Source organism: Sorangium sp. So ce693 (assembly GCF_051521375.1).
In the GTDB taxonomy this organism is placed as follows: domain Bacteria; phylum Myxococcota_A; class Polyangia; order Polyangiales; family Polyangiaceae; genus Sorangium; species Sorangium atrum.
The window spans coordinates 3225440-3282569 of sequence record NZ_CP150347.1 but is presented as its reverse complement, the minus strand read 5'-3'; the positions used below and the strand labels follow the sequence as shown (position 1 = coordinate 3282569).

The 57130-nt window shown below is 70.4% G+C and carries 46 protein-coding genes (1 of these 46 only partly in view); 25 read left to right on the top strand and 21 right to left on the bottom strand.

Going from position 1 to position 57130, the window contains the following annotated elements:
• Nucleotides 1–1596 carry the 3' portion of an ATP-binding protein gene (locus WMF14_RS12670; RefSeq protein WP_437801204.1) on the top strand. It extends 153 nt beyond the left edge of the window, so 1596 of the gene's 1749 nt are visible here — the last part of the coding sequence; its start codon lies off the left edge, out of view; the stop codon is at nt 1594–1596.
• A gap of 23 nt (nt 1597–1619) precedes the next feature.
• Here the strand turns inward: WMF14_RS12670 and WMF14_RS12665 are convergent, their stop codons facing one another.
• Complete coding sequence (locus tag WMF14_RS12665; protein ID WP_437801202.1) at nt 1620–2936, bottom strand: metallophosphoesterase; 1317 nt, start codon at nt 2934–2936, stop codon at nt 1620–1622.
• Nucleotides 2937–3134: 198 nt separating this feature from the next.
• Here WMF14_RS12665 and WMF14_RS12660 point away from each other — a divergent pair, with 198 nt between their 5' ends.
• The 6 genes from WMF14_RS12660 (at nt 3135) to galK (ending at nt 9451) form a co-directional block, all read left to right on the top strand.
• On the top strand, nt 3135–4037 hold the full coding sequence (locus WMF14_RS12660) for a bestrophin family protein (protein WP_437801200.1): 903 nt from the start codon (nt 3135–3137) through the stop codon (nt 4035–4037).
• Nucleotides 4038–4213: 176 nt separating this feature from the next.
• Nucleotides 4214–5038, top strand: a complete 825-nt coding sequence (gene aroE, locus WMF14_RS12655) for a shikimate dehydrogenase (protein WP_437801198.1) — start codon at nt 4214–4216, stop codon at nt 5036–5038.
• Between the two features lie 422 nt (nt 5039–5460).
• Nucleotides 5461–5787: a dienelactone hydrolase family protein gene (locus tag WMF14_RS12650; protein WP_437801196.1), complete on the top strand. Its 327-nt coding sequence runs from the start codon at nt 5461–5463 to the stop codon at nt 5785–5787.
• Nucleotides 5788–5816: 29 nt separating this feature from the next.
• Nucleotides 5817–6545, top strand: a complete 729-nt coding sequence (locus tag WMF14_RS12645; RefSeq protein ID WP_437801194.1) for a hypothetical protein — start codon at nt 5817–5819, stop codon at nt 6543–6545.
• A gap of 496 nt (nt 6546–7041) precedes the next feature.
• The gene (locus WMF14_RS12640; protein ID WP_437801192.1) at nt 7042–8052 is read left to right on the top strand and encodes a vWA domain-containing protein; all 1011 of its coding nucleotides are present in this window, start codon (nt 7042–7044) and stop codon (nt 8050–8052) included.
• Nucleotides 8053–8338: 286 nt separating this feature from the next.
• Nucleotides 8339–9451 carry a galactokinase gene (gene galK / locus WMF14_RS12635; RefSeq protein WP_437801190.1) on the top strand — a complete coding sequence of 371 codons (1113 nt, stop codon included), beginning with the start codon at nt 8339–8341 and terminating at the stop codon, nt 9449–9451.
• Nucleotides 9452–9527: 76 nt separating this feature from the next.
• Here the strand turns inward: galK and WMF14_RS12630 are convergent, their stop codons facing one another.
• The 7 genes from WMF14_RS12630 to WMF14_RS12600 all read right to left on the bottom strand — a co-directional run bounded on the left by WMF14_RS12630 (nt 9528) and on the right by WMF14_RS12600 (nt 19322).
• Nucleotides 9528–10520: an NAD-dependent epimerase/dehydratase family protein gene (locus WMF14_RS12630; RefSeq protein ID WP_437801188.1), complete on the bottom strand. Its 993-nt coding sequence runs from the start codon at nt 10518–10520 to the stop codon at nt 9528–9530.
• 24 nt (nt 10521–10544) lie between these two features.
• The gene (locus WMF14_RS12625; RefSeq protein ID WP_437801186.1) at nt 10545–11549 is read right to left on the bottom strand and encodes an ABC transporter permease subunit; all 1005 of its coding nucleotides are present in this window, start codon (nt 11547–11549) and stop codon (nt 10545–10547) included.
• A 2-nt stretch (nt 11550–11551) separates the two neighbouring features.
• On the bottom strand, nt 11552–12634 hold the full coding sequence (locus WMF14_RS12620; protein WP_437801184.1) for an ABC transporter permease: 1083 nt from the start codon (nt 12632–12634) through the stop codon (nt 11552–11554).
• Nucleotides 12627–14165 (bottom strand): sugar ABC transporter ATP-binding protein, encoded by a 1539-nt coding sequence (locus WMF14_RS12615; protein WP_437801182.1) that lies wholly within the window; start codon nt 14163–14165, stop codon nt 12627–12629. The genes WMF14_RS12620 and WMF14_RS12615 overlap by 8 nt, the downstream gene beginning before the upstream one ends.
• Before the next feature lie 98 nt (nt 14166–14263).
• On the bottom strand, nt 14264–15292 hold the full coding sequence (locus WMF14_RS12610; RefSeq protein ID WP_437801180.1) for an ABC transporter substrate-binding protein: 1029 nt from the start codon (nt 15290–15292) through the stop codon (nt 14264–14266).
• Between the two features lie 936 nt (nt 15293–16228).
• On the bottom strand, nt 16229–16645 hold the full coding sequence (locus WMF14_RS12605; protein WP_437801178.1) for a hypothetical protein: 417 nt from the start codon (nt 16643–16645) through the stop codon (nt 16229–16231).
• Nucleotides 16646–16850: 205 nt separating this feature from the next.
• A complete protein-coding gene (locus WMF14_RS12600; protein ID WP_437801176.1) occupies nt 16851–19322 on the bottom strand; it encodes a DUF3656 domain-containing U32 family peptidase in 2472 nt (823 codons plus the stop codon).
• A 381-nt stretch (nt 19323–19703) separates the two neighbouring features.
• On the opposite strand from WMF14_RS12600, the gene WMF14_RS12595 reads away from it, so the two are divergent.
• Nucleotides 19704–22460: an MXAN_6577-like cysteine-rich protein gene (locus WMF14_RS12595; RefSeq protein WP_437801174.1), complete on the top strand. Its 2757-nt coding sequence runs from the start codon at nt 19704–19706 to the stop codon at nt 22458–22460.
• Between the two features lie 116 nt (nt 22461–22576).
• Here the strand turns inward: WMF14_RS12595 and WMF14_RS12590 are convergent, their stop codons facing one another.
• The gene (locus WMF14_RS12590) at nt 22577–23548 is read right to left on the bottom strand and encodes a CheR family methyltransferase (RefSeq protein WP_437801172.1); all 972 of its coding nucleotides are present in this window, start codon (nt 23546–23548) and stop codon (nt 22577–22579) included.
• 274 nt (nt 23549–23822) lie between these two features.
• Here WMF14_RS12590 and WMF14_RS12585 point away from each other — a divergent pair, with 274 nt between their 5' ends.
• Entirely contained in the window at nt 23823–24701 is an 879-nt protein-coding gene (locus WMF14_RS12585) for an alpha/beta fold hydrolase (RefSeq protein WP_437801170.1), read from the top strand.
• A 73-nt stretch (nt 24702–24774) separates the two neighbouring features.
• Nucleotides 24775–25572 carry a CPBP family intramembrane glutamic endopeptidase gene (locus WMF14_RS12580; protein WP_437801168.1) on the top strand — a complete coding sequence of 266 codons (798 nt, stop codon included), beginning with the start codon at nt 24775–24777 and terminating at the stop codon, nt 25570–25572.
• A 45-nt stretch (nt 25573–25617) separates the two neighbouring features.
• On the opposite strand, the gene WMF14_RS12575 is transcribed toward WMF14_RS12580, so the two are convergent.
• The 4 genes from WMF14_RS12575 to WMF14_RS12560 form a co-directional block, all read right to left on the bottom strand.
• The gene (locus WMF14_RS12575) at nt 25618–25866 is read right to left on the bottom strand and encodes a putative metal-binding motif-containing protein (RefSeq protein WP_272102995.1); all 249 of its coding nucleotides are present in this window, start codon (nt 25864–25866) and stop codon (nt 25618–25620) included.
• A complete protein-coding gene (locus WMF14_RS12570) occupies nt 25844–27322 on the bottom strand; it encodes a vWA domain-containing protein (protein WP_437801166.1) in 1479 nt (492 codons plus the stop codon). Before WMF14_RS12570 ends, WMF14_RS12575 begins: the two co-directional genes overlap by 23 nt.
• An 804-nt stretch (nt 27323–28126) precedes the next feature.
• Nucleotides 28127–28831, bottom strand: coding sequence for a glutathione S-transferase family protein (locus tag WMF14_RS12565; RefSeq protein ID WP_272102992.1), 705 nt, complete (start codon nt 28829–28831; stop codon nt 28127–28129).
• Nucleotides 28828–30345 (bottom strand): isochorismatase family protein, encoded by a 1518-nt coding sequence (locus tag WMF14_RS12560; protein ID WP_437801164.1) that lies wholly within the window; start codon nt 30343–30345, stop codon nt 28828–28830. Before WMF14_RS12560 ends, WMF14_RS12565 begins: the two co-directional genes overlap by 4 nt.
• Before the next feature lie 338 nt (nt 30346–30683).
• Here WMF14_RS12560 and WMF14_RS12555 point away from each other — a divergent pair, with 338 nt between their 5' ends.
• The 6 genes from WMF14_RS12555 to WMF14_RS12530 are packed head-to-tail and all read left to right on the top strand — an operon-like array spanning nt 30684 to nt 36401.
• Nucleotides 30684–31052 (top strand): response regulator, encoded by a 369-nt coding sequence (locus tag WMF14_RS12555; RefSeq protein ID WP_437328911.1) that lies wholly within the window; start codon nt 30684–30686, stop codon nt 31050–31052.
• A gap of 13 nt (nt 31053–31065) precedes the next feature.
• Nucleotides 31066–31815, top strand: coding sequence for a GAF domain-containing protein (locus WMF14_RS12550; RefSeq protein WP_437801161.1), 750 nt, complete (start codon nt 31066–31068; stop codon nt 31813–31815).
• Entirely contained in the window at nt 31812–32336 is a 525-nt protein-coding gene (locus WMF14_RS12545) for a chemotaxis protein CheD (RefSeq protein WP_437801159.1), read from the top strand. The genes WMF14_RS12550 and WMF14_RS12545 overlap by 4 nt, the downstream gene beginning before the upstream one ends.
• Nucleotides 32337–32341: 5 nt before the next feature.
• Nucleotides 32342–34063: a chemotaxis protein CheA gene (locus WMF14_RS12540; protein ID WP_437804199.1), complete on the top strand. Its 1722-nt coding sequence runs from the start codon at nt 32342–32344 to the stop codon at nt 34061–34063.
• Complete coding sequence (locus tag WMF14_RS12535; RefSeq protein ID WP_437801158.1) at nt 34060–35817, top strand: methyl-accepting chemotaxis protein; 1758 nt, start codon at nt 34060–34062, stop codon at nt 35815–35817. The genes WMF14_RS12540 and WMF14_RS12535 overlap by 4 nt, the downstream gene beginning before the upstream one ends.
• A complete protein-coding gene (locus tag WMF14_RS12530) occupies nt 35814–36401 on the top strand; it encodes a chemotaxis protein CheW (RefSeq protein ID WP_437801156.1) in 588 nt (195 codons plus the stop codon). The genes WMF14_RS12535 and WMF14_RS12530 overlap by 4 nt, the downstream gene beginning before the upstream one ends.
• 93 nt (nt 36402–36494) lie before the next feature.
• Here WMF14_RS12530 and WMF14_RS12525 read toward each other — a convergent pair whose 3' ends face one another.
• The 3 genes from WMF14_RS12525 to WMF14_RS12515 all read right to left on the bottom strand — a co-directional run bounded on the left by WMF14_RS12525 (nt 36495) and on the right by WMF14_RS12515 (nt 37992).
• Nucleotides 36495–37031: a hypothetical protein gene (locus WMF14_RS12525; protein WP_437801155.1), complete on the bottom strand. Its 537-nt coding sequence runs from the start codon at nt 37029–37031 to the stop codon at nt 36495–36497.
• Nucleotides 37032–37217: 186 nt separating this feature from the next.
• Nucleotides 37218–37496, bottom strand: a complete 279-nt coding sequence (locus WMF14_RS12520; RefSeq protein WP_437801153.1) for a hypothetical protein — start codon at nt 37494–37496, stop codon at nt 37218–37220.
• 265 nt (nt 37497–37761) lie between these two features.
• Nucleotides 37762–37992, bottom strand: coding sequence for a hypothetical protein (locus WMF14_RS12515; RefSeq protein ID WP_437801151.1), 231 nt, complete (start codon nt 37990–37992; stop codon nt 37762–37764).
• A gap of 866 nt (nt 37993–38858) precedes the next feature.
• Between WMF14_RS12515 and WMF14_RS12510 the strand changes: the two genes are divergently transcribed.
• The 6 genes from WMF14_RS12510 to WMF14_RS12485 all read left to right on the top strand — a co-directional run bounded on the left by WMF14_RS12510 (nt 38859) and on the right by WMF14_RS12485 (nt 47285).
• A complete protein-coding gene (locus WMF14_RS12510) occupies nt 38859–39530 on the top strand; it encodes a hypothetical protein (RefSeq protein WP_437801149.1) in 672 nt (223 codons plus the stop codon).
• Nucleotides 39530–40666, top strand: a complete 1137-nt coding sequence (locus WMF14_RS12505; RefSeq protein WP_437801147.1) for a hypothetical protein — start codon at nt 39530–39532, stop codon at nt 40664–40666. Before WMF14_RS12510 ends, WMF14_RS12505 begins: the two co-directional genes overlap by 1 nt.
• A gap of 198 nt (nt 40667–40864) precedes the next feature.
• Nucleotides 40865–41404, top strand: a complete 540-nt coding sequence (locus WMF14_RS12500; protein ID WP_437801145.1) for a hypothetical protein — start codon at nt 40865–40867, stop codon at nt 41402–41404.
• A gap of 217 nt (nt 41405–41621) precedes the next feature.
• A complete protein-coding gene (locus tag WMF14_RS12495) occupies nt 41622–42242 on the top strand; it encodes a glutathione S-transferase family protein (RefSeq protein WP_437801143.1) in 621 nt (206 codons plus the stop codon).
• Nucleotides 42243–42307: 65 nt separating this feature from the next.
• Nucleotides 42308–45505 (top strand): DNA methyltransferase, encoded by a 3198-nt coding sequence (locus WMF14_RS12490; RefSeq protein ID WP_437801141.1) that lies wholly within the window; start codon nt 42308–42310, stop codon nt 45503–45505.
• Between the two features lie 646 nt (nt 45506–46151).
• Nucleotides 46152–47285 (top strand): hypothetical protein, encoded by a 1134-nt coding sequence (locus tag WMF14_RS12485; RefSeq protein ID WP_437801139.1) that lies wholly within the window; start codon nt 46152–46154, stop codon nt 47283–47285.
• 74 nt (nt 47286–47359) lie between these two features.
• Here the strand turns inward: WMF14_RS12485 and WMF14_RS12480 are convergent, their stop codons facing one another.
• Nucleotides 47360–48748, bottom strand: a complete 1389-nt coding sequence (locus WMF14_RS12480; protein WP_437801137.1) for a cytochrome P450 — start codon at nt 48746–48748, stop codon at nt 47360–47362.
• 307 nt (nt 48749–49055) lie between these two features.
• Entirely contained in the window at nt 49056–49754 is a 699-nt protein-coding gene (locus tag WMF14_RS12475) for an alpha/beta hydrolase family protein (protein WP_272102978.1), read from the bottom strand.
• A gap of 225 nt (nt 49755–49979) precedes the next feature.
• Between WMF14_RS12475 and WMF14_RS12470 the strand changes: the two genes are divergently transcribed.
• From WMF14_RS12470 to WMF14_RS12460, 3 genes are all read left to right on the top strand, one after another.
• Complete coding sequence (locus WMF14_RS12470; protein ID WP_437801135.1) at nt 49980–51101, top strand: L-type lectin-domain containing protein; 1122 nt, start codon at nt 49980–49982, stop codon at nt 51099–51101.
• 378 nt (nt 51102–51479) lie between these two features.
• A complete protein-coding gene (locus WMF14_RS12465; RefSeq protein ID WP_437801133.1) occupies nt 51480–52826 on the top strand; it encodes an endo-1,4-beta-xylanase in 1347 nt (448 codons plus the stop codon).
• A gap of 75 nt (nt 52827–52901) precedes the next feature.
• A complete protein-coding gene (locus WMF14_RS12460; protein WP_437801131.1) occupies nt 52902–53246 on the top strand; it encodes a hypothetical protein in 345 nt (114 codons plus the stop codon).
• Nucleotides 53247–53471: 225 nt separating this feature from the next.
• On the opposite strand, the gene WMF14_RS12455 is transcribed toward WMF14_RS12460, so the two are convergent.
• The 3 genes from WMF14_RS12455 to WMF14_RS12445 form a co-directional block, all read right to left on the bottom strand.
• Nucleotides 53472–54641, bottom strand: a complete 1170-nt coding sequence (locus tag WMF14_RS12455; RefSeq protein ID WP_437801129.1) for a hypothetical protein — start codon at nt 54639–54641, stop codon at nt 53472–53474.
• A 158-nt stretch (nt 54642–54799) separates the two neighbouring features.
• Nucleotides 54800–56053 (bottom strand): FecR domain-containing protein, encoded by a 1254-nt coding sequence (locus WMF14_RS12450; protein ID WP_437801128.1) that lies wholly within the window; start codon nt 56051–56053, stop codon nt 54800–54802.
• Nucleotides 56050–56757, bottom strand: a complete 708-nt coding sequence (locus WMF14_RS12445; RefSeq protein WP_437801126.1) for an RNA polymerase sigma factor — start codon at nt 56755–56757, stop codon at nt 56050–56052. Before WMF14_RS12445 ends, WMF14_RS12450 begins: the two co-directional genes overlap by 4 nt.
• Nucleotides 56758–57130: the final 373 nt, after the last annotated feature.

Sequence of the window (57130 nt, the reverse complement as noted above, 5' to 3'; positions counted from 1 at the left end):
GGAATGGACGGCTTCGAGACGTGCCGGCACCTGAAAGCGTCTGAAAGCACCAAGGGCATTCCGGTGATCTTCATGACCGCCCTGGGAGAGACGGCCCACAAGGTGGCCGGGTTCGAAGCCGGCGGCGTCGATTACGTCGTCAAGCCTCTGGAGCTCGACGAGGTTCTGGTGCGAGTCAAGACACACCTGGAGTTGTATACGATGCGCGCGGAGCTCGAGGCGCAGAACGTTCAGCTGCGGCGAGAGATCGAGGAGCGCGAGCGATTGCAGGCCGCGCTGCGCTGCGCCCACGATAAGCTGGAGCGGAGAGTGGCGGAGCGCACGACCGAGCTCGCCGCGGCCAACGATCTCCTGAAACAAGAGAACAGCGAGCGTAAGCGGGCCGAGGAGACATTGCGCGAAAGCCAGGGCATGCTGCAGGCGATCATCGACAATTCGGCGGCCATGGTCTACGTCAAGGACCTGCAGGGCCGATACCTGCTGAGCAACCGCCGTTTCAGGCAGCTGTTCCACGCGACGCTGGAGTCGAACGAGCCGATCGCGTCGATCGATTCGATCATCGGCACGACCGACCACGATCTCTTCCCCCCGGAGCAGGCGGAGATACTCCGCTCGTTCGACAGGCGGGTGCTGGAGGCCCAGGAGCCCCTGGAGACCGAGGAGGTGGTGCCGCAGGGCGACGGGATGCACACCTATATCTCGGTCAAGTGCCCCCTGTTCGACGCCGAAGGCAAGCCCTACGCTGTGTGCGCTATCTCCACGGACATCACCGAACGCAAGCGGGCGGAGGAAGAGCGGGAGAGGCTGCTGGCCAGCGAGCAGGCGGCGCGTTCCAAGGCCGAGGCCGCCGACCGGATGAAGGACGAGTTCCTCTGCACGCTCGGCCATGAGCTGCGAACGCCGCTGACTTCTATCCTCGGCTGGGCGCATATTCTTCTCCGCGCGGACAAGTCGGACGTAGCCAGGGTGCAGCGCGGCCTCGAGGTCATCGAGCGCAACGGCATGGCCGAGCTGGAGCTCGTCGAGACCCTGCTCGACGTCTCCGCCATCCTCTGCTGCCAGGTGGACCTGAAGCGGCAGCCGGTCAGCATGGCCGAGGTCATCCAGGCGGTCGTCGACTCTGTAACTCCAGCCTCGGAAGCGAAGGACGTCTGCATTTCGCTTTCGCTCCGCTCAACGACCGGCCGGGTCTTAGGCGATCGCGGTCGCCTGGAGCAGATCGTGCGCAATCTGCTGAGCAACGCCGTCAAATTCACGCCCGCTGGCGGGCGCGTGGCTGTGTCGCTGGAGGAGATGGGAGCAAAGATCCAGCTCCGCATCAGCGACACCGGCGAGGGGATCAGCGCAGATTTTCTTCCCCACGTGTTCGACAAATTTCGCCGGGCAAACAGCTCGACCACCCGCTGGCACAGCGGACTTGGCCTGGGGCTCTCGATCGTGCAGGATCTGGCGAGGATGCACGGCGGAGAGGTTCACGCCGAGAGCGCCGGTGAGGGTCGGGGCGCGGTGTTCATCGTGGACTTGCCTCTGATGCCGGTGGTCGAGGAGACCGCTGCTCCGCCTTCGGCCGACGCAGGGGAAGCGCGCTCGGTCTAGCACCACCGCGGGGAGTTGGCCGGTCAGACGCCGTCGCCGGCGAGGTGGACCTTGAGCACGCTCTCCTCCGCCGGCACGCCGAGCCGAAGGGGAAACCCGTAGTGTCCTGTCCCGCGATGGACGTAGAGCCGATCGGGGCCGCGGGCCCACAGGCCGTGATCGGGCATCTTCACGAAGAGCTGGAGGGCGGTCCAGGAGCCTCCGAGGCTGACCAGGCCGAGCTGCCCGCCGTGGGTGTGGCCCGAGAGCACGAGATCGCCCTCCCCCTCGCCAAGGTGGCGGAACGCGCCCGGATCGTGGAGCAGGACGAGCCGGAGCGCCCCCTTCATGCGCGGGTGACGGGCGCAGACCGCCGCCATGCGCTCCGCCCGATCGCGGTAATGGAAGTCCATCCCGAGGACCTGGACCGGCCCGGCGGCGGTCTCGACGAGCGCCGCGTCGTCCACGAGCAGGCGCACCCCCGCGCGCGCGAGCGCGGTCGCGACGTGGCGGGGCGACTCGTGATCATGGTTGCCGTGGCACGCGAACACACGCCCCTCCAGGGCGCGGAGCGGGGACAGGGCCTCGGCGAGGTGATCCGCGGTGTCCTGCGACTCCATGGTCAGGTAATCGCCGGTGAGCACGACGAGATCGGGATCGCGCTCCACCGCGCGCTCGCAGATGCCGCGGAGCCGAGCGACCGACATGAACGGACCGAGGTGCGGATCGGTGATCTGGACGATGCGGAGGGGCCGGCGCGCGCCGGGCGCCCCCTCGCGCGGGAGCGGGTGGCGGCGCAGCCCGTCGACGGGGGCGCGGTCGACGACGAGCTCGATCTCCTCCCGGCGGGCGGTGAGCGACTGGAGGATACCGACGACGGCGAGGGCGAAGGGCACCCAGAGGCCGTACGGCGTGGCCCCGAGCCCGCTCGCCATGGCCCACGGGAATGACAGGAAGATCGCCGCCACGAAGTAGGACGCGGGGATGCTCACGAGCACGCGGTAGGCGAGCGGCCGCATCCGGGGGCTCGAGAGCAGGAGGAAGTGCAGGTACACCGCGCCCTGGAGGTACGCGAACCCCGGCGCGAGCGGGCCGACGTGGCGGAAGAGCGCGCACGAGATCAACGTGTGGATGCCGAGCAACACGCCGACGAACCGCGCGTAGAGCCCGCCCCGGCGGCGCCTCGCCGCTGCCACGACGACGAGCCAGGCCAGGACGGAGGCCGCCCAGAACAGGACGATGGGGGACACGAACTTCAATCGACGGCTCCAGGCGACCCAGGCGCACAGGACCACCGTGGTCAGCTCTGCCTGGACGGACGCGGAGTGTCCCGCGTCCAGCGCGTCCGCGCCAGGCGCCACCGGAGACCGACCGCCTGATTTGCGGGGCGCCGGCGTGGACGCGCCGGTCGGGCGCCCTGCTCGCCACGCTCGCCGCCCGGCGCGCTCCCGGCGGCGTTGCGGCGCGAGGATTGGTACGTTCGATGAGGGGCTGAGGCCTCTTCATGTCCATGGCTCCTTCCGGTGCTCCGGGAGGGCATCGCCGCGAGGGTCGTCCCGATGATCCCCTACACCAGGCGCGCTTGGCTGCCGATGCTGGTCTCGCCGCGGGGCTCCTTGTCGCCGGGCGTGATGCGACGCGTGCTGGCCTTCGGGGTCATCGCCGCGGCGCTCTGGCTGGCGCACAGGCTCATCCCCCGCGTGTCGCTCTCGATCGGCATTCACGAGGTCGCCGGCGCGGTGATCGCGCTCATCCTCGCGTTCCGCACGAACACGGCCTATAACCGCTTCTGGGAGGGTCGCACCCTCTGGGGCTCGATCGTGAACTCGAGCCGCAACATCACGCGCATCGTGAACGCGCACGCCGCGGTCGACCCGGGCGCGGCGCGCGAGGTCGCCGTCTGGGTGGTGGTGTTCGTCCACGCCGCGCGGCGCTCGCTGCGCGGGCAGGTCGAGCGCCCGGAGATCGACCGGCTGCTCCCGGCGGAGCAGATCGGGGCTCTTGCGGAGCACGCTCACCCGCCGCTCCGTGCAGCGCAGCAGATCTCCGAGCGCCTCGCGGCCTTCGTCCGGGCCGGGAGCCTCGAGCGCAACATGGCTGTGTGCGCCGAGGAGCAGCTGAGCGTCCTCGTCAACTGCCTGGGAGGCTGTGAGCGCATCCTCAAGACCCCCACGCCGCTCGGCTACATCCTGCTGCTACAGCGGGGCGTGGCGCTCTACCTGGCCACGCTGCCCCTCGCCCTCGTCGAGGCGCTCGGGGTCCTGACGCCCCTCGTGACGATGATGGTGGCGTATCCCGTCCTGATGATCGAGGCGCTCGGCGGTGAGCTCGACGACCCGTTCGGCCACGAGCCGAACGACCTGCCCCTCACGCGCATCTGCGACACCATCGAGCGCGACCTCCTGGGGTCGTCGCCGCTCAACTTGGTGATGGCGTCGAAGGCCGAGAGCTACCAGGACTGAGCGCGGCGCGGCGATGGGGGCTCCTCTCTCGCCCCTTCCCGAGGAGGGCGGAGGAAGGCGCTCTGCCTCTCAGCCGCCGTGGCGACGCCGCGCGCTCTTGGCAATCTGCTGGACAATATCGTAGATCTGCGGCGCTCGCGGGCGTGGCCCCGCGTCGCTGAGGCCTGGACGCACCCATGACGGACCGCTACGCCATCATCGGCAATCCCATCTCCCAGACCAAGTCGCCTGCGCTGCAGACCGCCTTTGCCGAGCAATGCAGGCAGGACATGGTGTACGGCGCGATCCTCGGCGAGCTGGATGGCTTCGCCGCCGCCGTGCGCGAGTTCCAGAAGAGCGGCGGCAAGGGCATGAACATCACGATGCCCTTCAAGCTCGAGGCCTTTGCGCTGGCCGACGAGCTGACGCCGCGCGGCCGTGCCGCTGGAGCGATCAACATGTTCACGTTGCTCGCCGACGGCACCCTCCTCGGCGACAACACCGACGGCTTCGGCATCGTGCGCGACATCACCCACAACCTCGGCCGCTGCCTCAAGGGCGCGCGCGTGCTCCTCCTCGGCGCTGGCGGCGCGGTGCGCGGCGCCTTGTTGCCGCTCTTCGATGAGCAGCCGGCCGAGATCTTCGTCGCCAACCGCACGGCCAGCAAGGCCGTGGAGCTCGCGGCCGAGTTCGGCCCGCATGCCGGCGCCACCCAGCTCGCCGGCGGCGGCTTCGCCGACATCGCCGGGCGCTTCGACGTGATCATCAACGGCTCCGCCTCCTCCATGGCCAACGAGGTGCCGCCCCTGCCCGCCGACGTGTGGAACGAGGGCTCGCTGGCCTACGACATGGCCTACAAAAAGGAACCGACCGCCTTCGTGCAGGCCGCACGCGCGGCCGGCGTGGGTCAGACCACCGACGGCCTCGGCATGGTGGTCGAGCAGGGCGCCGAGTGCTTCACCCTGTGGCGCGGCATGCGGCCCGACACCGCGCCCGTGCTCGCTGCGCTGCGGAAAGCCTGAGAGGCGCGCACGGCGTGGATGAGCTCACCGAGCTCGACATGCGCTCTGGCGCATGGCTGACGGCCCGCCGACACCTCGTCTCGACGGATGACTCCGGGGCTGGCGGGACGCACAAGGAGCAGACGAGCCCCTGCGATTGCGCGACCGAACATGCCAATAGCGTACCAACGACGGAGACCGCGTCGAGACGGCATTTTCGCCACCACGGCGGCGCGACGCTGCTGCCTGAGAAGCAGCAGATCAGCAGCTCCGCTGCTCAAGGCGCAGGACGGTCATGGAGTGACTGGTCACCTGGACCGAGCGCCGGTCGCTGGACACCGAGGCCGTGGCGAGGCAGCGTTGTCGCCGCCAGCCCGAGAAGGACATCGCACGAGGCAAGTGTGCTTGCCACGGCGAGAGGAGGAGAGTAATTCCCGGATCGCGTGATCGCAGCAGCGTCCTACCACGGCGGCAACCTGGCGACCGACGATCCAGACAGCCCGCACCTCCTCGCGCCGCGGATCCGCGCGCGCGTGTACGTGGCGGGCGCGATCGAGGACGCCTCGTTCCCTGACCAGCAGAAACAGCGCTTGACCGACGCCCTCCAGCAGGCGGGCGTGCAGCACACGGTCGAGACGTATGAGGGCGCGAAGCACGGCTGGGTCCCCTCCGATTCAGCTGTGTACAACAAGGCCGCCTCCGAGCGCCACTACCAGACATTGCTCGCGCTGTTCGACGCGACGCTCACGTCGGCACCTCCGAAGAACTGAGCGCTGAACCCCGAAGGTCGGCTGCGAGCGTGGTGTTCTCCAAGGCTTTTTTCGACCTGCAGTTCTCGTTCGCGGAGAAGGTGCGGGCCTTGTCGGGGATGTCCCTGGGAAGCGCCCTCTTCGGGTACACGAACCTCTATGTTCGGTTCGGCCTCGGGCGCGCGTTCGACGCGCAAAACGAGACGTGGCAGGCCTATGTAGCCGGTCTGCCCGGCACAGAAGGCGGGGAAGCCGGCCGCGAGTGGACGTACCGTTTCTATCTGAAGGATCCCGAAGCGACGACCGCGCCGCCCGTCGTCGCGACCTCTGGATGCTTTTCTTACGCCCTGTCGAGCGTCGATCGTGCTCGTTTGCACTTCCGGAATGCAGAGACGGACGGCAGCTCGCCTCTCGGCGCCGCGCGAGTCGAGCGGCGACGGGCTGACCTGTCGGCGCTCGTCGAGCACATGAAACGAACGACAAGCGAGGTCAACCTGGTGACCGGCGGTTCGTGGCTCTACAACCTCGACGCGTACCGCCGACTGTTCCCGCCGGCGTACGGCTCGTCCGCTCACGTGGTTCCCGCCCGGTACCAAAGCATGACGCTCTGGGGTCAGTTCCTTGATCATCACGGCCAGGTCAAGGAATCCATGACGCGTCCATTCCTGAGGTCTCTCGCGCAGCGCGCGAGCCTCGATCGCCTGGAGGAGTGCTTCCCCTTCCAGGTGCTCGCAGTCCACGCTCCGGCGCAGGAGTTCTACGATTTCTATGCCGTCTAGAGCGCGGAGCAGGTCCCCCGTGGGGCGCCATGCGGGCGGCTCGGCCTGCTGACCGGCGTTCGCCGTGCGCTCACTCCGCGCAGCGCGTCACATCGACATCACCCACAACCTCGGCCGCGACCTCACGGGCACGCCCGAGCCGTCGAGGTCACGCTCCGGCGCGCCTTGGCACAGAACGCACCACGTGTAATCGCGCAAGTAGATGAAATCACACTGTTCTTACTCGGTACGCGCCGTGCATCGCGGCATGCCCGGCCGCGTCCGACGTCGGCATGTGACGACCCTGGCGGCCGAGGAGATCCCAATGCATACCCGTTTCCGCTTCGCTTTCATGGTGGGAGGCCTTCTCGCGCTGGGAGCGTGCTCGGGCGGATCGAGCTCGGCAGACGGCGGCGACGGAGAGATCCCCGGGAGGGGCGCCGGCGCTGACCCCGGTGCTGGCCCCGATGCGAGCTTCGGCACAGGCGCTGCGGTCGGCTCAGCCGCTTCGGGAGGTGTGTCGGATGGAAGCGGTCCTCCGAGCGAAGGCTCCCCCGGCGGAAGCCTGGGCACAGGAGGCAGCGGAGGCGCAGGCGGCGGAGGCGGCGGAGGCGCAGGCGGCGGAGCCAGCATCGCGCCTGGCACGCTCACCGCGGGCGTCTGGGACGACAACCGCAACTTCGACTTCTTCCTCTCGTACCGGAGCACGCTCTATTCGCAGCAGCTCCCGGGCATCTTGCCCTTCACCGCGGCCGACCATCAGGCCGCGCACAGCCTCTTCGCGGCGCCTCCAGGAAAGAAGGAGACGCTGGACGTATCGCTCATCATCGACACGACCGGCAGCATGGGCGACGAGATCACGTATCTCCAGACGGAGTTCATCGCGCTCTCCGACTCCATCTTCGCCAAGTACCCGAACGCCCAGCAGCGCTGGTCGCTCGTCCTGTACAGAGACACCGAGGACGATTACATCGTCCGCTGGTTCGACTTCCGCACCGATCCCGACGAGTTCCAGGAGAAGCTCGCCGAGCAAGGGGCGAACGGCGGCGGCGACTTCCCGGAGGCGCCGGACATGGCGCTCTCCAAGACGGCCGACCTCTCCTGGCGCACGGGCGACGACACTGCGCGCCTCGCCTTCTGGGTCGCGGACGCGCCCCACCACGAGAACAACGCCGCGGCGATGGCAGGCGGGATACGCGCCCTCAAGGACCTCGGAGTCGCTGTTTATCCCGTCGCGTCGAGCGGCGTGGATGAGCTCACCGAGCTCAGCATGCGCTCTGCCGCACAGCTCACGGGCGGCCGATACCTCTTCTTGACGGATGACTCCGGGGTTGGCGGGGCGCACAAGGAGCCGACGATCCCCTGCTATTACGTGACCAAGCTCGATCGCGCGATCCTGCGCATGGTCGACATCGCGCTCTCCGGCGTCTACCGCGAGCCGGAGCCGTCCGAGATCCTCCGCACCGGCGGTGATCCCCAGGACGGCGCGTGCGAGCTCGCGTCAGGGAGCGAGGTGCTCGCGTTTTGATCGGACCGCCTGTCGTCGCCCCCGCTGCGGCGGCTGACGTCGCCCGCAGGCCCTGGAGCCAAGGCGGCTCCCGCGGGCCGCGGAGTGAATACCGCCCCTTCGATCGCCGCAGAGACGAGCGCGGTTGCACGCACCGCGTCTTCACGAGACCGGGCGGACCGGAGTAAAACCGGCGTAAAACCGGCGTAAAAACTGCTCTGCCAGCCCGGCGCAGATCCCGCAGTTGTGGCTTGACGCCTCCGGAACATTTGGGTTTCCTGTGCCCCGTCGACATGGGTGCGCTGCAATGACGGTGAAGGGGAAGGGCTTCGAGGTCGTCTTCGGCCGCCCGGCGAAGGTCCTGGGCGAGGCGCCGGGGCGGGTGAACCTGATCGGCGAACACACCGACTATAGCGGCGGCTACGTGCTGCCGACGGCGATCCCGCAGAAGACGCGCGTCGAACTCGCGCCGCGGGACGACCGGCTCATCCAGGTCGCGACGGCGAACGTGGACGGCGGCGCCCAGCTCTCGTTCCGCGCCGGCGAGGAGGCGCGCCGCGGACTGTGGCTCGACTACGTGCAGGGCATCACCGCGGTCCTCCGCAGCCGGGGCGCATCGATCCCCGGCTTCGACGCGAGGATCGAGTCGACGGTGCCGCTCGGAAGCGGCCTGTCGTCGAGCGCATCGCTGCTCGTGGCGCTCGCCCGCGCCCTGCGGACGATGCTCGGCCTCTCCATCGACGACGTGGAGATCGCCCGGATCGCGCACGCCGCAGAGCACGACTTCGTGGGCGCGCCGGTGGGGACCATGGATCAGATGGCCGCGAGCCTCGCCGACGAGAGCACGGCGCTCTTCATCGACACGAGGACGCTCGCGTTCGAGCGCATCCCGCTGCCCGCGGAGGCCGAGCTGCTCGTGATCGACTCCGGGGTGGCTCACCAGCACGCGAGCGGCGACTACAAGACGCGGCGCGCGGAGTGCGAGCGCGCGGCCGCGGCGCTGGGCGTCCCGGAGCTCCGGGACGTCGACGCGACCGTGGAGCCGCGCATCGCGTCGCTGCCGGCGCCGCTCGACCGGCGCGCGCGCCACGTCGTGACCGAGAACGCCCGGGTGCTCGCCGCCGTGGCCGCGCTCCGCGCGGGAGATCTCACCCGTCTGGGCGAGCTCTTCGACGCGTCCCACCGGTCGATGCGCGACGATTTCGAGGTGTCCGTGCCGGCGGTCGACGATCTGGTGCAGAGCGCGCGGGCGCAGCCGGACGTCTTCGGCGCCCGGCTGACCGGCGGCGGCTTCGGCGGCGCGATCGTGGCCCTGGTGAAGCGCGGGCGCGCAGCGAGCGTGGGGCGGGCCGTCGTGGAGGCCTACGCGCGCACGCCGAACCGCCGGGCGAGGGTGCTTGTAGGCGGGCTCGTCCCCTAGCAGAGAAGCTCGGCGTCGGCGTGATCGTCAGGCTCGTCCACCGCGGGAAGGGGCCGCCGTGGGGAGGCAGGGCCCGTCAACCGGGGTACCACGTGACGCGCGGGTCATCGGGCGCGCGCACGTAATCGAAGGCGGCGTCCGTGAGCCGCGCCAGGTCGTACTGCGGGCGCCAACCGAGCAGAAACTTCGCTTTCGAGTTGTCCAGCCAAGTCGAATGGAAGGGCGTCTTCACCCTCACGCTCGGCAGGCCCCGCGTCGCCTCCAGGTAACGCGCCAGCTCCCCGTAGTCCACCGGCTCGTCCATGCAGATGTTGAAGGTCTGCTGGCGAGCCTTCTCATGATGGATGGCCTTGAGGATCGCGGAGACCAGATCCTCAACATGCACGAAGTTACGCTTCACCGGCTCGCCGCGGCGGTCGAGCATCACCGGCACGGCGCCCGAGCGGACGTACCCCTCTGCCGCCTCGGCACCGACCAGATCGCGCCACCTCGGCCCTCCGAACACGTCGTCGCCGAAGGACAGCTGCGCCTTGAAGTCGTCCTTCTCCATGATCCAGGGCGCGCGCAGGCAGCATCCGTTGAGCTCATATTGAATGTAATACTGCTCGAGCATGACCTCCTCGAGCACCTTGGACAGCGCGTAGCAGCCCGGGTAGGCGCTGTGCCGCTGCGCCTCCGTGACGGGGACGGGGTGCGGATAAAAGAAGTGGCCCATCCCGGCGTCGCCCCCGACCAGGATGAATTGCTCGAACGTGGGGCTGACGCGGCAGGCCTCCAGCAGCCAGAACATGCCTTTGACGGCCACGTCCATGATGCTCTCGGGGGTCTCCTTGCTGGTCGCCAGGTGCAGCACGTGGCTCACCCCCTCGGTCGCCTCGTTGACGACGGCCCTGTCCTCGATGGCCCCACGCAGCACCTCCACGCGCGCCGTCCGCTCCAGCACGCGGTTGTGGCACAGCGCACGGACCTTCCACCCCTCGAACGCGGGGTTCGACAGGAACCTTCGGATGAATGTCTGACCGACCTTGCCCGCCGCCCCGGTGACCAGAATTCGCTTGGTCTCGTTCATTCTATCGCTCCTCGCTCTCCGGCGTCATCGATGATGACCGTACTCCACCCCCCTGGCTGCAGGGGCCGATCGGATCAGGACCTGCTGCATGACGATGAAGACGAGCAGCAGCAGCCCGATGCTGATGTGGTGCCAGGGCGACGGCAGCCGTCCATCCAGGTTGATCACCGCCCGCACGATGCCCGTGATCATCACGCCCATCACGGTGCCGACGACGCTGCCAGCCCCCCCGGTCAGCAGCGTTCCACCGATCACCACCGAGGCGATGGCCTCGAGCTCCAGCCCGGCGCCGGTGTTCGGCTTTCCGGCGCTGTCGATCAGCGCCGTCGTGACCCCGCCGAGGCCCGCGCACAAGCCGCACAACGCGTAAAGACACACCGTCGTGGCGCCCAGCGGCACCCCCATGAGCAGCGCGGCCTGCCTGTCTCCGCCGAGGGCGAGGACGTTCCGGCCGAAGCTCGTGCTACGGCCAAGGATCACGCCGAGCACGAGGACTATCAAGAACAAGAGCGCCGTCGCCGGGACCCAGGTCCGGTCCAGGCCCGGGATCGCCAGGGCGAAGCCGAGCTCATCGACGATCCAGTCCAGCGCAGGGTGATCGATGCCGATGGGCTGCATGCTGACGAGGAACGCCGCGCCGCGGGCGAAGAACATCCCCGCGAGCGTCACGAGGAACGGGGGCAGAGAGAAACGATGGATCAGGTGCCCCGTCATCGCGCCGAACGCGAGCGACACCGCGAGGCCGACACAGAACGCCACCACCGGGTGGCAACCACCGGCGACCAGCGTGCCGACGAGGACCGTCGTGAGCGCGACGACGGAGCCGACCGAGAGATCGATGCCCCCCGACAGGATGACGAAGGTCATGCCCACCGCGCAGAGGCCCATCGCCGCGTTCCCCTTGATCAGGTCGACCAGGAAACGCAGGCTACGCGCCGCGTCGTAACAGACCAGCACCCCCGAGTAGAGCGCGATCAGGAGGACCGCGGTCACCATGAGCGGCAGATCCCGCCGATCCCAGCGGAGCATCCCTACTGCCCCCGCCTGAGGCCGAGCAGCTCGAGCAGCCGCCGGCGCGACTCCTCCGAGACCAGCAGACAGCTGAGCAGCATCACGCCGGCCTTGGGCATCGGCTCGATCTCCGAGGGGACATGCTGGATGTACATCGTGGTGGAGAGCGTTTGTATCAACAACGCTCCTATCAGGGTGCCACCCAGGTAGAAGCGCCCGCCGGTGAGCGCCGTACCGCCGATCACCGCGGCGAAGATGGCGTCCAGCTCCCGCAGGCGCCCCACGCGATCGGGGTCGGCCGTGGAGATGTACGAGGCGGCCACGAGGCCGGCGATGCCGGCGCACAGGCCGGAAAAGCCATACAACCAGAGCTTGATGCGGCGGTCGTCGACGCCGGCGAGCCGGCTCGCCCGCTCGTTGTCGCCGATCGCTTCCATGAACAGGCCGAGCGCCGTCCTCCGGCAGAGCAGCGCGGCGACGACGAACACGGCGGCCACCAGCACCATGGAGAACGGCAAGCCACCGACGTGACCGTTGCCGATGAACGCAAACGTCGCATCCGTGTGCGTCACGGGCTCGGCGCGGGTGATGAGCATGGCGACGCCGCGAACACCGACCATGCTGATCAAGGTCACGATGATGGGCTGGATGTTCAGCGCCGTCACCAGCGCGCCGTTGAACAGGCCGACGGCGCCGGCGACGGCGAGGGACAGGAGCGCAGCCAGGAGCGGCCCGCAGTGAGCCTCCTTCATCAGGATCACGCAGGTGGCGCCGGACAACGCCATGACCGAGCCGACCGACAGGTCGATGCCCCTCACGGCGATCACCAGGGTCAGGCCGATCGCGAGGAGCATCACCTCCGAGCCCTGGTTGAGCAGGTTGATGGGCGTCCCGTAATAGGCCCCGTCGCGCTCGACGATGGAGAAGAAGTTCTTGGACAGGACCGAATTGAACAGGAGGAGCGCCAGGAGGCCGAGCAAAGGCCAAGCCTCGCGGCGCCCGCGCAGGAGCAGCAGGGCGCCGGCGCACCCGGTGAAGAGGAGGATCGCGATGCCGGTGAGGTTGGCGTTCGTGGGCGCCGCTTCCGTGATCTTCTCAAGCATCGGACGGCGCCTCCTTCTGATGGGCGATGGCCTGGATGATGGACGAAGGCGTCACGGACTCTCCCACGAGCTCGCCCTGCTGCTTGCGGTCCCTCAAGACCACCACCCTGTAGCAGTTGCGCGCGACCTCCTCGAGCTCCGACGAGATCAAGACCGTGGCGACCCCCTTCTCGCTGAGCGACTTCACCAGCGCCTCGATCTCCAGCTTGGCGCCGATGTCCACGCCGCGCGTGGGCTCGTCGAGCAGCAGGATCCGCGGCTGCATGGCCATCCAACGCGCGAGCAGCACCTTCTGCTGGTTGCCGCCCGAGAGCAGCTTGACGGGCGTCTCCGGGGACGGCGTCTTGATGCTCAGGGTCTTGATGTAGTGCTGGACCAGACGCTCCCGCTCGTGGCGCGGGAGCACCCGCAGCGCCCCCTGGGAGGCCTGCAAGGCGAGCAGGAGGTTCTCTCGCACGGAGAGGTTCGGGATGATGCCATCCACCTTGCGGTCTTCAGGGCAGTACGCGAGGCCGGCCCGGATCGCGTGCCGTGGCGTCTTGATCTCGGTCGCGCGTCCGTTCACCGCGAGCTCGCCGCGATCGGCGGGCTCGATCCCGAAGAGCATCCTGGCGGTCTCGCTTCGACCAGAGCCGAGCAGCCCCGCCAGCCCCACCACCTCGCCGGGCCGCAGCGCGAGCTCGATGGGTCCGATGACCCCCTTTCTCTCGAGGCCGCGCGCGGCGAGCGCCGGCTCCGCGGCGCTCGCCCCCCCTCCCGGACCGGCAGGGCCGACTGGCCCGGCCCTGTCTTTCGCGCCGAGCTTGACGCCCAGCATCGCCTGGACGAGCTCCAGGCGAGGCAGCTCGCTGCTCACGTACTGCCCCACCAAGCAGCCATTCCTGAGCACCGTGATCGTGTCGCTGACCGCGTAGACCTGATCCAGGAAGTGAGTCACGAAGAGGATCGCCAACCCCTGCGCCTTCAGCCCCCGCATGACGTCGAAGAGCCGCAGCGTCTCCGCTTCATCCAGGCTGGAGGTGGGCTCATCCAGGATCAGGATCCGCGCGTCCACGGCGAGCGCGCGGGCGATCGCGACCATCTGCTGCAGCGCGGTGGGCAGCGCCGCCACCGATCGCGACACGTCGAGATCCAGCGAGAGGCGCGCGAGGGCCTCACGCGCCTTCGCGCGGACGGCGCGCCCGTCGATCAGGCCGAAGCGCCGAGGCTGCCGGCCCAGCATGATGTTGTCCGCGATGGAGAGGTGCGGGATCAGGCTGATTTCCTGGTGCACCGCGCTGATCCCCAGCGATTCAGCGTGGCGGGGAGAGGTCGGCCGGATCACCGTGCCGCCGAGGCGCAAGGTCCCGGCGTCGGGAGAATAGACGCCGGTGAGCAGCTTGATCAGCGTCGACTTGCCGGCTCCGTTCTCCCCCATCAACGCCTGGATCTCGCCGGCGCGCGCCTCGACGTGCACGTCGTGCAGAGCGCGAACTCCGGGGAAGGATTTGCTGAGGCCCTCGACAGAGAGCAAGGCTTTCGAGACAGGCATGCGGCTGCTGCTCCGTACGTGAGCGCCGCGCGACGAGCGAGCTCACGAGCGTGATGGCGCCCGCGCCGCCCCATCGGGGCGCCGGCGCCGAACCCTCCTCAGTAGGGCCGCGAGCCGATGGCCGCCGCCGCCTGCTCGCGTTCGAAGATCTGGCCAGGGACGATCGTGCGCTTCGGCACCTTCTCGCCACGCACGATCTTGTCGATCGTATCGAAGAGCAGGGGGCCGTGCAGGGGGTTGCACTCGACCGTCGCGTTCAGCGTCCCCTCCATCATGGCCTCGAACGCCGGCTTCACGGCGTCGATCGATATCACCTGGATATCCTGCCCGGGCTTCAACCCTGCCGCCTGGATCGCCTGAATCGCCCCGAGCGCCATGTCGTCGTTGTGCGCGTAGACGGCGTTGATCTCGCCCTTGTGGGCCGCGAGCAGCGTCTCCATCACGGCTTTTCCCTTGGTACGCGTGAAGTCACCGCTCTGGCTCGCGATGATCTTCATGTCCGGGTGCTTCGCGATGGCCTCGGCGAAGCCGGTCTTGCGCATCACCGCCACGTCCGCCGCCGGCGTGCCCACGAGCTCGATGATCCGCGCGTTGCCGTTCGTCTGCTTCGCGAGCCACTCCCCTGCCCTGCGCCCCTCCCAGACGAAGTCCGCCACCATCACCGTCTCGTACAGATCTTCCTCGGCGTCCACGCCCCGGCTCGTGAGCACCACCGGGATCCCGGCGCGCTTGGCCTCCTTCAACGTGGGCTTCCAGCCCACGGATTCTTGCGGCGCGATGACGATGACGTCGACGCCCTTGGTGATGAACCCGTTGACGGCGTTGACCTGGTTGTTGTGCACGTTCTGGCCGTCTGCGAAGAGCAGCTGCACGTGGCGCTTCTCCGCTTCCTCCTGGATCGACTTGCTGTGCGCGATCCTCCAGGAGCTCTCGGCGCCCGTCTGCGAGAAGCCGACCACGATCTCGGACAGCTTCTTCGGCTTCCGCCCCGCGGCGTCGGCGTCCGACGCCGGCTTCTGAGAGGCGCGCGCCGCGTCGCTCTCCTCGCGGGAGCAGCCGGCGGCCACGGACGCCGAGCCCAGGATGGCCAGGAAGAGCCTTCGTGACACGTGGTTTTGAGGGTTCATGCTCTTCGACATAGATCACGCCGCCCCCGACGGTGGTCAGCCGGCCGCGTCGCCAGCACCGCCGGATCTTTGTAAGGAATCATCTCCGGTGAACAGCACTCGAGATTTCACGACAGCCGCCGAACGAGCGCGGTAGGACGTGTTCTCTGGGAGCACCCTCGGCCCGATGCCAATCCCCATCGTTCAGCGATCGCTTCCGCGACGACCGAGCGAACGGAGCTGGTGTAAAAATCGTTCAGAAGACGAATGCCTCGGTGCGCGTGGCGACCCGAGCAAGGCACAGCAACAAGGATACCCCTCGCCAACAATGTGAACGATCACATGAGCACCGTCAATTCCAATCGACCGGGCCGTAAGGTTCCCGAGCCCGAGGGAGCACGAGGCTGGCGGGGCTCCTCCGGAGCGCCGCGGCAAGAGGCGCGGGCGCCTTACCGCGATCATCGCCGGCCCGCCGCGCGCCGGCGGCGACGACGCTGAAGCGCCTGTGTGACCGCAGCCCGATGCCCGCCCCTCTTGACGCGGCGCTCCGGAGGAGACCTGTCCGCCGTCGGGGCGCGAGGACGGTCGCTGACGGCCGTTTCGAATTGACATCGGTATTGTGAACGTTCACATTATGCCTCTGGGCCCCTTTGGCTTTGCCCAGGACTGGGGTCGTCATGAGGACCGGGACCTCTGTCATCCGGACCGATCTCGCCCCCCTGCCTGGGAGACTGCGAGCGCATCCTCAAGACACCCACGCCGTGCTGCTGTTGCAGCGGGGTGTGGCGCCTGCCTGGCCACGCCGCCCCTCGCCCTCGTCTCGCCGAGGGGAACTCTATGGGTTATCTGCTGGGTTGAAAATGGAGTCGAGAGGTCCGAGGCCGCTCCGCAGAGCCGAGCGCACGGCGCGGCGCCAGCGAGGGCGACTCGGTCTGTTGATTGGCGTTCGCCTTGCGCTCACTCCGTGCAGCGCGTCACGTCGCTCGTGTCGGGCTGGAAGCAAGCGACTCGCGAGCCGCCCCCTTCTTCGCCGCAGTCCTTATAGAAGTACGCCACGTAGCCGTAGCGGTCGTCGAAGAAAACGTCGCGGAGCTCGCAGTCGCTCTCGCGCTCTGCTCGGTCGAACAGGGCTTCCACCGGATCCGCTTGATCGGGCGCTTCATCGAACGTCCAGTCGCCGCTCGTCGGCTCGTCGAACTCGCTGTGAGCGGCGGCGACAACGGTATCGCCGGAGACCGCGGCGAGCGTACATCCGCGGTCGAAGCCTGTGCCGCAGATGGAGATGACATAGTCTTCTGGCCGGTCGGCCCGCCACTTCGCGCGGTTTTCGTCGAAGTCGGGACCGCTGCAGCCAGCGAGCAACCAACACCCCACCACCACCCTACCCGATGTTTGCATGCCCTCGGAGCTCAGCAACTCACGTGCCGGCGCGAGAAGCGAGCGGGATTGGCCGACGAGGAGCGCGCGACACATGACACTCGGATCATGACCGCCGGCCACCCTGCCCGGTGTGCCGTCCCGAGGTCTGGGTGTCCTTCTCCTCAAGTGAGGATCAGGTCGAGCGCCATGGCCGTCCCTGTCACGCCTGCAGCACGCGCAGCGACCCCCGCACCACCCCGTAGCTCCCCTCGGCCCGCAGCCCGCGCGCGACCTCCGCCGGCGCCACCTCCCCGGCGAGCAGCCGCCGGTACGCCTCCACCACGCGCCGCGCCCCATCGGCGTCCTCCCGCACCAGCTCGATCCGGAACCGCCGCACGCCGCTCTTCGCGAGCCTCGGCACGAGGTGCGCCGCGCTCTGCGGCGCCGCGTGGAACACCGTGTTCCGACACCCCACGTCCGCCTCCAGCGGGTGATCCATGCCCGCCCGGTCCCGCAGCGACAGCGCGTGCTGCTCGCACGGGCGGCCGCAGGTGAGGTGATCCTTGCCCTCGGACAGCGTCGCCGCGATCACACAGTGCTCCATGTGGAAGAGCGGCATCGGGTGGTGCACCACCACCTCGGCGAACGGCCCGAACGGCGAGTCCAGCAGCGACTCGAGCTGGGCGGCGTCGAGATCGAACGACGGCGTGAACGCGGCGAGCCCCCGCGAGAGCACCTCGCGCGCGGCCAGCTTGTTCGTGACGTTCAGCGAGAAATCGCCGATCCGGGGCACGCCCGGCGTGGCGTCGAGCAGCGCGCCGAGGCTGCGGACCAGGATCGCCGCCGGCCCGAGCGAGAGCAGGTACCTGTCGATCTTCTCCTCGCCCGGCTTGCGGATCCGCGGCGGCGCCACCCCCACGGAGGCCCCGGCCGCCATCAGCTCGCGCGCCGCGGCGCCGAGGCCGACCATCTCCAGGAAATCGAGGTAGACGCCGCTCGCGCCGGCGTCGAGCGCCGCCCGCGCCTGCGCTACGTTGCGGCACAGCACGAAGAGGCCCGGCGCCGGCGGCGGGGCGTCCGGCGGAGCGATCCCGGCGACGAGCCCCTCGGCCTCCAGCGGCGCCGAAGGATGCGGCCTGTGCGACGCCTCGATCAGCGCCGCGACGAGCGCCCGGCGGGCGCGGTTGAGCGCCGACGGCGGCACGAGCGCGGGCCCGTCGAGCGACAGCCCGACGCCGCGCAGGACGAACGGCGTGTCGCCCAGCCGATCCAGCTGCTTTCGCAGCGTGGCCTCGTCGAGCGGCGATCGATCGGCGCGCCCGAGCGGGGTGTCGATCTCGACCGAGGCCGACGCCCCGCCCTCCGTCGCCGCCGAGAGCCGCGGGCGCTCGCCGAGGCGGCCCTCGAGGCGGACGTCGATCGCCACCCGCCGCGGGGCGCGATCGAGCGCCTCGCGGACCTCGCGGGCGCCGGCAGGGTCGCTCGTTCGAAAGACCCGGCGCCCGCGCAGCCCCCGCGCGCCGCTCAGCACGTCCTCCGGCAGCCGCCGGTCCGGCCCGAGCCAGACCTCGACGTCGCCCCCCGCCGGCGCGCGCTCGACCTCGCGGCCGGCAGCCCACAGGCCCCAGATGCGGCCGCCGATCTCGCCCTCGCCGGCGAACCCGCCCTCCACGAGGATCCCCTCGCCGCGCGCGAGCGGCTGCGCGGCGCGGACGACCACCACCTCGTGGCCGCGCCGGCGCCCGGCGCCGCGCGCCTCGCCGACCTCGATGCCGCGGTGATCGCAGGTGCGGCCGTCGACGAGGCGCTGGTGGTCGACGCCGCGCAGGAAGCCGGGGCCCGAGCCCCGCGAGAACGCCTGGAGCGCCGCCTCCCGGTCCGTGGCCCCGGGGCCCGCTCCCGCGCCGACCGCCGCGTCGATCGCGGCGCGGTAGAGCCGCGCGGTGGCGCCGACGTACTCCGGACCCTTGAGTCGCCCCTCGATCTTCACCGAGGCGACGCCGAGCGCGACGAGGTCGGGGATGACGTCGGTGGCGTCGAGGTCCTCCGGCGACAGGAGGTAGGCCGCGTCGCCGAGGTCGCGCAGCGCGCCGTCGACGACGAGGCGGTACGGCAGGCGGCAGGCCTGGGCGCAGGCGCCGCGGTTGGCGCTGCGGCCGCCGATGGCCTCGCTCGTCAGGCACTGCCCCGAGTAGGCGATGCAGAGCGCGCCGTGGACGAAGACCTCGAGCTCGACGTCGGTCGCCCGGCGGATGGCGGCGATGTCGTCGAGCGAGAGCTCCCGGGCGAGGATGACGCGCGCGGCGCCGAGCGATCGCGCGAGCTCGACGCCGGCCGCGTCGGTGCAGGTCATCTGCGTGGAGGCGTGGATCGGGAGCCCGGGCGCGAGCGCCCGCGCGAGGCGCATCACCCCGAGGTCCTGGACGATGACCGCGTCGACGCCGGCCGCGGCGCACGCCTCGATCGCGCCGCGGACCGCCGGGAGCTCGTCGTCGAACACGAGCGTGTTCAGGGTGACGTAGCCCTTCACGCCGTGGGCGTGGAGGAAGCGCACCGCCTCCTCGAGCTCCGCCGCGTCGAAGTTCGCGGCCCGCGCGCGGGCGTTGAAGGGCGACGCCGCGCCGCCTCCCGCGGCGCCCCCCCGGAGGCCGAAGTAGACGGCATCGGCCCCGCCGCGCACGGCGGCTTCCATGGCGGCGCGATCACCGGCGGGAGCGAGGACTTCAGGGCGCGCGGGCCGCGACATGGGGGCGGTTCTAGCAAGGGGTGGCGCGGTTGTCGCTCTCTACCACCTGGCGCGCGCGGGCTCGCCCTCCCGAAGAGCCTGCCAGACGGCGCGCCTTGACCTCGCTTCGCGACGTGAGGCACGATCGTGTAGCGGCCTACCCGGCCGAGGTGCGGTCGGGTCGACGCCGGCCGGCGCGGCGAGGCCTCGATGGCAGGGTCGGATGAGCGGAGCGGCCACGTCAGCCATCAACCACCAGCGCGGAGCCCGGGAGCCGAACGTCGGAGAGGCGCTCGCATTCTCCGCCGGCTCGCGCGCGTCGACGGCGCGTGCCGCAGGGGGATGCCGATGAACAGACACGGTTTTCGCTTCGGACAGGCGCTGTCGATGGCCGCGCTCTGGCTGCCTGCCGCGGTCCTCTCGGCGACGTCCGCGTGCGGCGGCGACGACGCCCTGGCGCCGCGCTGCGAGGCTCCCTACTCGATCTGCGACGGCGTCTGCGTGGCGCTGCACGCCGATCCGGAGCACTGCGGCGCGTGCGGCCAGGAATGTCCGGCCGGTGCGGCGTGCGTGAAGGGCGCCTGCGAGCCGCTGGGGACCGGCGGTGACGGCGGCGGCGACGGTGGCAGCGGCGGCGGAGGTGACGGCGGCGGGCCATCCGAGTGCCGCGAGGGCCGCTACGTGAAGCGCTGCGGCGACGAGTGCGTCGACACGCGCACCGACCCGGACCATTGCGGCAAGTGCGGCGCGCAGTGCCCGCCGGGCCGCGCGTGCGCCGGCTCCACATGCCGGCCGATCTGCCTCCCGGGCCTCACCGACTGCGCCGGCAGCTGCGTGGACCTCGCCGCAGATCCGCAGCACTGCGGCCGGTGCGATCGCGCGTGCGACCCCGGGCGCTCGTGCGAAGGCGGCACCTGCGCGTGCAGCGCGGAGCCCTCCCGGGACATCGGCTCCGCCGTCCCGCAGCGGGTGACCGGCACGACGCTCGGCGCCGACGACGACCGCTGGCTGACCTGCGCGGGGCCCGGCGCGGCCGATCAGGCGTTCCTGTTCACGGCGCCTCGCGCGGGGACCTACCTGTTCGACACCTTCGAGTCTCCCTACGACACGACGCTCGGCGCGCTGCGGGCCGACACGTGCGAGGAGCTCGCCTGCAACGACAACGCGGGGAGCCTCCAGTCGCAGCTCTCCGTCGATCTCGCCGAGGGCGAGCGCATCCTCGTGGTGGTGAGCGGCGCGCGCGGCGCGCAGGGCGACTTCACGCTCCGCGTGGCCGAGCCCGGGCCGGTCCAGTGCGCGCCGACCGCCCTCGATCCCGTCGTGCCGCAGACGGTGACGGGCACGACCGTCTTGCGCGAGGACACGGTGTCCGCGACCTGCGACATCAGCGCGACCCCGGACGCCACGTACTCGTTCACGGCCCCGTCGGATGGCACCTACGTGTTCAGCGCGCACGCCCCGTCGGACCTGATCGTCGAGGTCCTCGACGGCGGCACGTGCACGGGCCCCTCGCTCAGCTGCCGCTACGGCGCCGGCGAGTCGAACGCGTTCGCGACGCTCGAGGCCGGTCAGACGGTGATCGTCGCCGTGGCGGACCCGGCCGGCCCGCTGGCGAGCTTCACGCTGGATCTCTTCGAGGCCCCGCCGTGCCCGGGCGTCCAGATCGGCGGGACCCTGCCGCAGACGGTGACCGGGAACAACGAGCACCTCCGCAACCTGATCTCGGCGTGCGCGACGTTCTCGACCGGGGGCGAGGCGACCTACGGCTTCACGGCGCCGCGCGAGGGCCTCTACACGTTCAACGCGTCCGGTTCGAGCTTCCCCGTCCTCATGGAGGCGCGCCACGCCTCGTGCGCCGGCGAGCTCATCGCGTGCGTCGACGGCCTGTTCGAGCCGGCGCTCATCACGCTCTCGCTCGCGGCCGGCGAGACCGTCGTCCTCGTGGTGGACACCGCGGGCGCGACGGGCGACTACCGGCTCGAGGTCGACGAGGTGCCGTGCCCGTTGATCGATCTCGGCTCGACGGTGCCGCAGACGGTCACGGGCACGACCGCGGATCTCGCCGATCACCTCGCGCCGGACTGCGCCTCTCGCGGGGCCCCCGAGGCGACGTACCGCTTCACCGCCCCGGCCGACGCGCTCTACGTCTTCGACACGAACGGCTCGGCGCTCGATACGGTCCTGGAGGTGCTGGACGGCTCGTGCTCTGGCCCCTCGCTCAGGTGCAATGACAACGTGGACCCCGCGGGGGTCGTCACCCACTCGCGGGCGAGCCTGTTCCTCTCCGCCGGTCAGACGGTGATCGTCTCCGTGGACAGCGTGTCGACGAGCGGCGATTACACGCTCAACATCGCCCAGCGGGAGGCGCCGCCGTGCCCCCTCTTCGAGCTCGACGCCGTGGTCCCGCAGTCGGTCACGGGCAACACCGAGGGCTATCCCGATCTCCTGGCGCCCTCCTGCGCCTCGGTCCCCGGCGGCGAGGCGACGTACAGCTTCACCGCGCCCGCAGATGGCTTCTACCGCATGAACACCGTGGGCTCCGCGATCGATACGGTCCTGTCCGTGCGCGACGGCGGGTGCGAGGGCGACGAGATGGCCTGCGTCAACGATAGCAGGGACTCGAGCAAGCTCGTGTGGTTGGACGCCGGCCAGACCGCCCTGATCAGCGTCGACAGCCACGGCGCGGAGGGCGACTACATGCTCAACGTGGACCTGTTCGACGGCACCGGCACGTGCGATAAGCCCATCGAGCTCACGCCCCTCGCCTCCCAGACCGCGACGGGGACAACCAAGGGGAGCCTCGCCAAGGTGGACGCGAGCTGCGGCGGCATCGACGCGCCTGAGGTGGTCTATCTGTTCACCGCCCCGGAGGCGGGGACGTACACGATCGATACGGTCGGCTCCGACTACGACACCGTGCTCGCCGTCTTCGACGGAGACTGCTACGGCGAGGAGATCGCGTGCAGCGACGACGTGCTCGGGGAGGAGCTGCACCTGTTCACGTCAAAGGTCACGGTGTCGCTCGACGCTGGGCAGACCATCGTCATCGTGGTCGACGGCGCGTTCCAGGAATCCGGCGTTTACGAGCTCAACATCCATCCGTAACCTCGCAGCGCGCAGCGCGCACCGCGCACCTCGCACCGCCGAGCAGCGTCGCGTGTCACCTCGCGAGAGGCTCCGTCGGACGAGCTGCTGTTCAGGAGCAGCTCCCCGGAGGAGCGCTACTGGTTCCGGCTTCCCTTGAGCCCTGCCAGAGGCTGGAGCCGATAAACGGATGGCGCGATGCATCGCACGCGGGGGTCCGTCCCGTGAAGGCCCTCGGCGTGGCCGAGGAACAGGTACCCTCCGGGCGCGAGGCTGGCGATGAGCTTCGCCACGATCTCCGCCTTCGTCGCGGCGTCGAAGTAGATGAAGACGTTCCGGCAGAAGATCAGATCGAACAGGCCGAATCGCTCGGGCGCCGCGTCGAGCAGGTTGAAGCGCCGGAAGGTGACGATCTGGCGCAGCTCCGGCCCGGCCTTCATCAGGCCCGCGCTTGCGCCCGTCCCGCGGAGCATGTAGGCGCGCAGGCGCTCGTCCGGGATCTCCGAGGCCCGCTCGATCGGCCACACCGCGCGTCGCGCCTGCTCGAGCGCACGGACGGACAGGTCCGTCGCCAGGACGCCAATCCCCGGAGCGCCCGCCGGCGCGCCACCTGCCCAGCGCGGCGCCCGTCCCGCGGCGCCGCTGCCGTCGGAGGAGGCCAGGCTGTCGAGCAGCGTCATCGCTATCGAGTAGGGCTCTTCCCCGGTCGAGCAGGCCGCGCTCCACGCGCGCAGCGGGCGGCGGACGCGCGCGCGGGGCGCTCCGCGGTCCGGCGCGCCGTGCCCCGCGCTCTTCTCCCACGCCGGGAGGATCTCGCGATCGAGGAGCTCGAACTGCTCGCGTTCCCGGAAGAAATGGGTCTCGTTGGTGCAGATGCAGTCGAGCATGTGCACGAGCTCGCCCTCGCCGTCCGCCGCGGTCACCCGGCGGTAGTACTCGCCGAAGCTGCGGAGGCCGAGCACGCGGAGCCGGGGCCCGAGCCGGCAGAGCAGGAGCGGCTTCTTCTGCGGGCCCAGCGAGATGCCCGAGAGGCGCTTGACGAGCCTCTGGAACAGGACGAACTCGTCGTCGCTGAGCGTGCGCGTGCCCGGCTCGGCGACCGCGATCATGGCCTGTCCCCTTCCCCGGCCGGCGCGCCGTCGAGCAGTCGATCCATGGGCACTTGCGCGCCGAAGGGCGGCGCGGGCTCGATCACAGGTTCACCCCACTCACCCCCTGGCAACATCACCGTACCATGGGAGTCCGTGGCAGCTCCATGCGGAACTGCGCAGCTCGTACACGTGTGCTCCCTGGTACACTGTCCTGACCCCGGTCGGTCTCGGCGCCTTCCCGACACGCACGGAGCACCTGGCATCCTCGGAGCAGGTCAACTACCTTGGGGCCATGATCAGCGGCGTGGTGGAGCCGGTTCGGCTCGGGAAGACGGCGCTCCCGGACGGCCGGCGGCTGGGCTGGGCGGAGTGGGGACCGGAGGACGGCATCCCGGTGCTGCTCTGCCCCGGCGGCGCCACGAGCCGGTCGATGGGGTTCGGGGGCGACGTCATCGGCGGGCTCGGCGTGCGGCTGATCTCCGTGGATCGCCCGGGGCTCGGGGCGTCGGACCAGGCCCCGGGCCGCACGCTCGACGACTGGGCGCAGGACATACGGCGCTTCCTCGAGGCGCGGCAGCTGTCCGGCGTGGCGGCCGTCGGGTTCTCGGCGGGCGCGCCGTTCGCCCTGGCCTGCGCGGCGGCCGGGGTCGTGGCTGGCGTGGCCGTGGTCGCTGGGACCGATGAGCTGGCGAATCCGGTGTTCGCCGATGCGCTGGCGCCGGACGTGCGGCGGCTCGTGGATCTCGTGGCGAGCGACCCTGCGCGCGCGGAGGCGTTCTTCGCCGGGTTCAGCGCCGAGGCGATGTGGAGCTTCGTCATTCCGACGCTCGCGGACGTCGACCGCGCGGTGTACACCGCCCCGGTGTTCGAGCGCGTTTACCGGCGCGCGATGGATGAGGCGTTCTCGCAGGGGCCGGCCGGCTACGCGCGCGACACGGTGCTGACGATGAGCCCGTGGCCGTTCGACCCAGGGAGCATCCGCGCGCCGGTCGACCTGTGGTACGGCGCGCGGGACACGAGCACGGTGCACTCGCCGGACCTCGGTGCGTCGCTCGCCGGGCGGCTGCGTGCGGCAGAGCGGCGCGTGCTCCCGGAGGCGGGAGGGTCGCTGCTGTGGACGCATGCGGAGGAGATCCTGCGCTCGCTGCTGGAACGCACGCGCGGGATGTGAGCCCCACGCGGGATGCCCCGCCCGGGCGCGGCCACGGGGGAACATCCTGCGCGCGCCGCTGTCCCGGCGGTCCATGCCTCGTCCGGTGGCCCGGTTCTTCCTCCTCGCCTACGCCATCACATGGCTCTGCCAGCTGCCCCTGCTGCTCCAGCAGTGGGGCGCCGGCATCTCTCCCGGCGTCGCCATGGCGCCGCTCGTGCTCGGCGCCGTCGGCCCGTCGCTCGCGGCCGCGGTCTGCGCCTGGAAGGAGGGCGGCCGAGCGGGGCTCTCGGGGCTCCTGTCACTCCACCGCGCCCCGACGGGCTGGGGCTACGCGCCGCTCGCGCTGTGCATGCCGGCGGCGCTGCACCTCCTCGGCCTCGCGCTGCTGGCGCTCGCCGGCGGGAGCCTGCCGGCGACGCTCCTCTATATGCCTGTCACACCGGAACACCGAGGGATCGCCGTCCTCGCCCCGCTGGGTGAGGAGCTGGGATGGCGCGGCTATGCCCTCCGGCGGCTCCTTCCGGCGCAAGGACCCGTGCGCGCCAGCCTCGTCCTCGGCGTCGCATGGACGTTCTGGCACCTGCCCGCCATGTGCCTGCCGGGCGTCCCGTGGTGGTCGTGGCCGCTCAGCCTCCTGTTCATCACGTCGCTCAGCGTGCTGATGACGGCGCTGCACCTCCGCTCCGGCGGCAGCGTGCTCGTCGCGTGGGCGGCGCACCTGGGCATCCACTTCGACAACGTCTCTCGCGCGCACATGTCCGGCGACGGCGCCGCGCCGCTCCTGGTCACGACGATCGTCGCGCTCGTGGCCGCGGTGATCACCGCGCGGCGGATGCAGGTACAGACGCGAAGCGCCGCCACGGCGCAGCCAGCGCCCCGCCCGGCGTGACACGTCCGGGGCGCTGGGATCGGGCTCGCTCGCTCGGCGCCTGGCTCACGCGCCCGATCCGCCGGAGCAGGCCGCGTCGGCGACGTCGACCATGAGATCGCAGTCGTTATCAATGCCGTCGTCGCAGATCTCGGCGGCGTCCGGGTGCACCTCGGCGTTCGCGTCGTTGCAGTCATCCGACGCGTCGAACCCGTCGCCGTCTCGATCCGGGGAGGCGCCGCACGCCGTGACGAGCGCGCAGCCGAGGACGATCACGAGCCTCCGGAGAGGGTCAGTTGCCGCTGAGATCACCATAAAAGTCTCCTCGCGGGGCGTCCGCCTTCATGAGGTCCAGGAGCGCGGGCCAGAACGCCGCCTCCTCGTCGATGCCGACGTCTCCTATCGCCGCCGCGTCGGCCGCGAAGCGCGCGAGCGCGGGCTCCAGGGTGGCAATCGCCGCGGCGTGGTCCGAGCCGTACTCTTGCGCCGCGTCGTGCATCGCCTGCACGAGGAGCGCGAGCGCGACCGTCTTGTCGACGCTCGCCTGCGGCATCACCACGCCGCGCTCGTCGAGCGCCTCGCCGTCATAGCGCGCCGAGAGGGAGCTCGTGACCGGCTCTCCCGAGCGGTCGACGTAATTGAGCGCGATCTCCACCTCTGACCCAGCGATCTCCTCTGGCGACGCCGGCGTGAGGGAAAGGAGCAGCGCCCCCTTGCGCTTGCTGAGAAACACGCTCGCCACGTCGAGCGAGGCGATCGACGTCGCGCCGGCCTCCCCCGTGGGGAAGCCATAGGCGTGCGAGAGAGAGAGGCCCGGCGAAGGGGTCGCGACGAGGCTGAGATCATGGGCGATCGGCGTCGCCATCCACGGCCAGTTGTCTTGCATGAAGAGACCCACGTCGTCGGCGTTCATCAGGCTGAAGGCGTTGGCCCCGCGCAGGTGCGACATCCGGTTCATGACCTCGGCGCCGAGCCCCAGGCCCAGGCCGAAGACGCTGATCCCGATGCCGTCGTCCGCGCCCTTCGCGACCAGGCGCTCGAACTCGCTGCCGCCGGTGGCCCCCACGTTCGGCTGAACGTCGGTGAAGAGCATGACGCGGACCTCGTCGGCCGTGCCCTTCGCCTCGCGCGCGAGCTCGTACGCCTGAAGGAGGCCCGCCTCCATGTTGGTGGAGCCGTCCTCCGAGAGCTCGCCTATGGCCTCCTTGATCTCGGGGTCGTTCCCTCGCGTCCAGTCGAGCGGCGTGTCGACCGACGAGCCATACGTGACGAGCGCGAAGCGATCGTCGGCGTCGAGGTGGCTCGCCACGTTCCAGAGGAGCGAGTGCGCTATCGCGGCGGGCATCCCGCCATCGCCATCGCCGTAGCTCCACGACATCGAGCCGGACACGTCGACCGTCGCGACGATCGCCATCGACGGCCGCTTGAAGGTCTCGGGATCGATCGTCGACGACATGCCGACCTGTACCCACGCGGCGCTCTCGCCCTGCGCGTCCGGGGCTATCCCCATCGCGGCGCGCACGCAGAGGAGCGTCGCGCACGGCGCGCCCTCGAGCGGCAAATCGTGCTCCGAGAACATCGCCTCGACGACGAACGCCTCGGGCGGCGGCACCCTGCCGTTCTCGACGAGGCCTCGCGCGAAGCCCATATCCTTCACGCCCCCGGGCGTCGCGCCGAAATCGCCAGCGTAGCCCGAGGCCATATCGTTTCCGCAGCCGACAACCGCGATGCTCGACGCGGCCGTCATGATGAACCCAAAGAGTCGATTCATGCCGTCACTCCTTCGAACGCCTGAGCGGACAGGTCGCGCAGGATCGCGACACGTCCTCGCCCCGCATCCTGCCGCGGAGGGTGCAGCTTCAGTGCCAACGCCTCGACGCGCACCTCGTCTGGCGGGGGCGCGCATCCACGCGCCTCTCCAGCCTGCTCTATGACAGCGGCGTCAGAGCGCAGGCCCGCTCCGGTGAGCTATCCATCGCGGCGACCGCGCCGGCTCAAGCCCCCTGACTCCATCGGACTCACGCGTTTGCGGCGCCGGGCGGTGCCACAGGTCAGGCCGTGGGTGAGTCCAGATGGGCAGAGGCGGTGTCTGGCAGCCCGCTCCACGCTTCGGTGCCATCGGCTCGGTCCGGGCCTCACGCTCTCCGAACGGCGCCATCATTCCAGCGTTGGGGCTTGCCCTGGAGCGAGCACAATCAACGTTCGTCGGTTGGATTTGCGCTCACCGGAACGGCAGCTGCTATCGCGGCGCAATCAGACGTCCGAACGCGCTTTCCTGTCAAGAACAAGGTAGTTCAACTATTCAGCTCGCCACGCAATGGGACGGCGATCGATCGTGCTCGGTGAGTCCCGGTCGAATGACACCTCCGAAAGGTTCAGTGGCGATGGCCGACTTCAGCCCAGATGAAGCGCCGCATCGCCGAAGTTCGTCCCCGAGACCATTTCGGCGAACGCGATCGATCACCTTGAATCACAGATTCGTGAGCTCGAGCCCGTGCGCGAGGGCGGCGCGCTCGACGACCTATCCACGCATCGAGCGGGCCGCGTTCACCCCACGGCCGTCGGGGCGGCCGCGCTACGTCGCAGCGGCGAGCGCCCGCGCCTGCGCGAACAGGTCGGGGCGCGCCCGGTCGTGGGACCAGCCCTCGGGATACGAGGCCACCGCCGAGGGGCGACCCCGCACGCTGCGCTCGTAGGCGTCGAGCGCTGGATAGCCGGCGAGCGACAGCCCGCGCCGCTGCATGTAGGCGAGCACGGGGTAGAACGCGCAGTCCGCGAGCGTGAAGGCGTCCGACGCGATGAACCGTGTCTCCTGCGCCCGCGCATCCCACAGCGCGAGCTCCCGCTCCACGCCCGAGAGCGCGCCCAGGATGGCCGCCCGCCGGTCCGGCGAGATGGCTGCCGCACCGGCCTCGAAGAGGCTCTCCAGCGGGTCGTAGACGCACGCCGTGGCCTCGGACTCCTGGGCGAAGGCGAGCGCGCGGGCGAGCGCGCCGGGCTCGGCGAGCGGCGGGAGGAGCGGGGGTTCGGGATACCGCAGCTCGAGGTACGTCAGGATCGCCAGCGACTCGTTCATGACGGTGCCGTCGGGCTCGACGAGCACCGGGGCCTGGCCCCGCGGGTTGAGGGCCAGGAACTCCGGGGTGCGCGTCTCCCGGGGCTCCCGCATCACGCGCAGCCGGCGTGGCTCGAAGGCCAGGCCCTTCTCGTGAACCGCCATCAGGACGCGCCAGCTCGAGATCGAGCCGTTCACGAAATACACCGCGCGCTGCGCGCTCATCGGTCGCCTCCAGGCTCCTGCGACGCGCGGAGCGTGCGAAAATTGAGCGCCTCGAAGCCCGGGCGGTACGCGGCGGCGTCGAAGGTGGGGTCGATGTTCTCGGCGCGGAAGAGCTGCAACATCCGCTCTGCCTCGCCGCGCTCCTCCGCCTCGCGCTCCGGCCCGGGGAGCGCAGATCGGGCTCGGGCGCGCGCCTCGGCCTCGGCGCGATCGGACGCGGGCGCGCCGACGCCCCAGACAGCCCCGGTCGCCGGATCGTGAAACGTGCCGATGTGCCGGAACGTGAGCGAGATGCGCGAGGGCGACGTCGGGCCGTCGCCCTCGCCCTCCGCGTCCCCCTCCTGGCGGATGGCGTGATAAAATCGGCCGTTCGTCTCCAGGTCCATGACGAGCAGTGAGCCGTGCGGCAAAGGGACCATCTGGACAGCGTCCCCGTCCTCGGCGCGCTTGGGCCGGAGCACCATGGTGCGCTGTCGTCCGAGCGAGACATTGACGATGAACGACGGGCGCACGAGGTCGAGCGTCTTGTCGGAGTGCTCGCTGATCCAGTCGCGCCCCGTGCGGTAGAGCTGGAGCAGGCAATGGTTGAGCGGGTGCCCGACGCGGCGCTCGACCTCCCTGCGGATGCGGTCGACGGCGGGGGTGAAGGGGCAGAGATCGGGCTGCTCGTCGACCGGGTGGCGATAGAGCGGCATGGCGCCGTCGGGCGAGCGCTCGCCCTGGATCGCGACGAGGCGCGGCACCTCCCCGCCGCGGTGGCGCATCGTCGTCCAGGCGACCTCGCGCTCGACAGCGGCGAAGGCGCCCGCCTCCCCGGCGAGGCGCTCGTCGAGGGCGCCGCACCACAGCGCCGTCTCGCCCGCGCCGATACCTGCGATGTGCACCGGCCCGGGTCCGTCGGAGAGGAGGTCGGCCCAGCTGCGGCGCCGGCCGCCGAGGCCCTCGATCTCGCGCAGCGCCACGGCGTGTTTGCCCGCGGTGCCCGCCGCGGTCGCGTCCCCGAGGATGTCGACGTCGTAGCCGAGCCGGCGCGCGTCGCGGGCGGCGGCGAGGACACACACGTTGGTCGCGACGCCGCACAGGACCACGGCGGTCACCCCCGCCTGCTCCAGCCGGGCGTGCAGCTCGGTCTCGCGGAACGCCGAATACCAGCGCTTCTCGACATGCCACTCCGCGGTCCCCGCGGGGCGCTCGGCGCGCACCGGGACGAGCGCCGGGAACAGCTCGGCGCCCCATGTGCCGCGGGCGCAGCACGCGCTGCCGGTGTGCGTCTGCCCGCGGAGCGCGTCCGGGGCCGCGTCGATCTCGCCGTAGACCGACGTCACCCACACGACGACCCGCCCCTGCGCGCGCGCCGCGCGCACGAGCCAGGCCACGGTCTGCGCGAGCTGGCGCGGATCGCAGTGACGCTTCGAGAACGCGCCTCCCTCCGCGAGGAAGTCGTTCTGCATGTCGATGATCAGCAGCGCCGTGCGCGCAGGATCCTGGGAGGGCAGCCCGGCTCTCACGTCCATCGTGTCCTGGTACCACCGGACGATCGCACGGCCAAGCTCCCGCGCCGCGACGCGCAACCCGGAACAGAGGACCGCCAGGCTCCGCCAGACACCGGCGCTCTCGCCGCGGCGTCTAGCCTCGCACCTGCGCTGTCGAGAAGGCTGAGTCCGGCGGGCCGAGCCGCCGGCCCAGCAGGAAAGACGCTGTATGTTAAAGTGGTCTCGCCTCGATTGATGTTTACTTGGGGCGTGACCCGAGCGTACCTTGAGCAAAGGCGACGCCCCTTGGGGAGAGGTGGCGGTCGAGCCGCACGGGCGAGCGCTCGAGTGGTCTTCGTTGCCTGCGAGGGGAGGCGGCGGTGTCTCGAAAGAAGATCCTGCTGGTGGACGACTCGGAGACCGTCCTGATGATGGAGCAGATGATCCTCCGGAAGAGCTATGACGTGGTCACTGCCAAGGACGGCAGCGCCGGGGTGGTCAAGGCGCTCGCCGAGCGGCCTGATCTGATCCTGCTCGACGTGATCATGCCGGCGATGGATGGATTCGAGGCCTGCCGGAGGCTGCGTTCGGAGGAGGCGACGCGGGAGACGCCGATTGTCCTCGTCACGAGCCGAGGTGAGGTCTCGCACAGGGAGGAGGGGTTTCGCAGTGGCTGCTCGGACTACATCACGAAGCCGATCGACTCCCTGGAGCTCCTCGAGAAGGTCAAGAGCTGTCTCGGCGAATGAGGTGAAGACCGACATGTCGCGTGATGGACAAGCTGAGCGCTGGGTGGAGCACGCGGTGCGCCGCGAGGGATCGCCGAGAGCGCACGTGAGCGCGCTCGAAGGGCAGAAGAAGAGGCTCGCGCGGCGCGCCCGCGCGCTCGGCCGGCTGCTCGGCCGGGCTCGGAGGGCCCATGGGCGCCTCGAGGCCCGCGCCGCCCGCGCCGAGGCGGCGCTCGCGCACGCCGAAGGCCGATGCGCAGCAGAGGAACAGCAGCGCTCGCAGCTCGCGAGCCTCTATGTCGCGAGCCGCCGGCTCCTGCCGCTCCGGACCCGTGAGGAGGCGTGCCGCGCCCTCCAGGACATCATCGCGAACCTCGTCGGCTCGGAGGAGATCGCCGTCTTCGAGATCGATGGCAGCGGGGCGGCGAGGGTCGTCGCGGCCTACGGCATCGATCCGTCGTCCGCCGTCCTGGTGGCGCCGGAAGAGGGCGTCGTGGGGCGCGTGGCGCGGAGGATCGAGCCGTATTTCCGGCAGGGCGCCGCGCTCGGCAGCGACGCGGCCGCCCCCCAGGCCCCCTGTGCGCGCGGCGAGGGCGACGTCATGGCCTGTGTCCCGCTCACGATGGACGAGCGCGTGGTCGGCGTCATCGCCGTCTTCCACCTGCTCTCGCAGAAACCCGCGCTCGGGCCGCTCGATAAGGGTCTTCTCGAAGCGCTCGGCACCCTGGCTGCCGGACCGTTCTGCGCGGGGCGGGAGCGCTGCGGCGCCCTGGAGATGCGATGACGATGCTCAAGCCCCCGTCGCAGCGGTTCGGCGCGGGAGGAGCGCGGCCGAGCGTGCCCCCCCCGAGCAGCCCGCTGGCCCACTACCTCACGCCGGGCAACATCTTCGCGTCGGACGAGCCGACGATCATCACCACGATCGTCGGCTCGTGCGTCGCGATCTGCCTCTGGGAGCCGTCGCTCGGCGTGGGCGGCATGAATCACTACGTGCTCCCCAGCTGCCCGAACCTCGGCTTGGCGCTCGGGCGCTTCGGAGATACCGCCTTTCAGCAGCTCGTCGATCGCCTCGCGGCCTTCGGCGCCACGCCCCGCTCGCTCCAGGCCCGGATCGTCGGAGGCGCCTGCATGATCTCCGCCTTCCGGGAGCGGGACTCTCACCTCGGACACCAGAACGTGGCGGTCGGGCTCATGATGCTGCGCGCCGCCGGGATCCGGGTCGTCCACCAGGACACGGGCGGCAGCCAGGGCCGGAAGCTCATCTTCCGCACCGACGACGGCAGCGCCGCCATCCAGCCCCTGTGATCGCGATGGATGCCGAGCGGGCCGCGCTCATGCAGATGTTCGCCGCCGAGACAGCGGAGCACCTCGACGAGCTCGAGGGCGCGCTCCTCGAGCTCGAGCGGCGGCCCGACGCCGGCCACCTCCTGGAGCGCATCTTCCGCGTCGCCCACACGATGAAGGGCAATGCCAGCTCCGTCGGCGCCCACGGGCTGAGCGAGCTCACCCACGCCGCCGAGGACGTGATCGAGGATCTCCACCGGGGCACGCTGCCGGTGACCGGCATGGTGGTCTCCTTGCTCCTCGAGACGGTCGACTCGGCGCGCCGCCAGCTCGCGGAGATGGACGGCGGAGAGGAGCCGCCGGGGTCGACCTCCCTGCCCGCGGGCGTGCTCGAGCGGCTCAGGAACGCCCGGCGCACCGAGCGCGAGGGGCCCCCCTCGACGTCGAAGGGGGCCACCCCGAGCGTCGCGGACGAGGGCGACCGGGGCTCGGTCGCGAAGACCGTCCGCATCACGGTCGAGAAGCTCGATTGCATGGTCGATCTCATCGGCGAGGTCGCGATCACCCGGAACCGGATCGCGCGCGAGGTCCAGCTCGCGGGCGGCGCCGTCGGCGCGGCGCTGCGCGACGGCCTCGAGGAGCTCGATCGGCTGAACACCAAGCTCGAGGAGGCGATACGCCGCGCGCGGATGGTGCCTGTCGGCCCCTGGTTCCGGCAGTACGAGCGCGCCGTGCGCGATCTCGCGCGGTCGCACGGCAAGCTCGCGCGCCTCGTGGTCGTGCACGGCGAGGTCGAGGTGGACACCGCGGTGATCGAGCGCCTCCGCGACGCGCTGACCCACCTCATCCGCAACGGCATCGATCACGGCCTCGAGCCGCCCGAGGTGCGGAAGGCGTGCGGCAAGGACCCGCGCGGGACCATCACCCTGCGCGCCGCCCACGAGGGCGGCGGCATCGCGCTCCGCGTCTCCGACGACGGCGCGGGGATGGACCGCGCCCGGATCGCGGCGCGGGCCAGCGCGCAGGGCAGGTGCGCGGACCCCGCTGCGCTCTCCGACAGCGAGATCTACGGCATGGTGTTCGAGCCGGGCTTCTCCACCGCCGCGACCGTCTCCGACCTGTCCGGCCGGGGGATGGGCATGGACGTGGTGCGGCGCCGCGTCGAGTCGCTGGAGGGCTCGATAGGCATCGAGAGCGCCGCGGGGGTCGGCACCACGCTGATCCTCCGGCTCCCGCTCACCCTCGCGACCATCGAGGGCTTCTCGGTGAGCGCCGCCGGCGAGCGGTACGTCATCCCGCTCCGCGCGGTCGTCTCCTGCGTCGGGCTCCCGAGCGGCGCCTCCGCCGCGGGCCCTGGCGGCATCCTCCACGTGCACGGGCGCGCGCTGCCGTGCGTGCGGCTCCGCGACCTCTTCGCCCTCTCCGGGCCTGCGCCGGCCCGCGAGAGCGTGGTGGTGGTGGCCCACGAGGGGGGCCAGGCCGGCCTCGTCGTCGACTCGCTCGACGGCGAGGGCAGGACCGTCATCAAGCCGCTCGGCCGGCTCTTCCGCCGCACCCGGGGCATCACCGGCTCCACGGTCCTCGGCGACGGCAGGCTCGCGCTGATCCTCGATGTGGACGCTCTGCTGAACGACCTCTCCCGCGGCCGCGACGGCGGCGGCGAGCTCCCGCCCCTGGATCGACGGCGGCGAGCGCCGCCCTTGAAGGCGCGGGAAGGGGCGATGGATCCGGAGGGAAGGACACGATGAACCGGCTCAAGATTGCGATGCGTCTGACGCTCTCGCTCACGTTCATGGCGATGCTCATGGTCGCCATCGCGATCTCGGGGCACCTCAGCCTGACGTCCGTCGCGCAGCAGACGCACGAGATCCTCGTGTCGGACGTCCGGGAGCTCGCGGTCGCGATGCAGCTCGAGCGGGACCTCATGGAGCTCCGCCGCTACGAGAAAGACTGCTTCCTCAGCATGGGCGATCGCCCGCTCCAGCAGGGTTATCAGGAGAGATGGAACGAGTCCGAGGCGGAGATCCAGCGGCGGCTGGACGAGCTCGAGCGCATCGTGACGCTGCCCCGGGAGCGGGAGTCGGTCACCGCGATGCGGCGCGACGTGACGAGCTACGTCGTCGGCTTTCGCCGCGTGATGCAGGACGCGCTCGCCGGGCAGCTGCCCACGGCCCAGGCGGCGAACACCGCGATGGCCGGCGTCAAGGGCGAGATCGATCGGTTCGAGGACTCGGCCGAGAGCTTCGCCCAGGCGAGCACGAGGGACATGGAGGCGCTGCAGGCGTCGCTCAGCGGCGACGCGCAGCGCGCCTCGCGGGAGATGGGCCTCATCGCCTTCGCGGCCCTGGCGGTCGGCGTGGTCGTCAGCGTCCTCGTCTCGCGCAGCATCACGGGGCCGCTGAGCTCGGCCGTGGGGCTCGCCAGGCGGATCGCGGAGGGTGATCTGCGGCACCGGGGCGTGGCCGCGGGCCGCGACGAGCTCGGGCAGCTGGAGGAGGCGATGGCGGAGATGGCGGACAAGCTCTCGACCGTCCTCCTGGAGATCCGCACGGGCGCCGAGTCGCTCGCCGCCGCCTCGACGCAGATCTCGGCCACCTCGCAGAACCTGTCGCAGGGCACGAGCGAGCAGGCGGCCGCGGTGGAGGAGACGTCGGCGAGCCTCTCGGAGGTGAGCGGCTCGATCCAGAAGAACGCCGAGAGCAGCCAGCAGACAGGCGAGCTCGCCAACGGCGCCGCGGACGCCGCGGATCAGAGCCTCGAGGCGGTCCAGCGCACCGTCGCCGCGATGCGCGACATCGCCGAGAAGGTGTCGATCGTGCAGGAGATCGCCTACCAGACCAACCTGCTCGCGCTGAACGCGTCGATCGAGGCGGCCCGGGCCGGCGAGCACGGCCGCGGCTTCGCCGTGGTCGCGAGCGAGGTCCGCCGGCTCGCGGAGCGGAGCCAGGCCGCCGCCAAGGAGATCGGCGCGCTCGCGTCGACGAGCGTGCAGGTCGCCGATCGCTCGGGGCAGCTGCTCGAGGAGATGGCGCCCGCGATCCGGCGGACCTCGTCGCTCACGCAGGAGGTGGCGACCGCGTCGGTGAGCCAGGCCGACGCGGTCGGCCAGGTGAACAGCGCCATGCGCCGCGTCGACGAGGTGACGCAGCGCAACGCCGCGATCAGCGAGGAGCTCGCCAGCACGGCCGAGGAGCTCGCGGCGCAGGCCGACGCGCTCTCGGGCATGCTGCGCTTCTTCCGGGTCGGCGACGAGCTCGCGTTCCCCGAGCGCACCCGCGTGCCGCGCGCCGCGGGCGACGCGCGGCGCCTCCCGCCGCCGTCCCGGGAGGGCTCCCCGGCCTCGCCGGCCGCCTCGAACGGCGCCGCGGTGCTCGCGACGCTCGCCCGGGCCAGGACGAACGGGGCCGGGCGCGCTGCAGCGCTGCACGAGGACGCCGAGTTCGAGCGCTTTCCCTCACGGGGCGCGGATCGGGCTACCTCCGGGCGCGCGGAGGTCCCGTGAGCGCCGCGCCGGAGCCTCGATCGTCGCAGTACATCTCGTTCTTCGTTGGCGGGGACGAGCTCGCGGTGGACATCCTCCGCGCGCGCGAGATCGTCGAGATCACCGCGATCACGCGGGTGCCGAGGATGCCGCAGGCCGTGCTCGGCGTGCTCAACCTGAGGGGGCGGGTGATCCCGGTCATCGACCTCGCCGTCCGGCTCGGGCTCCCGGCGTCGGTGATCACGCGGCAGAGCTGTATCCTCATCGTCGAGACGGAGTTCGACGGCGAGCTCACCCGGATGGGCCTCTTCATCGACGCCGTGGGCGACGTCGTGGACCTCGACGCAGCGGCGATCGAGCCGCCGCCGCCGTTCGGCACGCGGGCCCGCCTCGACCACCTCCTCGGCCTCGGCAAGGTAGGCGACAGGCTGCTCTTGCTGCTCGACATCGACCGGATCCTCTCGCCGGAGGAGCTCTTCGCGGCCGCGTCGCTCGAGGCCGAAGGCGGCGCCCGCGCGGCGCTCCCGGGCGCGCCGGCGCAGGGCGAGCCCGCGGGGGCGGCCGCGCTCGGCGCCGGCGAGGGCAGGCCGCGGCCTTCCCCGTAGGCGTCGGCTGCCAGAGGGAGAGATCGGCCGTAGCGGCTCGGTTCCCGGCGCGGTGGCCAGCGCGCCGCTCATCGCGAGCGACGACGTTCGCGCTCAGCGACGAGGGCGGTGCACAGCCCCGGCCTCGTCCGCCGCAGCGGGTTGTCCGGCCACACCGGCCGCCGCGGCGCGCAGCGCGGACATCGCTTCGTTGTATGCAGGACTGCCTGGGGCGCAGAGCGCTACATTTCGCGGACCCGACCACGGATTGCTCTCCAGCGCCCCGATGGCGCTGTCGATCGTGTCGAAGTGAGAGAACCACCGCTTCGCGGCGGCCACGACCCGAGGGGCGAGCAGCCGAAGGACCTCGACCAGCTCCGATTCCGACAGGCGAAACGACCAGGGTGTATCCTCCCAGTTGAACGAGCGCGCCGGCTGCGTGCAGAACTGGCAATCCGAGGGAGCCGGATTGTTTCGGACGGCGTTTCGCAGCCCACAGCCAAACTCGACCTGGAAGATGCCGGCGCGAGGGCAATGGAACCAGACGACGTCGACGAAGTACGGGCGAACCCGCCACATGGCACGGCCTGGGTTGTTGAACCCGAGGTCGGCGAGTCTCGGGCCGACGATCTGCGAGATCAGCCGCTTCACCTCAGGCCATGAAAGCATCGTCTACCCTTGGCTGCCGAACGGGACCTCCACCGCGAACGGGGACGCTGTGATCAACGCCCCGTGGGGCGCTGGAGATCCCACGCGTCCGGGTATCGATGTTCGACCCAGTGGGTACCAGGTGCCAACGAACCAAGCTTGTATGGTTGTACATCATGGCTAACGGCCTCAATCGAGCACCGCCGGGGCGCTCACGTAGACGTGCTCGACCGGGATCCCGCGGGCCTCGAGCTCGGCCAACAGCCCACCGAGGTCGGCTGCCGACTCGGGCAGGCGCTCAATCTCGCGCCCATCCAGCGCGAAGAGCCACAGCCCGCCCTCCAGCGTCTTCGACTCCGTCCAGTCGTCATTCCGCGCGAAGCGCGCGCGCACGATGATCCCCAGCGCATGGCTCGAGCACTTGTCGCCTCGCCTGACATGGAAAGCACCGTCCGAGAGCGACACCACGCACGGGACCCGACTCCGGGGAATGAGACCGCGATGCTTGGCAATGAAATGCCATGGGATGAGAGCCAGGAGAGGCAGGAACGGTCCTACGACCGCAAGGACGTAGACGCCTGCGCGGAGCCAGCCCGGTGAGCGATCATTCAGGACGATGGCGAGCCCAGCCACGCTGATCGCCAAAGCGGCAAGCATCTCATTCCAACGCCACCTGGACTCTCTGGCCATTCGCACGTCTCCCGGCGCACCGATACCGCCATTGCAATCCCGCCTAGATCGCCCGCGCGGCGACAACGAGGACCATCGGCACTTCGGAGAACAGCGCGCCGTTCGCCGGCCCATCGAGAGGCTCTTCCAGCCGCTCCAACACAAAGCCGGCGCGGATGAGATCGTTGACATAGGTGGAGAGCATACGGTGATACGAGCCCATGTGCCCGCGCACGCCGTCGCCGCCGGAGTTGAAGTGTCCCTCCGACGCATAGCGGCGGATCACCACGCCCATCGGCTGACCTTCCTCGTCCAGGAGATTCTCCGGCGCGTCGCGCACATGGAATGGAGATAACGATTCGACCTCAGCCCGCGATCGACGAAGTCGATATAGAAATCGACGTTTCGGTCATAGACGGTCGAGCTCATGTTCTCGCCTGGCACTCCTTTCCGTTAGTCGACCTAAGAGGCGGGACCAGGTCTGTCTAGTTCGTGCCTTTGGGGCCTCCCTCACAAAAAAAATCTCACGGACCGGCTCTGCTCCGCAAGGGCCAAATGCTGCCCAGCGCCGTAGGCTAGATCCGTCTAACCGGGCGGCAGTCGCTGCCGTTCCCGGGACCTGGGGCGCCTGGGGGGGCGGCGGACGCGCTGCCGAGGCGCCGCGCCGCGCCTGGCTGACACGGAGCGGCCGCCTCATCGGGAGGTTGCCGAGACCTACCGGTCCGTTCACAACCTCGAACCGAAGGCGCCATCGCAGGCTGCGGACGCCCAGGCCGGGCGGTTGGGAAGACCCATCTCGGGTGAAGGAGCTCCGGCGAGCGAGGCAGCGGTCTTTCCGCATGGACCGGCGACGAGAGGAAGCACAGCGCCAGCGAGATGAGCGTCGCCGCTCGCAGGGAGCGAGCGGCCAGTCCAGAAGCACCCATGAAACTCCTCGACCCAAACGAGGGGGATCCGACGCCCGCGGACGCGCCGCCCGGGCTGCGTGAGTGGCTCGGCCGTTTACCACCTTGAGTCCGCTCCGGACGGTCGATAAACATGCCTCCGAACGCCTGTCCTCCAGGTGGGTCCTGGGCTGCTTGACCGGCGCAAGATGGTGTTGGTACGGTCGGCCACGGTTTGCGGGTGTGTGTGGACCGGTCGACTGGGGGGAGAACACCGATGAAGCACGTGCTGGGCGCCTTGCTCGCTTTGCTCACCTGCGGCTGCTCGATACTCGATCCCGACGACCGCGACGAGCTGAGGCGCCGGATCGCAGCGCTGCCTCCCGCCGAGATGTCGCTCATGAAGAGGACGATCATGAACGTCAAGGCGATCAACTGGCTGAACGGAAAGTATGAAGGCGATCAGGTGGGCAAGCTCCAGTGCCGCTACCAGGCCGGCGGTCAGTGGAGCAAATGGACCGACCAGGAGCCGACCCACACCGTCGCCGACCTGCTCGAGTGTCTCATTCAGAGACCTTTTGCCGTGACCTACATCATGTGCAAGGACGAATGGGAGTCCCTGGAGCGCCAGCTCAGGAAGACCGACCTCGAGAACAGTCTGCCGGTGCCTGGAGGCGCGAGCATCGATTGCCGGTACGTGTGGGATTTCCGCTACGAACCGGAGAAGGTGCCTCCTGAGCTGATCGACCCCAACGAGATATCGGCGGATGATGTCATCGATGCCATGATCGCCTTGCCCGCGCCGCCTCCTGGATGGGCCGCTCCTCAGCTCGCGCCGCTCCTCTGCCCGCTCGGCGCCGGACCGGGCTGGGGGTGCCCTCCCAGGCCCACCGACACGGACGGCGAAGAGCCTGCGAACCCGACTGGCGGAGACCCCGGAGACTATTGATGAACCCGTCCACCGGGGCGACGCAGCCCATCGTACGCCGCTTCCTGCGCGAGGTGGCCATTGGATACGGGCTCTTCTCGACCCGGGATCCCGAAGAATGGAAGCCGTACTTCGAGGACCTCGGCAAGCTGTGCGCCGAAGCATGGCACGACGACCTGCCGGAGCAGGACCGTGCATGGGCGGCTGCGTGGCGCGAGCGATTCGAGAAGTGGGTCGAGGGACCGGGGCCGAACGGCACCGGCCCGCAGGCGACCGCGAGCGCCCTCCCGAGCGGCCACAGCGCCGTCCCCGGACGGTTCACCCCCCCGTGGCCGATGTTGCTCGACGCTGTCGAGGGCGCGTTCCTCTCGTTCCTCGATGGCTTCGAGGCGGCGCCCGCCGGCGAGAGCGAAGGTGCTGCGGCCGAGGTGATGTCGCGCCTCCACCGGACCTATCTGTGGCAAGCCCTCTCGTCCGGCGACGCGGCCGAGAAGCACGGGCGCGTGGCGCTCCGCGCCTTCCAGAGGGGGTTTGCGCTCGGGCACGGCGATAGGCCGGGTTCAATGAAGAGGCCGATCCCCGCGATGCTGGAGCCGCCATGGTACTGGGGGGCCGGGCTGCCGGAGTACCCAGGACCCACCGCCGCCCGCGAGCGAGCGATCCGCGCCCTGCCTGACCCAAAAGATCGGAACGAGTGGGCGTCACGCAAACAGGAGCTGCTCGAAATCTACGCCAGCGCGTGGCGGGAGGACGTCCCGGACGAGGACCGCGAGTGGGCCCAAGCGTACCGCGATTGCTGCACGGGGCACGTCAACCGCCGCCGCCTGGACGCGATCGCTCGGAGCGCCTATGAGAGCTACCTCCAGAGCAGTGGTGGCGTCTTCGACGGGGCGCCCGGACGAACGTGGCCGAATCACACCAGTCGGGAACTAGAGCCCTGGCGTGCTTTCGCGGAGCGGGTCGATGACGCGCCCGAAGGCGAGAGCGAGCTCGAAACCGCCGAGGCGGCAGTTCGCGAATACTGGGATACGCTCTACCGGGACGCCCCGCCGTGGGACAGCGACCCGGACCGGGCGCACTGGCTCGCGGCGGCCCGCGCGGCTCGCGCCAAGGCGCTGGCCGGCTATGAGCTGCCGAAGCGACGTTGGCTCCGGTGAGGGTCGATGACGCGCCCGAAGGCGAGAGCGAGCTCGGCACGGCCGCGGCGACAGCGCGACGAATGGGACATGCTCTGTAGGAATTTTCCGCCGTAGATCGCTATCCGGCCCAGGCACACTGACTCGCGGCAGTCCGCGGTGCCTGGAGAAAGGCACAGGCCGACGATGGTCCACCGAAGATGGCCCCGACGCTTTCTGATGGGTCCCTGTGCCGGGCTCGCCGCGATCTCGCTCGTGTCCACGGTCGCCCGCGCGGAAGACGGCACGCCGCCGCGATGGCAGATCGACGTCAAGGCGGCCTATGTCGTGCTGGGAGCCCGCGCCGCGCGGGCGACGGGCGGCATCATGCCGTCAGTCACCGGCTTGCACCGATGGCCCGTCCGTGAGGCCGTGGACGTCGGTATCGGCGCCGGAGTGGGCCTGTTCGGTCTGGGCGGCGACGCACGCTGGCTCGGCGTGCTGGGAGGTCCGGCGACGGCGGCCCGCATCGTGCCGTTCCGCATCCCCTTGTCGTTCGAGCTCGCGACGCGGCTCGACTTCGGGCGCATCCCCGTGTGCAACACATGGGGGTTATGCTCGCGGTATCACGGGTTCTTCCCGGCCGTAGAGGCCGGGGCTAGCTACCGATCGACGGAGCACATGGCAGTCGCGGCGACCTGCGGCGTCCGCTTCGTCCAGAAGCTCGCATGGTCTGGCGTCAGCGTGGAGCCGGCAGTGGCGGGTCGGTTCTCCTGGTAGGAGCAGCCCGCCTCTACCGCCTAGGGTCGCGCGCGTTGTGAGGGCGTTCGCCATGTGGCCCCCGGGCGATGCCCGGCGCTCGCTCTCGACCGCGGTCGACAAGTCCCGACGCTCCGCCCGGTTCAGCCCTCGCTTGACCTCCGCGGGTCACCCGAGGACCATCCCCGCAGCACCCGGGACGGGTGCCGGGGACACCGCGGATGGGAGGGAGAGCCAGATGATCGACCTGTACACGTGGACCACGCCGAACGGCTACAAGCCCGTCATCCTCCTCGAGGAGCTCGGGCTCGCCTACCAGATCAAGCCGATCGACATCGGGTCCGGCGCGCAGAAAACGCCGGAGTACCTGCGCATCAACCCCAACGGGAAGATCCCCGCGCTCCAGGATCACGACCCTCCGAACGGGCCAGTCACCGTCTTCGAGTCGGGCGCGATCCTCATCTACCTCGCCGAGAAGACGGGCAAGCTCTTGCCCGCGAGCGAGCCGGGCCGGTCGCGCGTCATCGAGTGGCTGATGTTCCAGATGGGCGCGGTGGGGCCGATGCTCGGCCAGCTCGGCCATTTTCGCAGCGCCGCGCCCGAGAAGATCCCCTACGCGATCGAGCGCTATCAGAACGAGCAGGACCGCATCTACAAGGTGCTCGACGGCCGCCTCGCCGAGTCCGAGTACCTCGCGGACGAGTACTCGATCGCGGACATCGCCACGTTTCCGTGGATCTCCGGGGCCGCGCGCATGGGGATAGCGCTCGAGCCGTACCCGAACCTCGCGCGCTGGGAGCAGGCGATCAAGGCGAGGCCGGCGGTGACACGAGCGTTCGCGGCGAAGATCAAGCCCTGAAGGCCGCGCGCAGGTAAAACCTGCAGCGGATCGCGCGGCGCTCGCGTACACTCCGGGCGCTCGGCATGGATCAGCCCGTCCCCGGGGACAGCAGGGCGCAGCAGGCAGACGTCGCGGGCGCGCTCGCGGAGCGGGCCTTCGACGCGCTCGGCGTCCTGCTCCGCGGCTTCGAGGACGCGGCCGAGCGCGACGGGACGGGCGCGCTCGAGGACGCCCTCGCCCGCGGTCCGGAGCACCTCCACGCCGGCCTGCTCACCGCGATCCTCAGGCTCGTGTTCCTGCTGCACGCGGAGGACCGCGGGCTCCTGCCGGCCTCTGACCCGTACTACGCGGCGCACCTCGGCGTACGCCCGCTATTCCAGCAGCTCGCGGCGGAGCGCGGCGCGCGCCCGGGCGCGCTGCGGCGGCGCTTCGGGGCGTGGCCGCGGCTCGTCGCGCTGTTCCGCGCCATCTTCCACGGGCTCCGCCGCCCCGAGCTGACCCTGCCGGCGCGGGGAGGGCAGCTCTTCGACCCCGAGCGATACCCGTTCCTGGAACACGCGAGGCCGACGAAACACGCGGCCCCGGACGCCCTCGCGGCGCCGCGCGCGCCGTCGGTGGACGACGGCACGGTGCACGCGGTGCTCGAGCGGCTCCTCGTGCTCGACGGGCGCCCGCTGTCGTACGGGGCGATCGACGTCGAGCAGCTCGGCGGCCTCTACGAGGCGCTCATGGGCTACCGGGTCGAGCGCGCCGCCGGGCCGACGGTGTGCCTCCGGCCCGACAGGGTCTGGGTGAGCGCGGCCGAGGCGCTCGCGCAGCCGACGGCGCGACGGACGGCTTGGCTCGCGGAGCGGGCAGGCATCTCGCGGCGGGAGGCGGGGAAGCTCGGGGAGGCGCTCGCCGCCGCGGAGACCGCGGCCGGCGTCCTCGAGGCGCTCGGGCCGCTGCGCGCGAGGGACACCGACGTGCTCGGGGCGGGGCGGCTGTTCCTCCAGCCAATCGCCGAGCGGCGGCGGACGAGTGCGCATTACACCCCGAGGAGCCTGTCCGCGCCGATCGTCGCGCGGACGCTGGAGCCGCTGCTCCGGCAGCTGGGCGATGAGCCTGCGTCCGAGGCGCTCCTCCGGCTCGCGATCTGCGATCCGGCGATGGGCTCCGGCGCGTTCCTCATGGAGGCGTGCCGGTACCTGGCCGACCAGGTGGTGGCCGCCTGGGCGCGGGAGGCCGCGCGCGGCGACGCTGCGGCGGCGGCGTGGCTCGCCCTGCCGGGCGAGGGCGCCTTGAGCCACGCGCGGCGGCTCGTCGCGCGGCGCTGCCTTTACGGCGCCGACAAGAACTCCTTCGCGGTGAGCCTGGCGAGGCTGTCGCTCTGGCTCGTGACGCGCGCGCAGGACGAGCCGTTCACGTTCGTCGATCACGCCCTCCGGCACGGCGACTCGCTCGTCGGGCTCGACCTTGCCCAGCTGCGCGGCTTCCACTGGAAGCCCGCCGCGCCGGCATCGCCGTTTTGCGAGGCGATAGACGCCGCGGTAGCGCGGGCGCTCGAGCTCCGGCGGCGGCTCGCCAAGGAGGCGGACGAGGCGATCGCCCGGGCGCGGCTTCTCGGCGACCTCGTGGTGGGGGCGTTCTTCGCGCACGAGAAGGACCGTGACCGGCTGAAAGAGCGCGACCGGCGGGCCGCGCTTGCGCTCGCGTGGCTCCGAAGCGGCGAGCCGCCTTCGGAAGAGCTCCTGTCGATGCAGCAGGCGCTCCGCGAAGGGACGCCCGGGCGGCCGCCGCCGCTGCCGGCGTTCCACTGGCCGCTGGAGCTCCCGGAGGTGTTCCAGGAGCCGCGCCCGGACGCGCCAGGCGGAGCCCTCGATCCGCGGCCGGCGCGGCTCTGCGCGTTCGTCGGGAACCCGCCGTTCCTGGGCGGGAAGCGGATCTCGACGGATCACGGCGAGCTCTACGCCGCGTGGCTCGAGCAGCTGCACGGCGCCACGAAGAACACCGATCTGGCCGCCCACTTCTTCCGCCGCGCGGCCGCGCTGCTCGGGCGCCGCGGGACGGTGGGGCTCATCGCCACGAACACGATCGCTCAGGGCGACACCCGGCGGTCGGGCCTCAGGCCGCTCGTGGAGGCGGGGGGCGCGATCATCTACCACGCCGTGCGCAGCGTCCCGTGGCCAGGAGACGCCGCGGTCCACGTCGCCGTCGTCCACCTCGCGCTGGGCATGTCGCCGGGCGACGGCGTGCCTCCGCCGCGGCTCGACGGCGTGCCAGTGGGCCACATCAACTCGCACCTGCGCGCGATGCCCGAGCGCCCCGACCCGCGCCCGCTCGGGGCCAGCCGGGATCTGTGCTTCATCGGCTGCTTCCTCCGGGGCGACGGCTTCGTCCTGACCGACGGCGAGGCGCGCGCGCTTCTCGCGGGCGATCCTGCGGCCGGCGAGGTGCTCCGCCCGTTCCTCGGCGGCGAGGAGGTCAACTCCTCCCCTTCGCACAGCCCCCACCGCCACGTGATCGACTTCGGCGAGCGCGGGCTCGAGGAGGCCGGCCGGTGGCCCGCGCTGCTCTCGATCGTGCGGAACCGGGTGAAGCCCGCGCGAGATCGCCTGAAGGGCACCGGGATCGACGCGGGCCACCGGGCGCGGTGGTGGCAGTTCGCCAACACGCGGCCAGAGCTCCGGCGCAAGATCGCTCCGCTCGAGCGGTGCCTCGTCGCGGCGCGGGTGACGAAGCACCTGTGCTTCGCCTTCCAGCCCGCCGGCCGGACGTTCTCCGACCAGCTGTGCGTCTTCGCGATCGACGACTACGCGCGCTTCGCGGTGCTCCAGTCGCGCGCGCACGAGTCCTGGGCGCGGCTGCTCTCCTCGACGATGGGAGAGGGCCTCCGGTACGCGCCGTCCGACTGCGTGGAGACGTTCCCCTTCCCTCGCCCGGACCACCTCGCCGAGGGCGGCCGCGTCGAGGCCGCCGGCGAGCGCCTCTACGTGGCCCGCGCGCGGTGGATGCTGGCGTCACGGCTGGGGCTGACGGAGACGTACAACCTCATCAAGGACCCGAGGTGCAAGGAGCCGAGCATCGTCGCGCTGCGCGGCCTCCACGAGGAGATGGACCGGGCCGTCCTGGCGGCCTACAGGTTCGACGGCGTGGAGGTCCCCCTGTACGCGGAGCCAGCGACGCCGGAAGAGCGGCAGGCGCGGAGCGCGTTCGAGGACGCGCTGATCGACCGACTGTTCGCGCTGAACGAGGCGCGCGCCGCGGAGGAGAAGCAGGCTGGAGCCGAGGGCGAGCGGTAGCCTGAGGAGCCTCGGCAGACGGCGCAGAACATAGTCACAGCCGAATTATCTAGCGCGATGGATACCCGCAGGTTCCAGGTTGAATTGCAACTCTCCCCGGCAGGCGCCGCCCCCTCCAGATTGAATTTCAATCGTCCCCGGAGGGCGTCGACAGGTAATGGTCGCGTTTGCCTGAAACGCGACCATTACCCGTCGAACCCTCCAGATTGAATTTCAACTCTCCGGCAAGGTGTCGACACCGTCCGGTGAGAGCTTCAATTCTACCGGCAACCCCGGCGCGTCGATGTTTGACGCTGTGTGCCAGGCGCAAGCCCTGCGAGAGTTCAAACACCGCATGGCACGCTTCCGACGCCCGCACCGCCGACCGTTCCTCCAGCACCGCTTTCTTTCGCCCACACCACACGTACCCGAAGCCACACGTGCGCATAGCTGCGCCCAAGACACCGCTCGGACCTATCGCCACGTTCGTATCGTGCTCGTGTTTGCCCGGCCGGTAGAGCATGGGGGCGACGCTCGGGCCGGAGCTGTCGCGCGGGGCCTCGCGTGGCTGGAGCTGGAAATCAAGCAGCCTGTAGCGCTTGGGATTGAGCGCCTCCGCATGATTTTGGATCTCGGCCAGGCGCGGGAAGTGATAGTCTCAGGGATCATGACAAGACTTCATTTCGCGACGCGTTGCTGCGCTGTGCTCGCCGCCCTCTGGCTTCCCGTCATCGCCTGTTCATCGGGCGGCAACGGCAACACCACGGGGAACGCCGAGGTCGGCCAGGGCGCCGGCGGCTCCGGCGGCGCCAGCAGCGTCAGCAGCGTCAGCACCACCAGCACCGGCGAGGATCCCGGGGGCGACATCGGGCTGAACAGCACGGGCCCGGGCGGCGACCCGCCGCCCGACGCCGGTCACGAGACGACCTGCGATGACGCGGGCAACTGCACCTGCATCAACATCGCTTCGATCGGCCGCGAAGGAGTCTGGGGCCCGTGCAGCAGCGACAGCACCACGGCGCTCCAGGATTGGCTCAACACGCAGAGCACGGCCCAGGTCGACAACTACAACAGGGAGAAGCCGACGCTCACGGCGGAGTTTCTCGCCAAGTACGACGTGATCCTCCTCCAGTGGATGGTGACGAAGGGCGCCCAGAACGACGACGGGGCGCCGTGGGAGTTCACGCCGGACGAGGTGAACGCGCTCAAGGACTGGGTCAACAACGGCGGCGGGCTCATCGCGCTGAGCGGTTATCAGTGCAATGGGCAGGGATGCACCATCCACGACATCACGGCGACCAACCAGCTCCTCTCGTTCACGGACATCCAGTTCAACTCCGATGGCCTGATTGACCCTGCGCAGAACGGCTGCGCGAACTGCAACTGCTGGGGCGGCTCGCTGCCGCTCGGCGGCGACCTCCCCGTGGCCGTGGGCACCTGGAACCAGGACACGCCGATCGGCAGGAACATCCAGAGCGTGGGCGCCTACATCGCGCGCTCGATCAAGTCGACGACCGCGACCGTCGATAGCACCGACGGCAGGAACAATTTCGCGGTGCACGAGGAGATCGGCAAGGGCCATGTCGTCGCGTTCGGCGACGAGTGGGTGACCTATTCGGGTCAGTGGCGCGGGACGGCCGCGTGCCTCAATCCGCAGATGTACACGGACCCGAACAGCCCCTGCTACGAGAGATCCGCGGCGCAGGTCTTCCAGATCTCGCAGTTCTGGTACAACGCGATCAAGTACGCGGCGTCGTCCGTCGAGTGCTTCACGATCGAGGACCCGGCCATCATCAATTGATGCCCCGCGGCGAGCGCGACGACGGCGGCGGCGCATCGGCTCATCGAGCCCGCCGCTCGTCGCGCTCGGCCCGATCACACGGCGTGGAGCGTCATCTTGAGCCCATGGCGCGGCCGGAGGGTGGTCAGCGCCTGCGGCGATACCGGGTGACCGGGCACGAGGCGCATGCGGAGCCGCCTGAGCAGGGCGGCGATCAGGATCTGCGCCTCCATGATCGAGAACAGGTTGCCGATGCACTGACGCGGGCCGCCGCCGAACGGCATGTACGCGTAGCGCGGGCGGGAGGCCGAGCGCTCCGGCGTGAAGCGCTCGGGGTCGAACTCCGCGGGGGCCTCCCAGAACGCCGGGTCGTGGTGCATGACGTACTGGCTGACGATGACGGTCGCGCCGGCGGGCACGGGATAGCCGCAGATCTGGTCGTCCTCCTTCACCGTGCGCGGCAAGAGCCAGGAAGGCGGATACATGCGCATCGCCTCCTGGATCACCATCTTCGTGTACTCCATCCTCGACAGGTTGGCGGCCGTCGGCCGCCGGTCGCCGACGACCTCCTCGATCTCCGCGCGCAGCTTGCGCTCGACGACGGGGTTCCTGTCGAGCAGGTAGAAGAGCCAGGTCATCGTGATCGCCGTCGTCTCGTTGCCGGCGATGAACATGGTGACGAGCTCGTCCCGGAGCTGGCGGTCGTCCATGCCGGAGCCGGACTCGTCCCGCGCGCGAAGGAGCAGCGAGAGGAGGTCGTCCCGCTCCTCCTTGCTCCTGCGGCGCTCCCGGACGAGGCGCAGGATCGCCTCGTCGATCCTGACGATCGCGTCCCTGAGCGCGCGCTCGCCCGGGAGCAGGCGATCGGGCATGAAGTAGAGGAACATCCTCGCGTTCAGCGCCTGGAACGCGACGAGGATCGCCTCGCCGAGGCTGTCGGCCTCACGGGGGCCGACGCTGACGCCGAACATCGTCGCCAGGATGACGCGCTGGGTGAGCTGCATCATCTCCTTGTCCATGTCGACGACGGCGCCGGCGCGAGCCCGCTCCTCGAGCCGCGGCAGGTCGCTCTCGACGACATCGAACATGAGATCGACCAGGCCCGCGAGCTGCCGCGACGAGAAGAGCGGCTGCATGCGCCGGCGGTTCCGGAGCCACTCGTCGCCCCCGGCCGTCACGAGGCCGTTGCCAAGGAGCCGCCCGATCGGCTTCCACATCCCGCCTTCCTTGGTGAAGTTGCGCCAGTTGTCGTTGAGAACGTACTGGGCCTGCTCGGGGTGCGTCACCAGGTAGGCCCGGGTGAGCCCGAGGTCGAGCTCGATGAGCTCACCCGGGTGCCGCCGCGCGAGCTGACGGAGGACGCTCGGCGCGTCGCGCGCCAGCGCCGGGAGGAGCCCCACCACCGGATAGCCGCGGGCGCGCGGCGATGGCTTGCGCGCCGAGGGTGGGGCAGCTCGGGACAGAGGTTCGAGTTGTTCGAGCATGGTCGCGCTCTCCTGGCCCGCAGCGGGAGTCTGCGTTCGGCCGGAGAGCATCCTACGATGCTGCGCGCCGAGCACTCCAGGCCCGAGTCCGATGAGACGATGTCGCAGGATCGGCGGAGATATCGCCATATCAGCGGCCGGCCCCTTCGGGCCGGACGCCCCTGGAGCGGCAACCAGGTTGACACCACCAGAGAAGCGCAGAATCTGGGGCCGCCAAGGCGCCAAGGACGCCAAGGACGCCAAGATAAGATTCTGTGCCTGGCGCCTTGGCGCCTCCGTCATTCCGGCAGGTCGGGGGCGATCGCCGTCACGGCGCCTTCGGGCGCGGGGAGAGGACCCGCGCCTTCAGCCAACCGTCGATCGCGAGGTCGATCTCCTCGAGCACGCTCTCCCTGGTCCGCCCCGCGGACTTGAGGAGATCGAGCGAGTGGTCGCCGCCCTCGATCACGTGCAGGCTGGGCCGCTCCCCGAGGCGCTTCAGGACGGGCCGGAGGAGCGTGAGATCACACAGCGGGTCGCGCGTGCCCTGGAGGAACAGGAGCGGCGCGGGGATCGCGGGCAGGTGCGCGTCCCGGAGCGGCGAGCGCTTGCCCGCGGGGTGGAGCGGATAGCCGAGGAACAGCAGCCCGTCCGCGCGGACGCCGCGGGCCGCGAGGAGCGACGCGATCCGCCCTCCCATCGATTTGCCGCCTATCACGAGGCGCTCCGGCCGGTCCTCGAGCACCCTCCCGATCGCCGCCTCGAACGCCTTCTCGAGGAGCGGCTGCCGATCGGGCGCCTTCCGGCCGAGCTCCTTGTAGACGAAATTGAAACGGAGAACGGTGTGCCCTCGCGCCGCCAGCCGCCCGGCGACGTCGACAACGAGGGGCGCGTTCATGTCGTTGCCGGCGCCATGGCCGAGGACGACGGCCAGGCCGGAGCGCTTCGCTCGCGTCCTCGGAGCGTGGATCACGCCCGAGACAGGGCTGCTGCCGACGATCGGAATCGAGATGGAGCGCTCGGCCATGAGGCCCATCCATGCCACGGACCGGCGCCGCTCGTCGAGACGCACGTCGGTCGAACGCCCGGAGACGGCGCGGCCGCGTCGCGCTCGGCAGGATCCCGACCTTCACCCTCCGGATTCCTGGAGGTGCGCTCGCCTCGATCTGGTAGGCTGCGGCGCAGGCGTGCTGGCGCGAGGGTGTTCTGTATCCTCCGCGCAATCCGTGGTCGCGCCGAGGATCGAGGGGACATGCAATCTTCACAGCCACTCCGCTCTTCACACGCGGCGGCAGGCGCAGGCCGGCGAGCGCGCGCAAAGGCCCTCTTCCTGCTCCCGGCGCTCGCCGCGGCCGTGTCCATGTGCGGCGGTCGGAGCGATATCCTCCTGGAGCCAGGCACCGAGGGAGCAGGTCCGGAGGAGCCAGGCCCCGACGAGCCAGGCCCCGGGTGTGTCCCGACGCCGGAGGTGTGCGATGGGCTCGACAACGACTGTGATCGGATCGTCGATGAAGGCTGCGTTTGCGCGGAGGGCGAAAGACGGAGCTGTTACACGGGCCCTCCGGGCACCCAGGGCGTCGGGGTGTGCAAGGCGGGCGATCAAGTCTGCTCCGGCAATGCCTGGGGTCCGTGCACCGGCGAGAGCGTGCCGGCGCACGAGGAGGCGTGCGACCTCGTCGACAACGATTGCGATGGGCAGACCGACGAGGGCATATGCCCCGCTGGAACTGCCTGCGGCGTGAGCCTCGCCGCGGACATGGCCTCACTGCCAAAGGGGTGGTCCTTCAATGGGGACGCCTTCTGGGATGCCGACAGGCTGGCTGGCGTGCTCACCGAGGCCGAACACGGGCAGGCAGGCACCATCATCTACCGGAATCCCCTCGCCGCCGACGTCTTCACCGCGGCGTTCGAGTTCCGCCTCGGCGGCGGCGACGGGATGGGCTTCATGCTCCAGACGACAGGAGAGACGGCCGTGGGCGACGGCGGCGGCGGACTCGGTATGGCCGGGCTCGCCGGCTTCGGCGTCGAGATCGACACCTACCACAACCTCGGTTGCACAGACGCCAACAAGAACCACGTGGGCGTGGACGATCTCACAAAGCCTTGCGACGGGGGCGTCCTCGGCTCGCTGGGCCAGGGGACGAGCGGCGTCGCGCTCGGCGACGGCGCGTTCCATAAAGCGCAGATCGAGCTCGACAAGGGCAAGGTGAGCCTGAACATCGACGGCAAGCTCCAGTTCCAGGGGTTCGCCATCCCCGGCTTCCCCGTCGGGTCGAAGTTCTTTTATGGTTTCGCCGCCGGCACGGGAGCCGCCACCGCCCGCCAGGAGATCCGGAATGTGAAGATCACTTTCCCCTCTCCCCGCTGCCTCTGAGCGCCGGCGCCAAAGGACGTTTCGTCGCGCGATCGTCGAGGTCTGCGGCGACCTCCTGCTCGTTCCGGGGAGCAGGTGCGCCCCAGCAGCAGGTGCACCCCAGGAGCACGGCGAGCCGCGTGTGGGGCGCCCTACCGACTCGGTCTCGGGCGCACATTATCCCCATGTCAAAATTCTCGAACAGCCCTGGAATTCCCTTCCTGAGCCCCTTATCCTTCGGGTCCGCCTCGTGAAGCTGTATGCTTGGGAGACAGCGGCCGATATACTGCCGGTTCGGCACCACCTCGGGTGCCGCCCGCGCGCGACCTGGCCCCGCGGATGATCAAGGCACCAGGTCGCGTGAGTTAGTAAATACATTTTACTTTGGAGCATGCGAGCATGAGATCAGCACCCTTTACACTTCTCCTCTCGGCGTTCCTGTTTGCAGCCGGCTGCTCGGACAGCGGTGACGGCAATGGAGACGAGACGACCGGCAGCGGCAGCGCGACGGGCGGCACCGGCGGAGGCACGACGAGCGCCAGCAGCGGCGCGACGAGCGGCAGCGGCGGCGACGCGACGAGCGCCAGCAGCGGCGCGACGAGCGGCAGCGGCGGCGACGCGACGAGCGCCAGCAGCGGCGCGACGAGCGGCAGCGGCGGCGCGACGAGCGCCAGCAGCGGCGCCGGCGGCGAAGGCGCGGGCGGCAGCGATGGCGCGGGCGGCGGCGCCAGCGCAAGAGTCCCTGCGGCGAGCGCCAGCACGCTGCGGGAGGCCGGTGAGAAGGCGAACCCCCCGATCTTGATCGGAGCGGCCATCTCCGGTGGTGGTCTCGGCAACAACGACTACAAGCGCGTCGCCGCCGCTGAGCACAGCTACGTGACGGCGGAGAACGAGATGAAGTGGGACTCGCTCGAGCCCAGCGCGGGGAACTTCAGCTGGGGCTCCGCGGACAACATCGTGAACTGGGCGCGCCAGAACAACATGAAGGTCAAGGGCCACACCCTGGTGTGGCACAACCAGCTGCCTGGCTGGATGAGCTCCATGACCGGCAAGGACAATGTAACGGCGGCCATGCGAAGGCACATCACCCAGGTCATGGGGCACTTCAAGGACCGGGTCGACACCTGGGACGTCGTCAACGAGGCCGTCCAGACCGACAGCGACACCGGGGTCGGCAATCCCCGCATGAGGCCCTCGGTGTTCCTCAACCAGATCGGGGAGAACTACATCGACCTCGCCTTCCAGATCGCGAGAGAGCAGGATCCGAAGGCCAAGCTCTATTACAACGACTACAGCATCGACGCGCGCAACGCGAAGGTCGACTTCGTCTACAACATGGTCAAGGGGATGGTCGATCGGGGGGTCCCGATCGACGGCGTCGGGTTCCAGATGCACATCGGGCCGCCGAACAACGAGGCCACTGGAGCGGACGTGGCGGCGAACCTGAAGCGCTTCACCGACCTGGGCCTGGAGGTGCTGATCTCCGAGATGGACATCAACCGCTGCGGCGGCGTGGTCACGGCGGAGGAGCAGCTCGCGTACTACCACGACATCGTCGAGGCCTGCTTCAAGCTGCCCAAGTGCACGGGCATCACCTTCTGGGGCATCAACGACGGCAGGTCGTGGCTCAACAGCTGGAGCGGGGCGCTGTGCAACGGGCAAAGCTCGCAGTCGCTGCTCTTCAACGACCAGTACGGGAAGAAGGAGACCTACAACCGGGTGATGAACGCCCTGCTGGGCAAGTAGCGCCTTCCGCGATCCGCGGGCGGCGACCCTTTCATCCCCGTCTCCGCCCGGATCCTCGTCCTCCCGCACCAGCCGGTGCGAAGCCCGCCCCCCTCCACCCCACCATCGGTCACCAACGTTTACGTTTACGTTTACGTTTACGTTTACGTTTACGTTTACGTTTACGTTTACGTTTACGTTTACGTTCACGTTTACGTTCACGTTCACGTTTACGTGGTCGTGGTCGTGGTCGTGGTCGTTCACGGCCTATCGTTGACGACCACGACCACGACCACGACCACGACCACGATTTACGTTTACGTTCACGTTCACGTTCACGTTCACGTTCACGTTCACGTTTACGTTTACGTTTACGTTTACGTTTACGTGGTCGTGGTCGTGGTCGTTCACGGCCTATCGTTGACGACCACGATCACGTGAACGTGAACGTGAACGTGAACGTTCGGCGGTAGGAGAACGCGGCGCGATGGGAAGAGATCCGGAATCTGGCCACAGCCGTCTTCGCGACGAGGCCCGACGAGCTGACCTGCAACGACGCGCCGCGGTACGCCGAGCTCGTCGCGGAGGGGGCGCCGGTGCCGGAGGCGCTGCGCGAGGCCGCGCAGCACCTCGAGCTGTGCCCCGAGTGCGCCTAGGAGCCGCAGCTCACTGCGGGATCACGAGCTGCTGGCACACCCCGCTCAGGCACACGTCGCCGTCCGAGCAGCAGTCCGTGTTGGCCGTGCACTCCCCACCGGACTCCTTGCACTCCACGTCTCCGCCCGGATCCTCGCCTGCATCGCTGCCCCCGCCGCCGGCGGGCGGGTCGTCGCCCTCACACGTCGTCGGGGTGGGGCACGGCCCCGGCGTCACGGTGACCGTGTCCGACGGGTACTTGCTCGGAGAGGCGTGCACGTAGCTGATGGTCGCGTCGCCGAAGCCCGCCGTGCCGAACGCCGAGGCGCTCACCCACACGTCGTACACGACGCGGTAATCCCAGTTCGGCGTCTCCGCATTGGGGGTGTAGCTCTCGTCCGTCTCCGGAGAGTCTTCGAGGTACGCGCCGTACCCGCACGCGTTGAGATCGCGGTCGAGCGAGGTGGTCGCCGCGACGACGGCGCCGGCGTCTCCGAGGAGCATCTTGCCCTCTCCGCCGAGCACGCCGAGCGACGCATAACCCGAGGGGCTCGCCTCGTCGACCGAGAGGTAGTCGACGTAGAAGTCGAGCACGAGCTCTCCCTTCCCGTCCGTCAGCTGGAACTGGGCCTTGTCGCTGCCCACGAGATCCTTGAAGGTGTGGCCCCCGTGCCCTTTCGGCTTCGGCCCATCGCCGGGCTTCGGGCCTCCGGGCTGCGGGCCGCCGGGCTGCGGGCCGGCAGGCTCCTCGTCGCCGCCCCACCCGATGGCCGTCTCGCCATACGTGTTGTCGACGAACGCGGGGTTGAGCGTCAGCCGCACGTGCACGAGCTCCTCGCTCTCGGCGATCTCGACGACCCGCTCGACGAAGGCCATCGGGGTCGTCGGGTTGTTGTTCGTGTAATAACAGTCGACCTGGGCGGTGTCGTCCACGGGGACGCCCAGCGCGCTCGCGCCGCACGACAGCGGATCGAGGTCCGCAGTGATGGGCTCGCCGGCGCCCGACGTGCCGGACCCAGGGAAGCTCGGCGCCGGCGCATTCCCCTCATCGCCCGACGGGACGCAGTCTTCGCCGGAGCCTCCCCCGGAGATGATATTGCCATTGGCACTTCCTGTGCCCGATCCGGTGCAGGCCGTGGCGACGGCCGCGAGCGACAACAGCCCACCACAGAACCACCCTGTCAACGCGAATGAACGCATCGGGATCCTCCCAATTCGAAAGCAAGCACGACCTGGAGCGCAGCCGGCGAACCCGATCGCCGGCGCGATGATCTCCTCGATGAAGTGAAAGTCGCCGGAGGCGCCGGGAGCAGGCAGGGTTCGTCAAAAAAAATCGAGACGGCCCCGCGCGCGGGCGCTCAGGGGCGAGCGCCGCCGGGGCGGGAGGCGGACGTGGCCTCCTCGCGCCCGAAGCCCTGCGGGTAGTCCTTGAGGTACCGGCGCGCCTCCGCCGCCGTCCGTTCCTTGTCGCCGAGCATCTCGATGGCGCGCAGGCGCTCCACGCGGGCGATCTCGGCGAGCGGCGAGTCCGGGTAGCGGGCGAGGAGGAGATCGAGCCGCTCGATCGCCGGCCTCGGCTGCCCGCGCCGCCGCGCCGCCATCGCGCCCTGGAGCAGCTCGTTCTCGGCCGTGAGCGAGGTGCGCGCCGGGGCCTCGCGCGCGTCGCGCGGCGTGCGCGGCTCCCCGGCGCCGCCCTCGCCGGCCTTGTCGCCCCTGCCGCCCTCGCCGGCGGCGCTGTCCTGCCCATCGCTGTCCTGCCCATCGCGAGGCGGCGCCGGCGCGTCGCCCGGCTGTCCCTCGGCGGGCCGGTCCGATCGGCGCTCCTCGTCGCGGGACGACCACGTCTCGCCTGGGCCGAGGAAGCGCTCGACCTCGCCGCGGCGCACGGCGACCCGCCCTTCCACGACCGACACGCGCGTCTCGGCCGGCTCTCCCGCCGCGTCGGGCCGCCGCTCGACGGAGAAGCGCGTCCCGTGCACCGTGACCACCGCGTCCGACGTGTGCACCGACAGGCTCATGCCCGCCGGCAGCGGCGGCACCTCGACGGCGATCCTGCCCTGCTCGAGGGCGACGACGTCGCCTGCGCGGTCGCGCCCGGCGCCCACCGGCGCGAACCTCACGCGGGTCGAGGGCCCGACCTCGACGGTAGCGCCCGTCGCGAGCGACGCCTTCGCCCGCGCGCCCTCGCCGGTCCGCAGCTCCTCGTCGCTCGCGAGCGGCACGAGGGAGAGCGACGGCGGCGAGCGGGTCGCATCCCCTGCCGCGATCTCGACCGAGCCCTGGAGCGCCGTCACCTGCGCCGCGGCGGGCGGGGCCTCGCGCGTCCGGACCATGATGAAGACGCCGGCGGCCGCCGCGGTCAGGGCGGCCGCCAGCGCCGCCGCGGCGAGGGCGGCCCGCTTCTGCCGGGCGCCGCGGGCGCGCCGCTCCGCCGCCTCGGCGGCGAGCTGATCGATGCGGCCGGCGATCCGCTGCTGGAGGTACCGCGCCTGGACCCTGGGCAGCGGCGGCACCGGTTGCTCGACAAGCGCCCGCAGCGAGGCCTCCACGCCGTCCACGCCGGCCGCCGCGGCGCGCTCGTTCGGGGTGGCGTCAACGTCGTCCTGCTTCATCGTGGCTCCTCGGGTCGAGCGGGGTCGCGTCGCGCCGCCGCCTCGGGTTCAAAGCGCGCCTGGAGCTCCCGCCGCCCCCGCGACAGCCGCGACTGGGCCGCGGCCACGGAAACACCTGTTAAATCAGCGATTTCCTTGAGGGAATAGCCCATGGCGTGGAGCAGCAGCGCGGCCGCGCGGTCGCCGTCCATCGCCGCGAGGTGCCGGCGCAGGGCCTCGAGATCGCGCTGCGCGCTCACCTCTCGCTCGGGGTCGGCGCCCTGCGAGGGCGGCTCGGGCTCGGCGCCGGGCTCCGGCGACCCCGGCGTGCGATCGATGACCCTGCGCTCGCGCCGGCGGGCGCGCAGCGCGCTCAGGCCGACATGGCAGGCGATGACCGACGCCCAGCCCGCCAGGCTGCACTCCCCCGCGAACCGGCGTTTGGTAAGTGTGCTCACGATCTGCTCGAACGCGCCCTGCACGAGGTCGGCGTGGTCCTGCTCGCGGCAACCCAGGATGCGGTAGAGGGTCCGGTCGACGACCGGCAGCAGGTGCTCGTAGAGGCGCAGGCCGATCCCTCGTTCGCCCCGCTGGAAGGCGAGCAGGAGCTCCTCGTCGCTGGCGGTCGCGGGCGAGGGCGGGCCCCCGGCGCCCTGCCCCGCGGCGCCCTGGGAGGAGACGAGCCTGAGCCGGCGGCTTGGGGGGTGGGGCTCGGCGGTTCCCATGCTCCTTCAGTAGCCGATCCGCCGGAAAGCAGGCTGGGCGGCGAAGGATCGTCCTGGATGCCCGCCGCGGCGCCCCCTATCCACCCCGATCCCGCCGCACCGCCCCTCTGGTTCCGCCCGGCAGGAGTCCGGCAAGGCTCCGGAGAGAGATGTCGACGCCTCCGTTGCCTCTGCTGGACCGGGTGCGGTGACGGAGCCGCTGCCGTTCGTCGACGTCTTCATGGTGACCGCCACGACGGCGCCGGAGGACCCGCGCTGTGCCGGCAATAGCCACAATGTCTTGTACACGTAGACGCCGACGGCCAGCCGGCGCATCGAGGCGCTCACGCTCGCGAGCGATCACGAGACCATGCTGTCGTGTGGTTACCGGGAG

What these genes read in the sequence shown, in the direction of transcription:
- WMF14_RS12660 (WP_437801200.1), top strand. Translation starts at nt 3,135, where the DNA reads ATGATCCCCTACACCAGGCGCGCTTGGCTGCCGATGCTGGTCTCGCCG.
- aroE (WP_437801198.1), top strand. Translation starts at nt 4,214, where the DNA reads ATGACGGACCGCTACGCCATCATCGGCAATCCCATCTCCCAGACCAAG.
- galK (WP_437801190.1), top strand. Translation starts at nt 8,339, where the DNA reads ATGACGGTGAAGGGGAAGGGCTTCGAGGTCGTCTTCGGCCGCCCGGCG.
- WMF14_RS12630 (WP_437801188.1), bottom strand. Translation starts at nt 10,520, where the DNA reads ATGAACGAGACCAAGCGAATTCTGGTCACCGGGGCGGCGGGCAAGGTC.
- WMF14_RS12625 (WP_437801186.1), bottom strand. Translation starts at nt 11,549, where the DNA reads ATGCTCCGCTGGGATCGGCGGGATCTGCCGCTCATGGTGACCGCGGTC.
- WMF14_RS12620 (WP_437801184.1), bottom strand. Translation starts at nt 12,634, where the DNA reads ATGCTTGAGAAGATCACGGAAGCGGCGCCCACGAACGCCAACCTCACC.
- WMF14_RS12615 (WP_437801182.1), bottom strand. Translation starts at nt 14,165, where the DNA reads ATGCCTGTCTCGAAAGCCTTGCTCTCTGTCGAGGGCCTCAGCAAATCC.
- WMF14_RS12610 (WP_437801180.1), bottom strand. Translation starts at nt 15,292, where the DNA reads ATGAACCCTCAAAACCACGTGTCACGAAGGCTCTTCCTGGCCATCCTG.
- WMF14_RS12600 (WP_437801176.1), bottom strand. Translation starts at nt 19,322, where the DNA reads ATGGAAGCCGCCGTGCGCGGCGGGGCCGATGCCGTCTACTTCGGCCTC.
- WMF14_RS12595 (WP_437801174.1), top strand. Translation starts at nt 19,704, where the DNA reads ATGAACAGACACGGTTTTCGCTTCGGACAGGCGCTGTCGATGGCCGCG.
- WMF14_RS12590 (WP_437801172.1), bottom strand. Translation starts at nt 23,548, where the DNA reads ATGATCGCGGTCGCCGAGCCGGGCACGCGCACGCTCAGCGACGACGAG.
- WMF14_RS12585 (WP_437801170.1), top strand. Translation starts at nt 23,823, where the DNA reads ATGATCAGCGGCGTGGTGGAGCCGGTTCGGCTCGGGAAGACGGCGCTC.
- WMF14_RS12580 (WP_437801168.1), top strand. Translation starts at nt 24,775, where the DNA reads ATGCCTCGTCCGGTGGCCCGGTTCTTCCTCCTCGCCTACGCCATCACA.
- WMF14_RS12575 (WP_272102995.1), bottom strand. Translation starts at nt 25,866, where the DNA reads ATGGTGATCTCAGCGGCAACTGACCCTCTCCGGAGGCTCGTGATCGTC.
- WMF14_RS12570 (WP_437801166.1), bottom strand. Translation starts at nt 27,322, where the DNA reads ATGAATCGACTCTTTGGGTTCATCATGACGGCCGCGTCGAGCATCGCG.
- WMF14_RS12565 (WP_272102992.1), bottom strand. Translation starts at nt 28,831, where the DNA reads ATGAGCGCGCAGCGCGCGGTGTATTTCGTGAACGGCTCGATCTCGAGC.
- WMF14_RS12560 (WP_437801164.1), bottom strand. Translation starts at nt 30,345, where the DNA reads ATGGACGTGAGAGCCGGGCTGCCCTCCCAGGATCCTGCGCGCACGGCG.
- WMF14_RS12550 (WP_437801161.1), top strand. Translation starts at nt 31,066, where the DNA reads ATGTCGCGTGATGGACAAGCTGAGCGCTGGGTGGAGCACGCGGTGCGC.
- WMF14_RS12545 (WP_437801159.1), top strand. Translation starts at nt 31,812, where the DNA reads ATGACGATGCTCAAGCCCCCGTCGCAGCGGTTCGGCGCGGGAGGAGCG.
- WMF14_RS12540 (WP_437804199.1), top strand. Translation starts at nt 32,342, where the DNA reads ATGGATGCCGAGCGGGCCGCGCTCATGCAGATGTTCGCCGCCGAGACA.
- WMF14_RS12535 (WP_437801158.1), top strand. Translation starts at nt 34,060, where the DNA reads ATGAACCGGCTCAAGATTGCGATGCGTCTGACGCTCTCGCTCACGTTC.
- WMF14_RS12515 (WP_437801151.1), bottom strand. Translation starts at nt 37,992, where the DNA reads ATGGGCGTGGTGATCCGCCGCTATGCGTCGGAGGGACACTTCAACTCC.
- WMF14_RS12510 (WP_437801149.1), top strand. Translation starts at nt 38,859, where the DNA reads ATGAAGCACGTGCTGGGCGCCTTGCTCGCTTTGCTCACCTGCGGCTGC.
- WMF14_RS12505 (WP_437801147.1), top strand. Translation starts at nt 39,530, where the DNA reads ATGAACCCGTCCACCGGGGCGACGCAGCCCATCGTACGCCGCTTCCTG.
- WMF14_RS12500 (WP_437801145.1), top strand. Translation starts at nt 40,865, where the DNA reads ATGGGTCCCTGTGCCGGGCTCGCCGCGATCTCGCTCGTGTCCACGGTC.
- WMF14_RS12495 (WP_437801143.1), top strand. Translation starts at nt 41,622, where the DNA reads ATGATCGACCTGTACACGTGGACCACGCCGAACGGCTACAAGCCCGTC.
- WMF14_RS12490 (WP_437801141.1), top strand. Translation starts at nt 42,308, where the DNA reads ATGGATCAGCCCGTCCCCGGGGACAGCAGGGCGCAGCAGGCAGACGTC.
- WMF14_RS12485 (WP_437801139.1), top strand. Translation starts at nt 46,152, where the DNA reads ATGACAAGACTTCATTTCGCGACGCGTTGCTGCGCTGTGCTCGCCGCC.
- WMF14_RS12480 (WP_437801137.1), bottom strand. Translation starts at nt 48,748, where the DNA reads ATGCTCGAACAACTCGAACCTCTGTCCCGAGCTGCCCCACCCTCGGCG.
- WMF14_RS12475 (WP_272102978.1), bottom strand. Translation starts at nt 49,754, where the DNA reads ATGGCCGAGCGCTCCATCTCGATTCCGATCGTCGGCAGCAGCCCTGTC.
- WMF14_RS12470 (WP_437801135.1), top strand. Translation starts at nt 49,980, where the DNA reads ATGCAATCTTCACAGCCACTCCGCTCTTCACACGCGGCGGCAGGCGCA.
- WMF14_RS12465 (WP_437801133.1), top strand. Translation starts at nt 51,480, where the DNA reads ATGAGATCAGCACCCTTTACACTTCTCCTCTCGGCGTTCCTGTTTGCA.
- WMF14_RS12455 (WP_437801129.1), bottom strand. Translation starts at nt 54,641, where the DNA reads ATGCGTTCATTCGCGTTGACAGGGTGGTTCTGTGGTGGGCTGTTGTCG.
- WMF14_RS12450 (WP_437801128.1), bottom strand. Translation starts at nt 56,053, where the DNA reads ATGAAGCAGGACGACGTTGACGCCACCCCGAACGAGCGCGCCGCGGCG.
- WMF14_RS12445 (WP_437801126.1), bottom strand. Translation starts at nt 56,757, where the DNA reads ATGGGAACCGCCGAGCCCCACCCCCCAAGCCGCCGGCTCAGGCTCGTC.